Consider the following 48,207-nt stretch of genomic DNA (forward strand, 5'->3'; position numbering starts at 1 on the left):
CACCTCCAGACTGTTGGATAACCGTATGATTTCAAACGGAATTTCTAATGGTATCCATTAGAAATCTGCACTGGGAGGTTTGCACCACTTTTCTTTTGAAAATCCTAATGGACTATCTGGGTTCAACCAAGTAGAAATAAGCCCGGTAGGGTAGCAGGCGCAGGGCTTTGAGCCACAGCGTGAAGCGCTTGGGAAAATGCACCTCAAACGCGCCCTGCGCCCAGCCTTTGAGGATGGCCTGTGCCGCTTGCTCTGGCGTAAGCAGCGCGGGCATGGCAAAGGTGTTGCCCGCCGTGAGCGGCGTTTTCACAAAACCGGGGTTGAGGATGGACACGCCCAGCCCTTGGGGATGCAAATCCAGGTACAGCGCCTCGGCCAGGTTGATCAGCGCCGCTTTGGTGGGCCCGTAAGCCAGGCTGTGAGGCAAGCCGCCAAACCCCGCCACGCTGCCCACCAGGCTGATGTGCCCGGTGCCGCGTGCCAGCATGGCGGGCAGCACCGCGTCTAACACATGCAGCGCACCGCTGTAGTTCACGTCCACATGGCGTTGCATGTCGGCCAGGTTCAGCGCATTGGCGCGCATGGCCTGGTAATGACCAGCGCAGTACACCACCACGTCCAGCCCCCCGCGCGCCTGCAACGCATTGACAGCGTCTTTCACGGCAACAGCGTCCGTCACGTCCAGCCCAAGGGCAAGGCTGCCCGGATGGGCAAGCACAAAGGCATCGAGCAACGCGGTTTGGCGTGCCGACACCACCACCTTGGCACCCAAGCCATGCAGCGCGTGCGCGGTGGCTGCGCCAATGCCGCTGGACGCGCCGACCAGCCACACGGTTTTACCGCGCCAGTCGGTCAAGCGGGGGTTGAGGGGTTTTAAAAAGGCCATCTGATTGGTACTAAATTTATAGCTGCTTGCGCTTTATTGATAAGCTCTAGAGCCTGTTTTTTTATATATCTACGAGGCCGCACGACGGGTGAACGACAAGGTGACCTCGCCCAGGTAGACGCCAAACTTGCTCATGCGCGCCTTGTTCAGCATCACCGTGGGCGTCATCAGGTACATCCAATCGTCAAACTGCACCTCAAACACCCGGCCATCCACCGGCAGCGCCAGGGTGTAGCGCCAGTTCAACGCATTGCCCCGGCTGGTGCCCAGCGCCGTGCCCACCACGTCGTCGGCTTGGCCGGTGTAGTGGCCATCGGGCAGCTTTTTCAGGCGCCAGACGCGCCGCTGGGTGCTGCCGTCTGAGTAGCTGAAGGCCTCGTCCAGCACGCCGTCGTCACCGCTCCAGCTGCATTGCATCAGCACCGTAAAGCGTTTCACCACCTGACCCGAACGGTCGGTGAAGATGCCGTAGGCATCGAGCGTGCCGTTGAAATAGCTGCGCAGGTCTAGCGTGGGTTGCTCGCTGGCGTAGCCATCTATTTGCTGCGAGGCACACCCGCCCAAGGCCAGGGTGGAGGCCGCTGCAGCGCCCAAAAGCAGTCGTCTTTTCATGGTGTTTTCCGAATCAAGGTGGCGTAAAGAAGCGCGAGAGCCAAGGTTTTCAACGCGCACGGTAGCAGGCAATAAGCCCAGGTCAGGGTGGCAAGGGCTTGCGCATCGCGTGCGCCGGGGGCGTAGCCAAACACCCCCAGCAAAGGCAGTGCCAGACCAGCGGCCAACGCCAGATTGAGTTTGGAGGCAAAAGCCCACCAGCCCAAATAGGCGCCCTCTGACTGGCCGCGGTCGCCATGGACTTCAATCTGGCCATTGAGCAGGGCGGCGGGTAAAGCCAGGTCGGTGCCCATGGCCACGCCGCTTAAGGCACACACCACGCCAAAGGCCAGGTTGTCACCAGCGCCAAGCTGCGCAGCAAAGCCAAACACCGCCAGCGCCAGCGCCATGCCCAGCCCCCAGGTGCGCGACAACCCGATGCGCCCCACCACCTTCAGCCACAGCGGCAACGCCAGAGCTGCACAGACAAAGTAGCCGCCTAAAAACAGCGGCACCATGGCCGCGGGTGCTTGCAAGCGGTCTTGCACAAAAAACAAAATCAGCGTGGCAGGCACAGCACTGGCGATGCCGTTGACCAAGAACACCGCCATCAGCGCCCGAAAACCCGGGCGCGACCAGGGCAGCCACAGCCCACTGGCACCACGCCACGCGCCCGTGGCCAGGCTGGCAGCTTGCCGCAGTGGCACCGGCGCGCTGCACCAGGCCAGCCAGGCAACCATGCTAGCTATCCATAAAATAGCTACTGCAGCAGGTATACCAACGGCCAGAGGCAAAATGGATGCCAAAACCACACCTGCTAAACCAAGCCCCTCACGCCAGGCCACCACCCGGCTGCGTTTGGCCTCATTGCCGCCCAAGCGCGCGCCCCAGGCTTGGTGCAAGATGCTCAAGGCGCTGTAGGCCACGGTGGTCAGCAGCAAACTCAAGCCCAGCCAGACCAAGAAGCGGGTGTTTGCCGCCGTCACCTCCGCAGGCGGGAAAAACATCAGCGCAAACCCTGCGCACAGCGCCGCCGCCGCCAGCGCGCCCCAGCGCAACACAGCGGCGGGTGAGTGGGCAAACAAGCGGTCGCTCCAGCGCCCCAGCCAGGGGTCAATCACCGCGTCAAACAGGCGCACGGCCAACAGCAGCGCACCCAAGCTGGCCAGGCTCAAACCAAACTCACGGGCGTAGTGGTTGGGCAGCAGCACATACAGCGGCAGCGCCACAAACGCCAGCGGCAGCCCCATCAGGCCATAGCGCCAGCCGGCCCGCCAATCAAACGCCTGGGCTGACGTGTGCATGGCTGTGGTCATGCCGGGGTGACTTGCGTGGTGACGGCCATGGCAATAGTGTGACTGTCAGGCGCGTTTGCGCAGGGTGACCTGCACCACGTCAATGTTGTTTTCCATGAACGCGGCTTCGCAGTAGGCCAGGTAAAACTCCCAAATGCGCATGAAGCGTTCGTCAAAGCCGCTGTGCAACACGGCTTCGCGCTGCGCCAAAAAGCGCTCGCGCCAGCGTTTCAGGGTTTCGGCGTAGTCATGGCCAAAGGCGTGCTCGGTCACCAGCTCCAGCCCCACCGCTTGTGCCTGCGCCCGCAGCTCACGCGGGCATGGCAGGCAGCCACCGGGAAAGATGTATTGCTGAATGAAGTCGGTGCTGTGCACATAGCGCTCAAACAGCAAGTCGTCAATCACAATGGTTTGCACACAGGCCAGGCCACCAGGTTTGAGCAACTGTGCCAGGCGGGCAAAGTAGGTGGGCCAGTAGTCGCGCCCCACGGCTTCGAGCATTTCAATCGAGCAGATGGCATCAAACGGCGCGTCATGAATGTCGCGGTAGTCTTGCAAGCGCAGGTCGGCTTGGGCGGGCGACACACCCAGCCGCTGCAAGCGGTCTTGGGCGTAGGCCAGTTGCTCGGTGCTGAGCGTGACGCCCGTCACACTGGCGCCAAACTCGGTGCACGCCATTTCAGCCAGCGCACCCCAGCCACAGCCTATTTCAAGCACCCGGTCGCCAGCTTTGACACCAGCCTCGGTCAAGGCGCGGCGCACTTTGGCGGCTTGGGCTTGGGCCATGGGCTGCTGCAGGTTGCCGTCAAACAAGGCGGCCGAGTAGTTCATGCTGTCATCAAGCCACAGGCGGTAAAAATCGTTGCCCAAGTCGTAATGGGCATGGATGTTTTTCTGGCTGTTGGCACGGGTGTTGCGGTTGAGCCAGTGTTTGACGCGGTAGGCCAATTGACCCAGCCAGCTGCCGTAGATCACGTCTTGCACCTCGGCACGGTTTTTGACCAGCACGCGCAGCAGCTCAGTCAAATTGGGGGTGCTCCAGTGGCCGGCAATAAAGCTCTCGGCAAAGCCAATGTCACCCGACTTGAGTGCCGCGCTGCAGGGCTGCCAGCTGTGCAGCACCAAGGTGGCATGGGGCAGGGTTTGCTGGCCAAAGCGCTGCATGCGGCCGTCGGGCAATTGCAGGGTCAGGCTGCCGTGGCGCAGACGGCGGAGCAGTTTGAGCACAGCGCGGGCAGACGCCGGGGCATCAGGCGACAGGGTAAATGCGGCTGCATTTGTTGTGCTTGAGGTGCTGTTCATGGGTGGGCGTTATCGGGTGGTGAATGAAATGGGTGGCGTGGGTTTGCGGAAAAACGGGGCTTTTTTGACGAACAATTTGGCCGCTTGCCAATGGATGCGCAGCACCACCGCCAGCGTCATGAGCGGGTAGCGCAGCAGCGCGTGGCGGGTGCTTTGTGCGGTCAGCGGTTGCAGCGCACCGCTGACGCTGGTTTGGATCAACGGCCCGGTCGGGTCATCAAAGTCGACCCGTGCCAGGGTGCGGCTCAGGTCTGGCGTGAGCATGAAGCGAAAGCGGTAACCGCCTTCAACCGGGCAAAACGGCGACACATGAAAGACCTTGCGGGCACGCTGCTCCACGCCAAATTGCGGCGCGTCCAGCAGGTAGCAATGGCGCTCGCCAAAGGTGTTGTTGACCTCCACCAGCACCGCGCGCAGGTGGCCGTCGGCATGGTGGCAATACCAAAAACTGACCGGTTTGAAGGTGAAGCCCCACACCCGTGGGTAGGTGTGCAGCCAGACCTCGCCCTGCGCATCGGTGATGCCTTCGGTCTGCAGCAAGGCGTCGAGCCAAGCCAGTGCGCCACCTTGTTCTGCGCCGCGGCCATCACCATGGTCGGCATCGGCAAAGCTCAAGGGTGCCCAGCGGTTGCGCGCCAAAGTCGGCGCTGGCGTGCGCTGCAAACTGCGCATGGGCAGCAGCAAAAAGTAGGTGCCATACACAAAGGCGTGGTGCACCGGCTTCAGACGGGTGTGGCGCACCTGGCCAAACCCGATCAACGGTGGGTGCACAAAAGGGGTTCCAGCTGCAGCTTTCATGGGGTTACCCGAAGCTGATTGACCCGCACCAGTGCCAAAGTCGAGTCGCCATGAGCTATAAAATATATAGCTACTTGCGCACATTTCATAAGCGCTAGAGGCCAATTTTTCATAAATTATTGAGGCCTTAAAAGTTGTGCCACTGCCAGCCCTGAGGCCAAGCCGTCTTCGTGAAAACCGTAACCCGTCCAAGCACCACAAAAGTAGCTGTGCTGCTGGCCTTGCAGCGCACCCACATGGCGCTGGGCGGCAATGGCGGCCAGGTCAAACACCGGGTGGGCGTAGTCAAATTCGCCCAACACCCGCGCTGGGTCTATCGGCGTGAGCGGGTTCAAAGACACCAGCACCGGCTGCGCAAACGGCAGCGGCTGCAGGCGGTTGAGCAAGTAGTGCAAGCACACTGGCGCACCCTGTGGCTGCGCGCCAGCCACGCCCACCGGGTGCGCCAGACGCTGGTAGTTCCAGGCCGCCCAGGCGCGTGGGTGGCGCGGCAACACCGAGGCATCGGTGTGCAGCACGGCACGGTTGGACTGAGTGCGCAGGGCTCCCAGGGTGATGCGTTCTTGCGCACTGGGTTGCGCCAACAGCGCCAGGGCTTGGGGCGCGTGGCAGGCCAGCACCACTTTGTCAAAGCGCTCAGATTGGCCGTTGACCCACAGCGTCACGCCCTCGTGGTCGCGCTCAATGCGCTGCACCGGGCTGTTGAGCCGTCTGTCTGGCACCTGGGCAACGATGTGGTTCACATAGTGTTTGGCACCGCCCACCACGGTCCACCACTGTGGCCGATTCGTGACTTGAATCAGGCCGTGGTTGTGGCAAAACCGGATCATGGTGGCCACCGGGAACTGCAGCATTTGTTCAACCGGGCAGCTCCAGATGCAGCCCAGCATGGGCAGCAAATACCAGTTGCTAAACGCTTCAGAAAAATGGTGCGCGGCCAAAAATTGCGCCAGTGGCTGGGTCAACTGCGCGTCTTGCCCCTGCTCTGCCAGCTGGGTGGCCAGCGCATTGAAGCGCAGCAGGTCGCGCAGCATGCGCCAAAAATCAGGTTTGATGAGGTTGCCACGCTGGGCAAACACGGTGTTGAGCGAGGTGCCGCTCCACTCCAACGATTGGCCGGGGTGCGCACCCGGGGTTTGCACTGAAAACGACATGTCAGACTTGGCTGTAGCCACCTGCAGTTGCTCAAACAATGCGATCAACTTGGGGTAGGTGCGCTCGTTGAAGACCAAAAAACCGGTGTCCACGCCATGCGTGACCGGCCCCTGTGCGGTGGGCAGGGTGATGTCAACCGTGTGGGTGTGGCCGCCAAAATAGCTGCCCGCCTCAAACAGTGTGAGGTCGGCCTGCCCACGCAGCTGGTGCGCCACAGCCAAACCCGAAATGCCAGAGCCAACGATTGCAATTTTCATGAGGTGCGTCAGAGAAGTTGGCACTGAGCCAAGTGATTCAAATACCCGATTAATTTAGTCGAATACCGCTTTGGCAGTGGGTGCGCTCACAAAAGTGCGGCTTTGGTCTATGGAATTAACCTTTCCCTCAATATGGGTTGCATTGAAAACGTGTAGGAGTTTGTCCTGGACAAATATGGCTTATTGAAGGTCAATCGGCATGGTGCTCTTGCCTTTGGGTGAACTGGTGGCCAGTCAGAGCGGTTTGGCGGGGGAGTGTTCTGGGTGAAACCCGGCAGGGCGACTGGGTCAGGGGCATGCGGTTTTGGGGTGAAAGCACGCGCGAGGCTGACGACCTTGGTACGCAAATACCTTTTTCGCGCGCATTTCACGCAGTAGCCCGGTCCCCTGACCCAATCACCCTGCCTCACGGTGCTTGAACTCGACAATTTATAAGAAATAAGCCTGTAGACCACGTATAACAAGCGTAAGTAGCTATTATTTTTATTGTGGATGCCACATGTGTAGCCCTTCACCCCGCTCGGTAACCACACAGATAAGGCGTGGTGGTTGGGTCAGGTGACCGGGCTTTGGGGACAAAGGCGCGCGCAAGTGGTGCTGGCGAAATGAAGCCTCAGCCCCGCGCGTGTTTTGCCCCCAAAACCGCATGCACCTGACCCAGCCGCCGCGCCGTGCCAGAGCCACCATCACAGACGTGCCATAGACACCAAGCAAGAAGGGGGCAAATAAGCCACTCAAATCAATCCACAAACATGGCCACCGGCAAACCCGCCACCTCTACCCGCTGCGCCAGCACCTGCCCGCTCAAGGGATAGGCCGCCAGCTCGGGCGCGCTGCGGTGGTGACGCGCGCTGGTGAGGTAGAGGGTTTTGAAGTCTTCACCGCCCAAACACGGCATGGTGGGGCATTGCAGCGGGGTGGCCAGCTCGGCCAGCAACTCTCCGCTGGGGGCAAACTGGCAGACCCGACGGCCTTCAAACAAAGCCACCCAATAGTTGCCTTGCGCATCCACCGTGGCACCGTCAGGACGACCGCGGTAACCGCCGTTGCAGGCGTCTGATGGCTCGGGCTGCCAGCCAACGGGTTTGGGGTCAAAGTGAGCAAACACCCGCTGCTGCGTCATGGCGGCACTGGCCAGGTCAAAGTCCCACGCCCACACCGTGTGGCTGGGCGTGTCGGCCCAGTACACAGTGCGCTGGTCGGGGCTCCAGGCCAGGCCGTTGGCCGTAGTCATGCCCGCGCTCGGGCTGATCTTGCAGCTGACCTGCGGCTGTGCGCCCAGGCTGGGGCGAGCATCCAGACAGTACAGCGCGGCGTTATGGGCTTGGCGGGTTTCATCGATGGTGCCCACCCAAAAGCGCCCCAGTGCGTCGCACTTGCCGTCGTTGGCGCGCATGTGGGCGGGGTTGTAGTCGAGCGTGGCCAGGCGAGTGAGCGCACCACCCCAGCTGCGGGCGCGGTAAATGCCGTCGCGCAGTGCCAGCACCAAACCACCACTGGCGGCAGGCGCCATGCAACCCGGCTCACAGGGCAGCGGCCAGGCTTGGACGGTGCCCATGTCAATGTTGGCACGCAACACTTGGCAGCTGGCAATGTCCAACCAGTAGAGCATGTGCTCCAGCGGGTGCCAAAACGGCGACTCGCCCAAGGCGGCAGTGTGAGGGGCAACGGTTTGCCAGGGCTGGGGGGTGGGGAGAACGGGTGTGGGCATGGTCAGTGAGGACGTGGCGTTGTTGCAAAGCAAGGAAAGAGGTCATCAAATCTTGCAGGGGGAAATTTTGAGTGGCACCGTTTCAACCAGCAAAATCAATTTGTATGCCCAATGTACTCAATGCCGCCCGTAGCGCGTCAGTCAACCCTATGGTTTTAAACACCAGGCTGCGCAATTCTGCAGTTTATCTGCAGCGTATGATCTTCAAAAACCTTGAAATCTAGTTGGATTGACCACCATGCCCCACCCTTCACAGCCAGCCCTGATGCACATTTCTGACTGGAAGCTCAACACTGTCATCATCGTCGTCACTGTGTTGTTGACCAATGTGGTGGTGTCACTGGTGGACTGGATGCTGCTGGGGCGGGTGTCACTTGACTCCATGAAAGTCAGCACACTCTCTGGGCTGATCATTGCCACATTGGCGGTCAGCGGTGCTGGCAGTTTGCGTGCCCGCATAGCTGCCAACAACCAGCGCCAGCTGCAGCAGGGCATTGAACGCGCCCAAAGCCACCTGGCTCTGGCCATTGAATCCGCCGAGATGATTTTTTGGGAATTTGACCTGACCAGCGGCGCTTTCAGCTACGACAAAGGCCGACGCGCCTGGCTCGGCTTGTCGCTGGACGTGGCGGCCAACACCTTCAACGACTGGCTGGCACTGGTGCACCCGGATGACGTGCCACAGCTGTTGCAGCGCTTTGAAGCTGCACAACGCCCCGGCGCGCCCGACTTTCGTTTTGACTACCGCATGCGCCAGGCCGATGGCAGCTGGGGCTGGGTGCACACCCAGGGGCGGGTCAGCCAGCGCAACGCGCAGGGCGAGGCGGTGCTGGCGGTGGGCAGCACGCTCAACATCCACCAGCGCAAACAGACCGAACTGGCGCTGAAAGAAAACAAAGAGCGGCTTGACATCATCTTCAACGACAACCCCGAGCTGATGCTGATCAGCCGCATCTCAGACGGCCTGATCACTGAAGTGAACGAGGCCTTTGTGCGCATTGCCGGCTTTAGCCGGGCGCAAGCCATTGGCAGCACCACGCTGGGTCTGGGTATTTGGGTGAACCCGAATGACCGTGAGCGCATGACCAGTGCCCTGCTGGCAAACGGGCGCTGCGACAACCTTGAAGTCACGTTCAATACCCATTCAAACGAGCAGATTGACTGCGAGCTAGATGCCGTGTGCACCCCGATTCACGGCGTGCCGCACATCGTGTGCACGGTGCGTGATGTGCGTGAGCGCAAGCGGGCGCTGGCCGAGCTCCAGCGCAGTAAAGCCCTGCTGCGCGCCACACTGGACTCCACCGACGAAGGCATCTTGCTGCTGGACGAAGCCAACCAGGTGCTGACAGTTAACCCGCGCTTCATGGCACTGTGGCAGGTGCCACCAGAGCTTGAAGCACAACCGCGCAACGGGCATTTGATGGCGCATGTGCTGGGTGAACTGCAAGACCCCTCTGGTTTTCTGCACATCGTTGACGAACTTGGCAATGGCACTGAAAAAGCGCGCGGCATCTGGGTGCTGAAGGATGGCCGGTTTTTTGCCAGCTTTACCCAAAGTTTGCCCATGGGCGCGCACACCGGGCGCATTTGGTGCTTCAAAGACATCACCGAGCTGTACCTGTCGCGCCTCAAAACCCAGGAATCTTTGACCTTGCTGCAAACGGTGATTGACCACTCGCCGATGCGCATTTTCTGGAAAGACACCGAGCTGCGCTACCTGGGCTGCAACCCGCTGTTTGCTCAAGATGCGGGGTTGACCCACGCCCAAGACTTGATTGGCAAGCTCGATACCGACCTCAGCTGGGCCGCCAACGCCCAAGCCTACAACGCCGATGACCGCCAGGTCATGACTTCAGGCGTGCCCCGCCTGGCCTTTGAAGAGATGCAAACCACGCCCAGCGGCGACAGCATTTGGCTGCGCACCTCCAAAGTGCCTCTTTACAGCGCCAGCAAAAAGCTGATGGGGGTGCTGGGCATGTACGAAGACATCACTGAGCGCAAACACGCCGAGCAGGCGCTGCAGGCCAGCGAAGAGCGCACCCAAGCGCTCTACACCCTGCTGCGGCTGGTAGCCGACAACGTGCCTGACATGATCTGGGCCAAAGACCTGGACAAACGCTACTTGTTTGCCAACAAAGCCATTTGCGAGCAACTTTTGATGGCGCAAGACACCAACGAGCCGCTGGGCAAAGACGACCTGTTTTTTGCGCTGCGCCAGCGTGCCAGCCAGCCCGACGACCCGCAGTGGCACACCTTTGGCGAACTCTGCCAAGACAGCGATGACGTCACGCTGGCCGGCGGTCAGGCCGGGCAGTTTGATGAGTTTGGCAATGTGCGCGGCCAGCTGCTGCACCTGGATGTGCGCAAAGCCCCATTGTTCAGCGAAAGCGGCGCAGTGATTGGCGTGGTGGGCACAGCCCGGGACGTGACCGCCGAGCGCGCCACGCAAGAAAAACTGCGCGTGGCCGCTGCCGTGCTGGCCAACAGCAGCGAGGCACTGGTGCTGTCAGATGCTGGTAACCGCATCGTCGATGTCAACCCCGCCTTTACCCGCCTGACCGGCTACACCCTGGCGGAGGTGGCGGGCAAAGACCCACGCTTTTTGCATTCAGGCAAGCAAGGCGAGGGCTTTTACCGCGACATGTGGGCGCAGATTGAAGCCACCGGGCGCTGGCAAGGTGAAGTCTGGAACCGGCGCAAAGACGGCGAAATCTATGCCGAGTGGCTGACCATCAACACGCTTTTAAACACCGATGGCAGCGTGCACCGGCGGGTCGGCTTGTTCAGCGACATCACCGACAAAAAACGCTCTGAAGAACGGGTCTGGACGCAGGCCAACTTTGACACCCTCACCAACCTGCCCAACCGGCGCATGTTTTTGAACCGCCTGGCGCAAGACCTGAAAAAAGCCCACCGTGGCGACTTCAAGCTGGCGCTGATGTTCATAGACCTGGATCACTTCAAGGAAATCAACGACACCCTGGGGCATGCGGCGGGCGACGAACTGCTCAAGCAAGCCGCAGCCCGCATTGCCGCCTGCGCCCGCGAGTCCGACACGGTGGCGCGCATTGGCGGCGACGAGTTCACGGTGATCTTGGCCGAGCTCACCGACACCGGTGGCATTGACCGCATGGCACAGCACATTTTGGCGGCTTTGGCACAACCCTTTGCGCTGGCACATGGCGCCAGCTATGTGTCGGCCAGCATTGGCATCACGCTCTACCCGGATGACGCGCTGCAGCTGGAAGACCTGATGAAAAACGCCGACCAGGCCATGTATGTGTCCAAAGACGCGGGGCGCAACCGTTTTAGCTACTTCACCCGCGCCATGCAGCAAGACGCCATGTACCGCCTGCACCTGCAAGAAGACTTGCGCCAGGCGTGGACTGAGCACCAATTTGAGCTGTACTACCAGCCCATTGTGGAGCTGCCCAGCGGCCAAATTCACAAAGCCGAAGCCCTGCTGCGCTGGACGCACCCGGTGCGCGGCGCGGTCAGCCCGGCCGAGTTCATTCCCGTGGCGGAAGACTGCGGCCTGATCCACGCCCTGGGCGACTGGGTGTTTGCCCAGGCCACGGCGCAAGCCAAAGCCTGGCGCACCCGCATCGACCCCAGTTTTCAGATCAGCGTGAACCTGTCGCCGCTGCAGCTGCAAAACGGCGCAGCGCAGTTTCATTGGCGTGAGCACATGCAGGCGCAGCAACTCAGTGGCAACGCGGTGGTGCTGGAGATCACCGAAGGCTTGCTGCTTGACACCACCGCAGCGGTCACCACCGAGCTGCTGGCTTACCGCGATGCGGGCATTCAGGTGTCGATAGACGACTTTGGCACCGGCTACTCGGCCATGGCCTACCTGAACCAGCTCGACATTGATTTTTTAAAAATTGACCAATCTTTTGTGCGCAGCATGGGCCTGCACACCAGCGACCACGCGCTGTGCGAGGCCATTGTGGTGATGGCGCACAAACTGGGCTTGCGGGTGATTGCCGAAGGCGTAGAAACCCCGCTGCAGCGCGACCTGCTGCAAGCCATGGGCTGCGACTTTGCCCAAGGGTTCTTGTACGCCCAAGCCCTGCCTGCGGCGGAGTTTGAGCAGCTGCTGGGGTAGGCTCAAGAGCGGGAATACGCCAACATTTGGTGAAATTGACACAAAAGAATTCTGTAGAATTCATATGACTTTAAACTCATATGAGTATTTATGAATTCATCAACATCACCCTACACCCATCTTCACTTCCCAGGTTTCCGCTTCCGTGAGAAGGAGATGGCTCGCATCCTGGCTCAATGGGATATGGGCAACGGTGTGTTGCTAACCGGCATCCGCAGAACCGGCAAAAGTGCGCTGATGAAGGCAGCCTTGTACCGCTACGCGCAGCAGGGGCAGGCAGTGAGCTACCTGGATGTACAAGATGAAGACAACTTGGCGCGCTTCTACCAAAACCTGCTGACCGCCTTGCTCAATCATTTGCCGGTGACGCTCAAAGACCAGCTCAGCACAGCTTTGGGCAGCGTACTCAAGCTCCCAGACAGCCTGTCGCGCTGGGTGCGACAACAAATCAGCAAAGTCAGCATTCCTGACGTGGTGGAGATTGAATTGCAGCCCCAGCAAGAGCAACTGCTGCGCTACTGGAAGCCGCTGACCGACCAGATCGCAGCACACATCAAAGCCTGCGGGCCGACTGACACACCCGTCATCGGGATTGATGAACTGCCGTTCATGCTGGAAAACCTGATGGAGAAAGGCGTTGAGCCAAACGAAATCGTGGTGATGCTGGCCAGCCTGCGCACGCTGCGGGACGCGGGCCTGCGCGTCATCATTGGCGGCTCGATCAGTTTCGAGAACCTGCTGTCGATGCATAGCATTCCACACACCGTGCTGGGGGGCTTGTTTCGCCTGCCGGTGCTGCCATTTACCCGCCCTGAGGCGCAAAGCTACCTGAGTGAAACACTTGCTGGCCGCTTTGCCGCTAGCCCAGAGGCCATCACCCTGGTGTTGGACAACTTGCCTGACTACGTGCCCGAGGTGCTCAAGATTGCCCATGGATTTCTGGTCACCTGTGAAAACCTTGAGGCCTGCAGCGACAGCCTGGCCAACGAGATCATGCCCGGGGTCCGGCGCGCTTTCTTGCAGCAGTTTGATGAGCGTCTGGCCAAAAACTACACCAGTACTGAGCTGAGCTGCGCCGAGCAGATTCTGGATGCCGTGGCCCAAGGTGCTGCCAGCGGAACCCGGCTTGACGGGCGACAACTCCCAAGCGGCTACCACCGCGTGCTCAGCCGCCTGCAGTACGACAACTTCATCGTGGATGCGCCAGACCTTGGCTGGCGCTTCAGCCTGAACCTGATCCGCTTGTGGTGGCGCGCCAGCCGGGGCATGGCATGAAGGGGCAACGCCACGTTCCGTGGTTCAACCCACGCCAGATGAACGATGCCACCGTGCTGGCTCTGAACACCGGCCGCAGCGCCTTGCTGGCCGAGCTGTTGCAAATCATGGAGCAGCGCAGCACGCATCCCGGCCAAATCAGCCACTGGCTCATCACTGGGCCACGTGGTGCGGGCAAGTCTTACTTTTTGCGCTTGTTGCAAGTCACGCTCAAGCAGGAACCATTGCCCAAGGTGCAGTTGGTGCTGCTGCCCGAAGAGTTGCCCAACATTTTTGCCCCCCATGAGTTACTGGCAGAAATCTGCCGCTTGCTGGAACCATCTGCACAACACGCAGGCACGCCATCGCGCTGGCGGGTGGACAACACCGGCCAGCTGTGGGAAGAGGCCCTGACTCAGCTTCTAAGTCGCATCCAATCGCCCCTGCTGGTGGTGGGCATCGAAAACTTTGATGCCCTGATTGCACAGGCCTTTTCTAGCGACGTGGACAACTCGCGCCTGCGCCACCTGATGAGCAATGAGCCGCGCCTGATGTTTGTGGCCAGCGCCGTGCAAGGTGACTTTGACGAACAGCACAACCAGCGGCTGTTTCGCCAGTTTGATCACCGCAGCCTGCCACACTGGACACCGATTGATCACCGCCACTACCTCGACAAACGAGCCAGACAACAAGGCAGCACCGCCACCGCCCAGCAGCTCAACCGCATTGATGCCTACAGCCGCTACACCGGTGGCAACGCCCGCGCCGGCGCTGTGCTGGCCGCCACCATTCTGGATGTGAATGACCCCCTGGACAGCGCAGATGATCTGGATGCTGCTGTTGAGAAAATGAGCGACCACTACCGCGCCTTGATCGCCCGCATTCCCAACAACACCAAAAAACTCTTTGATGCCCTGGTGCGCGGCGGTGAACCTGCCTCACAAACCGAGCTGGCCGAGCGCACCGGAGCCAGGCAAAGCGACATCAGCCGCGCCTTTGCCTGGCTGGTGGACAACGGCTATGTAAACGAGTCCCGCGAACCGGGTCAGAAGACCAAACACTACCGCGTGCTGGATCGGCTGCTGGTGCAGTTTTACCGCATGCGCTACCTGCACCCAGGCCAGCGCAGCCGCCTGGCAGTGATGGCCGATTTGCTGGCAGACACCTTGAACTTTGCCGATAAAGGGCAGTTTGTCAGCCGCAACGCGACCCAAGCGGTGGTTTGGCATGAACTTGACATCACCTTGGCGCAGGCACCTGGTCATGAAACAGAGGTCATTTCACAACTTGGCGACGCAGTAGCTGATGCTGCCATGCATGACAGCCCCGCCAACGCCTTTGCGTTGGGTTTGGACATCTTGCAGGGTCTGGCCGCACGCCCACACCTTCCCGCAGAAGCTGCACTGCGAGGGTTGTGGATTGACATGATCGAAATGGCCGTGCCCTGGGGCGTGATGCGTGACCTGTTGGGCGAGTGGCCACAACTCTGGCCTGAGGCAGAACACAACCAAGTGCACCAACTCAAAGAGGTTTTGCTGGCCTGGCTGACCAAGCTGGAAGCGGTGCAAACCGGCGATACCAGCTATCAAGATCCAAATGATCCCGACCTGGTGACCACCTTGACCGCGCTGGAGCAAGCCCTGTCCCCCAAAACACGGCATCGCCTGGGCTTGCTGCAACCAGCAGCTTCAGAAAGAACGTGAGGCCAGCGGCTCAAGCAGCCAGCCCCTCACCCCGCCATCAGCTGCACATTGCCCCCCGCCGCCGTGGTGTTGATGGTGACGGTCTGCTCGGCGCAGAAGCGGTACAGGTAGTGCGGGCCACCGGCTTTGGGACCGGTGCCTGAGAGGCCTTCGCCGCCAAAGGGCTGCACGCCCACCACGGCACCAATCTGGTTGCGGTTGATGTAGACATTGCCAATGTGCGCGGCATGTGCCAGCTGCTGGGCGCGGCTGTCGATGCGGGTCTGGATGCCCAGCGTCAGGCCATAGCCCAAGGTGTTGATCTGCTCAATGACTGCCAGCGGGTCACCGCCCCAGCGCACGATATGCAGCACCGGACCAAAAATTTCGGCTTTCAGGTCGCTGATGTGGGCTACCTCGAAGGCCTGGGGTGGAATCAGGTTTGGTATGTTTTCAATAGCTGCTTGCGCAATATCCATAAGCTCTAGAGGCTTATTTCTTATAAATTCATGCGCATCATTGTTGGTGCCGGGCGCGGCCTGGCCAAACAATGGCCGGGCTTCGCGCTGCAGGCGCACCAGCTGGGTTTGAATGGCGTCGAAGGCTTCGCGGTCGATGACGGGGCCGACATCGGTGGCCAGGTCGCTGGGGTCGCCGCTCACCAGCTCTTGCGCGGCACCGCAGACCATGGCGATCACCGCGTCGGCAATGTCTTCATGCACACACAGCAGGCGCAGGGCAGAGCAGCGCTGGCCGGCGCTGCGGAAGGCGCTTTGCATCACCGCATCGCTGACCTGCTCGGGCAACGCGGTGCTGTCAACCAGCATGGCGTTGATGCCACCGGTCTCGGCAATCAGCGGCACGATGGCACCGTCTTTGGCGGCCAGCGCCCGGTTGATGAGCTTGGCCACGGCGGTGGAGCCGGTGAACACCACCCCGGCCACGCCAGGGGCCGCCACCAGCGCCGCCCCCACGGTGTCGCCAGAGCCGTGCAATAACTGCAAAGCGCCCTCGGGCACACCCGCAGCAATCAGCAGTTTGACGGCTTCCCAAGCCACACCGGGGGTTTGCTCGGCCGGTTTGGCCAGCACGGTGTTGCCAGTGGCCAAAGCGGCGGCCACCTGGCCCATGAAGATGGCCAGCGGAAAGTTCCACGGGCTGATGCAGACCCAGGGGCCGCGGGCGGTCAGGCGCAATGCATTGCGCTCACCGGTCACGCCCAGCGCGGAGTTGCCCTCCATGCCCGGCAGGGTTTGCGGCGCCATGATGCGCTCGGCCTGCCAGGCGTAGTAACGCAAAAAGTCGATGGCTTCGCGCACCTCACCCACCGCATCAGCCCAGGTTTTAAAGGCTTCTTTGACCAGCAGGGCACTGAAGCGCGGCAGCTCGGCTTGCAGTGCATCAGCCGCTTTGCGCAGCATGGCAGCGCGTTCACTGACCGCTGTTTTACTCCATTTTTTATAGCTGCTTGCACTTATATTTATTGCGCTAGAGGCCAATTTGGCATCAAACTCTGGCACCACTGGCACAGCCACCTTGGCATAGGCCGCCAGCAGCGGCGCACGCAGTTCGGGTACGCTCAAGTCCAGCCCGGCGCTGTTGGCGCGCTGCAGGCCAAACAGGTCAGGCGGCAGCGGCAAGGCGGGCTGCGGTGCAGCGTGCAGTGGCGAGGCCAGCAGCTCGGCCAGGGGCACGGATGCATCGGCCAGCTGGTGCACAAACGACGAGTTGGCACCGTTTTCTAGCAAGCGGCGCACCAGGTAGGCCAGCAGGTCTTTGTGCGCGCCCACCGGGGCGTAGACGCGGCAGGCCACTTGCGGGTTTTGAAGCACTTCGCGGTACATGCCTTCGCCCATGCCGTGCAGGCGCTGCAGCTCAAAACGGCTGGCGCTCACAGCGCTTGCGTTTGCTGCGACCGCTTCCACGGGGTGGGCAGCTGCAGCCAGGTGCAAGATGGCCGCGGCAGTGGCGGCGTTGTGGGTGGCAAATTGCGGGTAAATGGCATCTGGCGCGGCCAGCAGCGCCTGGGCGCAGGCCAGGTAAGAGATGTCGGTGTGGTGCTTGTGGGTGAACACCGGGTAGTGCGGCAAACCCAGCTCTTGGGTGCGTTTGACCTCGGCGTCCCAATACGCGCCTTTGACCAGGCGGCACATCAGGCGCAGTTTGTATTGGCGCCCCAGGGCGATCACATGGGCAATCAGGTCCAGTGCGCCCAGCTGGTAAGACTGCAATGCCAGACCAAAGCCGCGCCAGTTAGGGTAGTGCTGCGCCACTTGCGCCAGCAAGGCCTCAAACACGTCCAGCGACAACTCCAGCCGGTCAACTTCTTCGGCATCAATGGTGAGGTTGATGTTGGTGCGCGCCGCCTGCGCGCACAGCCCCCAGACGCGCGGCACCAGCTCGGCCATGACGCGCGCGTGCTGCGCGTCTTCGTAGCGCGGGTGCAGTGCGCTGAGTTTGATGGATATACCGTCATTTTGCTCACAAGCCCTTGCTTGAATTGCGCTAACAGCTATTTTTTCAATAGCGTTTTGGTAACTAACCAAGTGCGCCTGGGCATCGGCATCGGTGCGTGCGCCCTCGCCCAGCATGTCGTAGCTGTAGCGCAGGTTGGGCTGGGCGCGCTGGGCGGCGGCGGCTTCTTTCAGGCCTTCGGCAATGGTTTGACCCAACACAAACTGGCGCCCCAGCAGCTGCACCGCACGCAGGGTGGCGGCCACCACGGTTTTGGCACCCAGTTTGGCCAGCAGGCCGGGCGCTTGGGTGGCTTGGTCGGCCTCTGGCGCGGTCGGCAAGAAATGCTTGCTCATGGCAATGGCGGTGGCTGACAGGCGCGAGAGCACTTTGTCACTGCTGCCCTCAAAGTCGGCACGGCCCAACTGGTCGGCTGTCAAGGCAATGGCGGTTTCAGCGTCGGGCACGCGCAGCAGTGCTTCGGCCAGGCGCATCAAGGCCAGGCCTTCGGCGCTGGAGATAGGGTACTCTTTGAGCAGGCTCTCCATGGCCCAAAACGGCGGCGGGTTGTGGCGCACGGCCTGCACCCAGGGCGTGGCGATGTGCATCACCGCCGCCCAGTCGAGCGCGCCTTGCAGGCGGTCAAGGCAGCGCGCCACACTGGCGGCTTCAGGGCGGTAGGGGTTGGGTAAACGCGAGGTAGATGACATAAACACTCCTTTTTTCAACGAATGCGCTATGTTCATGCAATGGTTGGTTGATTAATCTCTATTTTTTTGATGTTTGGTAGTTTTATATCCAGTAGTCTTGAGGGGCGCCGTGTGCGCCATGCGTCAAAATAGCGTGTGTGCGCGCACCGGCTGACGGCTGCAAGGGCTCCCTTTCAGGCTGGTCTGGGGGTAGCGCGGCCTCGCGGACAATCTCGACTTGATTTTTGTGGTGCGGGGTTGCATCCGAGAAAGTTCATTGTTTGCTGCTTCAATTTTTATCCATGTTGTCACGCCTTCACCCTTTTTGGCCTGTTACCGCTGCCTGGCTTCGCTGGGTCGGGCGGCTGGCGGCTGCGGGGTTGGTTGGGGCGCTGCTTGGCTCCGCGCACGCCTCGCACGAGCCGCAAGTGGTGCGCGTGGGGGTGTACGAGAACGCGCCCAAAATCTTTTTTGGCAACAACGGCCAGCCCAGCGGCATTTTGGGTGACGTGCTGCAGGCCATTGCCCAGCGCCAGGGCTGGCAACTGCAGGCCGTGCGCTGTGAATGGCAAGCCTGTTTGCAAGCGCTGCAAGACGGCCAGATTGACTTGATGCCCGACGTGGCTTTGACCGAGCAACGTGCGCAGGTGTTTGACTTTCACCGCACACCAGCGCTGCTGGGCTGGTCGCAAATCTACAAACGCAAAGGGGTGGCCATTCAAGCCATCACCGACCTCAACGCCAAGCGCATTGGGGTGGTGACCGGCTCAGTGCAGGCCAGTGTGCTGGAGACCATGCTGGCCAGCTTTGGCGTGACCGCGGTGCTGGTGCCGGTGGATTCGTTTGAGCGCGGCTTTGAGCGCGCCGCCCACGGCGACCTCGATGCGGTGGCCGCCAACCGTTTTTTTGGCGACCTGAACGCCCCCACCCACCAGCTGGTGGCCACGGCCATTGTGTTTCAGCCGTCGCAGCTGTTTTACGCCACTGCCAAAGGTCGTCATGCTGACCTGCTCAGTGCCATTGACCGCGCCCTGGATGAATGGCAATTGCAAAGCGACTCGCCCACCGGCCTGGCCATGCGGCGCTGGCTGCAAGCCCCCACCCCCACCGCCATTCCACCTCAGATGTGGTGGGTGATGGGCACCCTGCTGGGGCTGCTGGCTCTGGCCATGGGGCTGAGCCTGTGGTTGCGCCGCCAGGTGGCGCAACAAACCGCCCACCTGCAAGCCAGCGAGGCACGGCTTGACACCATTTTGAACAGTGTCGATGCGTTCATCTACATCAAAGACCCGCAGCTGCGCTACCAGTATGCCAACCGCAAAGTCTGCGAGCTGTTTGGCCAGCCTCTGGCGCAGGTCATCAACCAAACCGATGCGGCGTTTTTTGACCAAGCCACCACCACCAAACTGCGCGTGAACGACCTGCGGGTGATCGAGCACGGCGAACGCGTGGAGGAGGAGGAAGTCAACCGCAGTGCCGATGGCCGCGTGACGCGCTGTTTTGTGTCGGTCAAACTGCCACTGCGCGACGCGGCGGGGCGCATCACGGCCTTGTGTGGCATCTCGACCGACATCACCCGGCACAAGCAAGCCCAGGAGGAGATTTTTCAGCTGGCGTTTTACGACCCGCTCACTGGCCTGCCCAACCGCCGCTTGCTGTATGACCGGGTGCAGCAGCTGCTGAGCACCCTGGAGCGCAGTCCACAGGGTGCGGCGCTGATGTTCATTGACGTCGACAACTTCAAAGACATCAACGACACCCTGGGGCACGACTTGGGCGACGCGCTGCTGTGCCAGATGACGCAGCGCATGGGCAGCTGCCTGCGCGCCCAAGACACGTTGACGCGCCATGGCGGCGACGAATTTGTGGTGCTGCTGGTGGACTTGTCGGTGCAAAGTGCAGCCGCAGCCAGCGAAGCCCAACGTGTGGCGCAAAAAATATTGGAGCGTGTGCACCAGCCTTTTGCGCTGGGGGCACAACAGCGCTCGGTGAGTGTGAGCATTGGTGTGGCGCTGGTGGACTTGAAAGCCCCCTCGCGCGAGGAGCTGTTCAAGCAGGCCGACCTGGCCATGTACCAGGCCAAAGCGGCGGGTCGCAACACGGTGCGATTTTTCAGTGCTTCCATGCAAGCGCAGGTGATGGCGCGCACCACGCTCGAGGCTGATTTGCGCTGGGCACTGCAACACGATGAATTTGTGCTGTATTACCAGCCGCAAGTCAACGCACAGGGGCAGACGCTGGGGGTTGAGGCGCTGGTGCGCTGGCAGCACCCGATGCGCGGTTTGGTGCCACCGGGTGAATTCATTGCGGCGGCCGAGGCCTGTGGCGTGATCGTGCCGCTGGGGCAATGGGTCATGCAAACGGCTTGTCAGCAGCTGGTGGCATGGGCGGCGACCCCGGCGCAAGCCAGCTGGACGATTGCGGTGAATGTCAGCGCCATGCAGTTTCGCAAGCCTGACTTTGTCAGCAGTGTCAGCCAGCTGCTGACGCACACCGGGGTCAACCCGGCGCGGCTGGAGCTGGAGCTGACCGAGAGCCAACTGGTGGACGATGTGCCCAGTGTGATTGCCAAAATGGACGCGCTGCGCGAGCTGGGTGTGCGCCTGTCACTGGACGACTTTGGCACCGGCTATTCGTCCCTGGTGATGCTCAAGCGCTTGCCGCTGAACCAGCTCAAGATTGACCAAGCGTTTGTGCGCGACATGCTGACCAACCCGCAAGATGCCGCCATCATTCGCGCCATTGTCAGCATGGGCGAGAGCTTGTCGCTGGACGTGATTGCCGAAGGCGTTGAAACCACGGCGCACCGCGATGCCCTGGCCGCGCTGGGCTGCTTGCACTACCAAGGCTATTTGTTTGGCCGCCCGCAGCCGGCCAACCGCTTGTGAGCGCGCGCCATGGAGCTTGACCGCATTGACTTGAAAATTTTGCGCGCCCTGCAGCAAGATGGCCGCATCAGCAACCTGAAGCTCTCAGAGCTGGTGGCGCTGTCACCCACGGCGGTGCTGGCACGGGTGCAGCGGCTGACCAAAGAGGGCGTGATTGAGGGCTTTGAAGCGCGCCTGAACCCGGCCAAACTGGGTGCAGGTTTGATGGTGTTTGTGGAGGTGCTGCTGGACAAAACCACCCCCAATGTGTTTGAGGCCTTCAAAGCCGCGGTGCAGGTGCGCCCCGAGATCATGGAGTGCCACATGGTGGCCGGTGGCTTTGACTACCTGCTCAAAACCCGCATGAACGACATGACGGCCTACCGCGAGTTTGCCGGCACCGTGCTGTGGCAGCTGCCCGGCGTGCGCGAAACCCGCACCTATGCGGTGATGGAAGAGGTGAAAAACACCACCCAGCTGCCGCTGAAATAGCCACCCATCGCAGTCAGCCCATGGGGGCGATTCAATCTGATGTGAACATATTCCCTCTCCCTTTGGGAGAGGGTTAAACCCCGCAGCAGCACGGTTTGAGCCACACTCAAAGCGCCTGACACACCTCCAGCACGGCTTGACCATAAGACTCCAGCTTGCGCGCGCCAATGCCGCTGATGCCTTGCAAGTCATGCAGCGATTGCGGGGCGTTTTGGGCAATGGCGGCCAGCGTGGCATCGTGAAAAATCACATAGGCTGGCAGGTTGTGCGCTTTGGCCACGTCGGCACGCCAGGTTTTCAGGGCAGCAAAACGCGCTTGACCTGCCACATCCAGCGCCACCGGGGGTTTGGGGGCGGGTGCCTCGGCACTGCGGCGGGTTTTGTGCTGGCCAGGGCCCGCCAGCGACACGCGCAAACGCACCGGCACTTCGCCGCGCAACACGGCGCGCGAGGCTTCGGTGAGTTTGAGGGTGTTGAACGCTTGCGCGTCAACCGCCACTGCATTGATGGCCATGAGCTGGCGCAACACGGCGCGCCATTGGGGCTCGGTCAAATCGGCACCTATGCCAAAGGTGCTGACGCGGGTGTGGCCGTATTGCGTGACCTTGTCAGTGGTTTTGCCACGCAAAATGTCCATCACATGCCCGGCACCAAAGCCAAAACCGCTGACTTGTTGCACCCGGTAGATGGTGGAGAGCAGTTTGCGCGCGGCGTCTGTGGCATCCCAAACCGCCGGGGGGTGCAGGCAGTTGTCGCAGTTGCCGCAGGTGGTGGGGTTTGTGGTGGTGACGCTGCCAAGCGCGGCGCTGGAGGCTTGGCCATAAACCTCGTCAAAGTAGGCCAGCAGGCGCACGCGGCGGCAGTCGGTGGCTTCGGCCAAACCCAGCAGGGCTTCAAGTTTGCCGCGCAGGCCTTGTTTGAACTCATCGGCGGCCGGGCTCTCGTCAATCATGCGGCGCTGGTTCACCACATCTTGCAGGCCGTAGCACATCCAGGCATCGGCAGGCAGGCCATCACGCCCGGCGCGGCCGGTTTCCTGGTAGTAGCCTTCAATGTTTTTGGGCATGTCAAGGTGCGCCACAAAGCGCACATCGGGCTTGTCAATGCCCATGCCGAAGGCTATTGTGGCCACCATCACCACGCCTTCAGCGCGCAAAAACTGGTCTTGGTTGGCCTGGCGCAATTTGGCATCTAGCCCGGCGTGGTAGGGCAGCGCGGCAATGCCTTCGTCACACAACTGGTCGGCAATTTCTTCCACTTTCTTGCGCGACTGGCAGTACACAATGCCCGCGTCGCCCAGGTGCTCGGTGCGAATAAAGCGCAGCAGTTGCGCGGTGGCGTCACGTTTTTCAACAATGGTGTAGCGGATGTTGGGGCGGTCAAAGCTGCTGACAAACAGCCGCGCGCTCTGCAGCTGCAGGCGCTCAATGATGTCGGCGCGGGTCAGCGCGTCGGCGGTGGCGGTCAGCGCAATGCGCGGCACGCTTGGGTAGCGCTCGTGCAGCACCGTGAGCGCGCGGTATTCGGGCCGGAAGTCATGCCCCCATTGGCTCACGCAATGCGCCTCGTCAATGGCAAACAGGCTCAAGCAACCCCGCTCTTGCAAAGAATCAAGTTGCGCCAGAAAACGCGGCGTGTTGATGCGCTCTGGCGCAGCGTAAAGCAGGGTGATCTGGCCTTGCACCAGGCGGCGCTCGGTGTCTGAGGCTTCTTGGCTGGACAAAGTGGAATTCAAAAATGCGGCGCTCACCCCGGCCTCGTGCAACGCCCCCACTTGGTCGTGCATCAAGGCAATCAGCGGCGAGATCACCACCGTGATGCCCTGCCCGGCTTGCTGGCGCGCAATGGCGGGAATCTGGTAACACAGACTTTTACCACCGCCCGTGGGCATCAGCACCAGCGCGTCGCCCCCGGCCGTGACGTGCTCAATGATGCTTTGCTGCGGCCCCCGAAAATGCGGGTAGCCAAAAACGGTTTGAAGAATAGATTCCAAAGCAGGGTCAGGGTGCGCTGGTCAGGCTCATACCTTGTTGGACAAGGCTTTCAGCGCACAGCACTCTCAAGTACCAGGCGAACATAGCGCGTATACGGAATCCCTTTTGCTTTAACCTTCAACTTCGAAGCGTCAAGCAAATTTTGGGGTAAACGCATATTCAATGCAGCTGCTTTGGGTTCGAATTCAAACTGCATCGGCTTGAAGCCCGACAGGTCATAGATTGAAAGGTCAGCCGCTTCTGTAAATTGCTGCGTATCTGCATCGCTGCCCAAGGTTGACATCGGTTTAAGTTTTGTTTGCATAATGATCAATCTCTTTTTGATGCATGTAGCGGGCGCTAATGGGACGAATCAGGGTCTTTGTCTATACATTTGATATCTACTGTCAGCTATTCAGCTATTGGCACATGGCTACACCGCACAAAAAACCCCACCAAGTTGCCCTGGCGGGGTTTTGAAGTTTTAACTGTTGGCAGGTCTACGCCTGTTTGCATCAAAAAAACCACCTCGAAAAATTAGAAACAGCGATAGCAATCAATGCACCCATCATCCATTTCACCATCGATAGATCGCCTTTGACAGATTCAAATCGTGAATCTAACCTGAGCTCAAACTCGCGCAAGTCACGACGCGTGACCAACTCCGAATCATCAATTACCACACGCATCGCCTCTGTCAGCCTTTCGGCCTACTTCTCATCAAAGCCAGCGTCTTACAGCTTACGAACAAACTTGTGCGTATCAAAAGTGATGTTGGCCGTACTTTAGAGTCTAACATTGCGACAAGCATGGCTTTTTACAGTGTGCCGACTAACACTATGGGAACAATTAGGCCACGCTTGTGGTGATTCTCTGATATTGATTAAAGAGCTCTCTGCGGTTGACTGGGGTGTGATAAAGGCTGATTTCTCTAAACAAACACCAGCTGAAGCTGGTGGGTTTGAATTACGGACTGGAAGTCCTGATAAGCGTCGCCTGAACGACGCCCCCTGGCCCAGATATGTTGTCCCCAGTACCGCTTCTTCACTCCACCCACCGCATGAAGAAGCTGCCCAAACGGCCTGCCTTGCGGGTTTTATGGTTGCAGCCCGCTCCAGCGCTGTGCATCGAGTTGCGGCAGACCGAGCAGGTCGATGACCCGACTGACGCTGTGATCCACCAGCTCGGCAATGGTTTGCGGGCGTTGGTAAAAGCTGGGCACCGGCGGGAAGATGATGCCGCCCATCTCGGTCACGCTGGTCATGTTGCGCAGGTGCGCCAGGTTCAAGGGGGCTTCGCGTGCCATCAAGATCAGTTTTCGGCGCTCTTTGAGCATCACATCGGCCGCGCGGGTGATCAGGTTGTCTGACAAACCGTGTGCCACCGCGGCCAGCGTGCGCATGGAGCACGGCGCAATCACCATGCCCTCACACATGAAGGAACCACTGGCAATGTTGGCACCCACGTCATGAATGGGGTGCACCACATCGGCCAGGTCTTCCAGATGGTTTTGCGTCATGCCCAGCTCTTGCTGCAGGTTCAACCAGCCAGCGCTTGACACCACCAAGTGGGTGCGTACGTGCGCCATGGGGCGCAGCGCTTGCAGCAGTCGCACGCCATAGACTGCGCCACTGGCGCCGGAAATGGCCACAATGACGCGGTGGTGGGGCGTGTGGGTGGCGTGCATCAACGGGGTTTTAACTGAGCCAAGCGCTGCTTGAACTGCGCGCTCAACTGCGCCAGCGCATGGCGTGGATGCAGTTGCGCCAAGTGAAGCGCTGGGTTGAACAGCGGCAGCTCGATGGCATCAATGGTGTTTTTCACCAGCAAACCCAGCTCGGTGTCGCCCTCCATGGCCAGGCGGCGGTTGAAGAACAGGGTGTCGGGGTCTTCCTGGCGGCGCGCCAGTTGCACAAAATCGTGCGCGCTGGCGCTGATGGTCAAATCTGCCGCAGCAGTGTTAGTGCAGGCCACAAAGCGGCCGTTTTTCCAGGCAAAGTCAAACGTCCATTGCGCATCGGTCACGCGCAAGCGCAGCTTTTTACCCCGCAGCAGCTGCGTCACATCGCTTTGCAATTGGCTGGCCAGCGCCAGGTTCAGGCCAGTCACAAACAACATGGAGCCCGGCAAGGGTGGCAAGCGCCCCAGCAGCTGGCCAACGGGTTGGGGAAGAGCAAAGGATGGTGTCGGCATGGTGAAAATTGGGTTCTGGTGGATGGGGGTTACAGGGCCGGAGCGGCTGCACGGCGCAGCACTAACCCTGGCTGGCCGTGCCAGTAACCGTTACACGGCTGGTCTGGCATCAGGGCGGTGAGTTCGGCGTTGGCCGTGGCGGCATCCAGCTGCCCGGTCAGTGCACCCTTGAAAAGCTCAAGAATGCGTACCATGTGCTGCGCCTGTGGGCTGATGCGCGCCACGTCCACACCCAGCGCCTGCATGGCGGGCAGCTCGGGCAGCAGGTTGTGCACGCGGGCGGACTGGGTTTGAATGCCATTGAGCACCAAAAACGCCTCGTCTTCTTGGGTGCGCATCAACAAGCCGTCAGGGTGCTCCATGCATTTGAACTGGCAGTCGTCTTTGGGCAAATTGCAATGCCGTGCGGTAAAGCAGCGCGCAGAAAACGCCAACGGCATGCGGCCATAAGCAAACACCTCGGTTTGCAAACCGGCCGGGCGGCCAGCCTGAATGACGGCCAAATCGGCTGCGCTCATCTCCAGCGGCATCACCCAGCGCTGCACACCCAGCCCGGCCATGCACTGCAGGGTGGGCAAGTTGTAAATGTTCAGATGCGGGCCCGCCACAAACGGCGCTTTGCCAGCCAGGCAGTGCACCGCACCCATGTCGTTGGCTTCGACCTTGAACTGGGCATTGGCAGTGATTTTGTGCAACACCGTCACGTCAGCGCCCGACTCGATCAGCACCTGGGTCGATAACACCACCTCTTTGCCCGCCTCACGCAGCACCGTGGCCATGTCAAACCAGTCGGCCAGGCGCACCTCATGGCGGCGCGAACACACGGCCTCGCCCAAGTAAACGATGTCCACCGGGCTGGCTGCCACGGCCTCGTAAAAAGCCAGCACATCACGACGCGGCCAGTAGTAAAGAATGGGACCCAGAGCTAGTTTCATCGTGAATATCAGTTGATTGAGGACACACGCAAAGCCGTCCCAGCTAGGCGCACCGACGCAGGCAGTACGAAACGTACGGCAAGGCGGTGCAACGACGCTGGGGCGGCTTTTCGTGTGTCCGTCATTTCCATGGCCTGTGATAGGCGCCTAGTGTGTGTTGCTGGCCTTCGGCCACTTTGTCCAGAGCGCTGAACCAGGCGGGTTGGGCGCTGTAGTGATCTGGGTTGGCACGGCAGCGGTCTATGGCGGCACGCCACACTTGGGTGACCTGCGCCACATATGCAGGGCTGCGCTGGCGTCCTTCTATTTTGATAGCACTCACCCCCATATTCATAAGCGCTGGAAGCAGTTCTAACGTATTCAGACTGGTGGGCTCTTCAATCGCGTAGTAGTTGTGGTCGTCGCCCACATCAAAGCGACCCTTGCACAGCGTGGGGTAGCCCGCGTTTTCACCCGGAGCGTAGCGGTCAATCAGCACACCGCCCAGGCGCGACTCGCGTCCTTTGGGGGTTTCGACCCAGCGCACCGCTTTGGGTGGCGAGCACACGCCGTTGGTGTTGGGTGCTTCGCCGGTGACGTAGCTGGAAAGCGCACAACGCCCTTCCACCATCACACACAGGCTGCCAAAGCCAAACACTTCAATCTCTACGGGTGATTTTTCCAGCACCTGCTGCACCTGCACCAGCGACAGCACGCGTGGCAACACGGCGCGCGCAATGCCAAAGTGCTGGTAATAAAAATCAAGGGCTTCGTAGTTGGTGGCCGAGCCTTGCACCGACAAGTGCAAGCGCAATTGCGGTTGGTGTTTGCAGGCGTAGGCCATCAGGCCGGGGTCGGCCAAAATGACCGCATCCACCCCGCTGTGTGCGGCGCGGTCTACGGCGCGTTGCCACAGCTCGGCCTTGGCCGCTTGCGGGTAGGTGTTGAGCGCCACAAACACCTTGCGGCCACGGTCATGGGCGTAGCGAATGCCGGCCTCGATGGCGGTCTCGTCAAAGTTCAACCCGGCAAAGTTGCGCGCGTTGGTGGCATCGCGAAAGCCCAGGTAAACACAGTCCGCACCGTGATCCACGGCGGCTTTGAGCGCAGGCAGGCTGCCAGCGGGGCAGACCAGCTCCATGCGTGCGGCAGGTTTTTCAGGCGCGCCGGGCAAGCACGGGGAATCATCATCAACAAAAGTCATACAGACAAGCGGCGAGCAGCGCAGACGCAGCGTTTAAAGTGAAGCCGCGAAGACTAACCAAGTCTGGGGCAGTGGTAAATGATGTATATCAATCAATGCAGCATTTCGCGGCGCACCGGGCAAGCCTTAATGCCAAGCCTTGCAATTGTTGCTAGACTTCAAGCCCTGGCGGGGGGGTAGCTCAGTTGGGAGAGCGCTACGTTCGCAATGTAGAGGTCGTGAGTTCGATCCTCATCCTCTCCACCACCAGACAAATCTAAGAAAGCGCCCGCCCCTCACCCGCCTCTTCAACCGTTTGCCCGTCGCGAATATGGTAGATGCGCTTGAAGCTGGGAATGATTTTCTCGTCGTGCGTGACCACAATGATGGCGGCCTGAAACTGCACGGCCATCTGGTTCAGGATGCGCATCACGCCCAGGGCGCGTTCGCTGTCAAGCGGTGCGGTGGGCTCGTCGGCCAAGATCACGGGCGGGCGGTTGGCCAAAGCGCGGGCAATGGACACCCGCTGCTGCTCGCCGCCTGAGAGCTGCGAGGGCTCGGCTTGGGCGCGGTGTTGCACATCCAGCGCGGTCAGCAGTTCCAGCGCTCGGGCACGCGACTCGGTGTTCGGGCGTCCGGCCAGCATGGGCAAAAGCGCCACGTTGTCGGTCACGTCCAGAAACGGAATCAAATACGGCGCCTGAAAAATGAAACCAATGCGGTCGCGCCGCAGCGCGCGCAGGTCGGGCACTTGCCAGCCGTTGTCGTAGATCACGTCATGGCCCAGCGTCATGCGCCCGGCGGTGGGTTCAATGATGGCGCCCAGGCATTTCAGCAGCGTGCTTTTGCCAGAGCCAGACGGCCCAACCAAGCCCACCACCTCGCCCGGTGCCACCGCCAGGTTGACATTTTTCAGGGCCTCCACAGCACTGTCGCCCTGGCCATAAACCTTGCGCAGGCCTTCTATGCGGATGCCGCCGGTTTCAATGGGTGTGTGCATGGGGATCATCCTATGGCCTCTGCGGGGTCAACTTTGAGTGCGACGCGAATCGCCAGTGTGCTGGCCAGCGCGCAAATCAGCAGCGTGGCGGCCAACCCCAACACCGCATCGCGCGGCATCAGCAGCACGTATTTCGGAAAAATGGGCGCCCAAAAGGTGGCGGCAATTTTGCCCACCATGAAGCCAATCAGCCCCAGCCCCAGGGCTTGCTGCAAGATCATGCTGGCAATGGTGGTGTTGCGCGTGCCAATCAGCTTCAAGACCGCAATTTCTCGAATTTTGCCCAGCGTCATGGTGTAGATGATGAAGGCCACAATGGCCGCGCTGACCACCGCCAGAATCACCAAAAACATGCCAATTTGCCGGGCTGAGGTGGCAATCAGCTTGGCCACCAAAATCTCTTCCATGCCAGCGCGGGTGTAGACCTGCACATGCTTCCAGCGCGTCAAGGCGGCGGCCACGTCATCGGCCTGCCAACCGGCTTGCAACTGCACCAGCACCGCGTTGACGTTGTGGCTGCTGCTTTGCAGGCCTTGCACCGCCTCCAGCAAGCCCGGCACGCCGGGACGGTTGAAGGCTGGGTTGGCAGCGGTGCGGGTGCGGTCGTTGACCACCGTGTCGTTGTCTTTCAAAAACTGCGCCTCCTGGGCGTCCTTCAAGGGCACAAACAGCATCGGGTCGCCCCCGGAAGACACCATGCGCTGGGTCAAACCCACCACCTGGTAGCTGTGGCGGCGCACCTGCACCGCGTCGCCCAGTTTCAAGCCGGTTTTGACATCGGCCACGGCTTCATAGTGGTCGCGCGTGAGCTGGCGCCCGGCCACCAGGTAGCCGGGTGCGCCGGGCATGCCGGGCTCCACCCCCACCACCATGGTGCGCGCCTCCACACCACTGGGGCGCTGCACCTGCATGGTGAGGTAGGTCACATTGGCGGCAGTGGCCACACCGGGCATGCCGCGCACGCTGCGCACCACGTCGTCTTTGATGCTGGAGGCCTCGGCATACGGGCCCTGCGTGTCTTTTTGCACCACCCACAAATCGGCCCGGCTGTTGGCAATGAGGGCTTGCGCGTCATCGACCATGCCACGGTAGACCCCGGCCATGGTCAGCGTCACGCCAATCAGCAAGCCCAGCCCCAGGCCGGTGAGCGTGAATTTGCTCCAGCCGTGCAGGATATCGCGTCCGGCCAGGCTGATCATTGGGCGACCCCGGGCTTGACCAAGCTGTCCACCACGGCAATCCGGGCACCCGCTTTGAGTGCTTTTTGGCTGTAAACCACCACCTGGTCGGTTGGATTCAACCCGCCGAGCACCTGCACTTGGCCGTCCAGGCTGCTGACGCCCAACTGCACGGCTGCAAATTCAGGTTTGCCATTTTGAATGCGCCACACGCCCGCTTGGGCACCTTGGCGCTGCAGCGCCGCGTTGGGCAGCAGCAGCGCGGGCGCGGTAGTGGGCAACTGCAGCGTGACTTCGGCCATTTCACCCACCGATACCCCGACCGGGGGCGCGTCAAAGGCAACCTGCGCCAGGCGCTCTTCGGTCACGCTGTCGGCCAGCCATTCAATGCGTGCCACCTGGCCAGACTGCGGGTTTTTCGGGTTGGAGCGCAGCACCACCTGCGCCTTGAGCCCCGGCGTCAGCCCGGCACTGCGCCCTTGATCAACCCGCATCTTGACCCACAGGCTGCTGGGGTCGATCAAGCGCAGCACGGGCTGCCCCGCCACCACGGTGCTGCCGGCCTCGGCGTCGCGCGTGGTGACCACGGCATCCGCCGGGGCAAACAGGCGCACGTTGTCACGCTGTTGCGCCAGCGCCGCCCGCTCGGCCTTCAGGCGTGTCAGGTCTTGCCCGGCGGCCATGGCATTGGCACTGGCCGCTTGCATGGCGGCTTGCGCGCTGGCTTGCGCCTGGGTGCTGGCCTCCAGCGCACCGGGGCTGATGAAGCTTTGCAGCGCCAACTGCTGGTTGCGCTGCGCTGCGCTATCGGCCAGTGCGGCGCGCGCCTTGGCATCTTGCACCTGCGCCTGGGCCGCCGTTTGGCCGCTGGCGGCACGCGCCAAAGACGCATCCAGCGCGGCCAGGCGCTGGCCAAAGTCCACCGGGTCCATCTCGGCCAGCAGTTGCCCGGCCTTGACCCGGTCGCCCACGTCCACATTCACACGCAGCACCCGCCCGGCCACGGTGGGTCCCACCAGCCAGCTGCGACGCGCCTCCACCGTGCCAATGCCAAAAATTGACGGGCTCAACGTGCCTTGGGTGGGCTGGGTCACGGTCACCTTGATCGGTGCCAGTGGCCCGGTGCGCAGCGACACATACAGCACGCCGCCCACCAGTGCCACGGCCACGGCGGCCAAGGTCAGGCGGCGTTTGAGCAAAGCATGGGTGTTCATAAAGTTCCTTTTGAAATGGTGGGCGTGGCAAGCAGGCCGCGTTGGTAAATGGCAAACACGCCGGGAGCGTGCGCGGTGGCGGCGGCCAGGTCGCCAGACATCAGCGCCTGCATCACCAGCCCTTGCACCGAGCCAATGAACAGCAGGGCGGCGGCGGACAAGTCGGTTTCAGGCGTCAGCAGGCCTGCGTGCTTCGCTTGTTGCAACAGATTCATGAGCATCTGGCGGTAACGCGCCAGCAGGCTGCGCACCCGCAGCTTCATGGCGGTGTCGCCCGGGCTTTGCAACTCTTGAAAAATCATGCGGGGCACACCGGGGTAGTGCTGCACAAAGTCCACATGCGCCATGAAGACGGCGCGCAAGGCGGCCAGGTCGCTCGCTTGGTCAGGGGTGGCCACAGCGTGGGCGGCACTGGCGGCAACATCCAGGCGCGCCATCAGTGTGCTGGCTGCCCAGTCCAGCACTGCCAGCCAGAGCGCTTGTTTGCTGGCAAAGTGCCGAAACACGGCCCCTTGCGAGATGCCCACCACGCGCGCCAAGTCGGCTGTGGTGATGTCGGCCGGGCTGCGCTGCGCAGCCAACGCCAGCGCCGCGGCCACCAGGTGGGCTTGCCGCACATCGGTGGCGTGACGGGTGGGTCTTTCTGCTACTTCCATAAATACCAAAGTAATTGATTGATTACTTAGTATAGGGTACGCCACACATCTGCCTCGTTTCGTTTGTGCAAAGGTTTGGTAAAGTGCCTAAGGAAAGCCGTCTATACTTTAATTTTTATAGCTGTTCACGCACTATCCATAAGCACCAGAGGCCTATTTGGCATGTATACCCAGCAGTTTGGTCTGAGCCAAGACCCGTTCTCGATGGCGCCCGACCCGCATTTTTTGTTCATGAGCGAGCGCCATCGCGAGGCGCTGGCGCACCTGCTTTACGGTGTGGCCGAGCCGCAGGGTGCCGCGGGCGGCTCGGGGGGCGGTTTTGTGCTGCTCACGGGCGACATTGGGGCTGGCAAAACCACCATTTGCCGCTGTTTTTTGGCACAGATTCCGCCCGGCTGCCATGTGGCCTACATCTTCAACCCCAAGCTCACCGTGCCTGAGCTGCTGCAGTCGGTGTGCGAAGAGTTTCACATCCACCCCAGCAGCGGCACGGCTCCCACGCTGAAACAGCACATTGACGCGCTCAACGCCTTTTTGCTGCAAGCGCACAGCGCCAGCGAACGCAGTGTGCTGATCATTGACGAAGCGCAAAACCTCAGCAGCGAGGTGCTGGAACAACTGCGCCTGCTGACCAACCTGGAAACCGCCGAGCGCAAGCTGCTGCAAATTGTGCTGATTGGCCAGCCTGAACTGCGCACCCTGCTGGCCCAGCCGCAGCTGGAGCAACTGGCGCAGCGGGTGGTGGCGCGCTTTCACCTGGATGCGCTCAACGCCACCGAAACAACGCACTACATTGCGCACCGCCTGGTGGTGGCTGGCCACACCGGCGCGCTGCCGTTTGAGCCACGCGCGCTGCAACGCATTCACCAGCTCACCGGCGGCGTGCCGCGGCGCATCAACCTGCTGTGCGGGCGCGCCTTGCTGGGGGCGTGGGCCACCGGCTTGTCGCGGGTCACGGTGACGGTGGTCAACAAGGCTGCTGCTGAGGCCTTTGGCGAGGCATCAAAAAACAAGCATTTTCTGCCTGTAGCGCTTATGGATATTGCGCTAGGTGCTTTGGTATTGATAGCTATTGCAAGTGCCTGGTGGCTGGGCTCAAACCGCGCTCTAGCACCACGCGTGGCAGCCAACCCTGCAGCCATATCGCCTGCGCAGGCCACCCCAGCGACTCCCCCGGTGTCAAGCCCAAGCGCCCTGGCTGCACCGGCTGACCGCGCGCCAGCCACACCACCCCAGCGCCTCACCGCAGATCAGCTGCAGGCGCAGTGGTCGGCTTGGGCGCAGCCCCCGGCGCAGGCTTGGCGTGACCTGGCACAGCTGTGGCCTCTGCCCGCAGCGGCTGACAGCTGTGAAGCCGTGGCACAACAGGGCTGGTCATGCCATCAGGCCAAGGGGCTGACGCTGCAGCAGGTGCGTGAGCTGGGTCGCCCAGGGGTGCTGACCCTGCAAACCGGCAGCGCCGCGCCGGTGTTGGCTGTGCTGACCGGTTTGACCACCGAGCAAGCCAGCCTGCGGCTGAACGGCCAAACCGTCACGCTGGCGCTGATCGACTTGAGCCTGCTGTGGCAAGGCGACTTTGCCACCCTGTGGCAACCGCCGGAAGGGTTTGACCCACAGCTCAAAGACGGCAGCCGGGGGCCAGTCATCGAGCAACTGGCGCACCAGCTTGACCAGCTTGAAGGCCGTCAGCCAGCCGCAGAAGGCAGCCAAGCCCCAGTTGCGGTGCTGGATGCCGCACTGCGCCGGCGCGTGATTGCCTTCCAGCAAGTGCACGGCCTCAAGCCCGATGGCTGGCCCGGCGCCTGGACGCTGATGCAGATCGAACGCGAGCTGGGCTTAAGCCCGCAGCGCCTGCTTGCCTCCCCGCCTGCGGCGGCCAAACCTTAACCTGCCAACACCATGTCCTACATTCTTGATGCCCTCCAACGCGCCCAGGCGCAACGTGCGCGCGCCAGCGTGCCCGGCTTGGCCAGCCAACCCTTGCCCGGCATCAGCGCCGCCCCGTTGGTCACTGCACCACGCGCACCGGGTTGGCTGGTGCTGGGGGTGGCGCTGATGGCGGTCGCAGCGGGCTTGGGCTGGTGGGGCTGGCGCAGCCTGGCTGCCACCAACGTGCCAGCGCACATGGACACCGTGGCCACCGCTCCCACCGTGGCTGCAAGCACAGCCACGACACCAGCGGCGGCCAACCCGCAGCCCCGCCCTGCGGCTGCCCCAGCACCAGCGGTAGCCGAACCCGCACCAGCGCCACAACCTAGCGCCACGGTAAAAGCACCCAAACCCACGCCTGCACCCACAGCAAAAGCAACTGCACTAGCACCCACACCAGCAGCTGCGTCTGCGCCCACGGCTAAAACCAAGGCTGAAACCACAGCAAAACCCACAACCAAAGCAAAGCCCACCAACCAGACCGCTGACAAAACCGCTGGCACAGCCGCAGACGCCAGCCCCAAGGCCGCAGCACCTGCAGCCGTGCCCGCGCTCGCCGCCCTGCCGGAACAAGTGCGCCGTCAGATCCCCCCACTCACCATCACCGGCAGCGTGTACTCGGCCACGCCCAGCCAGCGCTTGCTGCTGGTCAACAACCTGGTGCTGCCGCAAGGCAGCCCCGTGGCGCAAGGCTTGACGCTGGAAGAAATCCGCCCCAACGCCTCGGTGTTCAATTACCAGGGCACCCGCTTCAGCGTGCCACATTGATATTTAATTGATAGCTACTTATGCTTTATTCATAAGCTCTAGAGCATGTTTTTTCATATAAATTCAGCCGCCAATCACGGCAAAATCCAAGTCACAATCGCCCCATGCCTGATGTTTTAGCCTCCTCAATGCTGCTGTTTGCGGCTGCCTTTGCCGCCGGGGTGCTCAACGCCATTGCCGGTGGCGGCAGTTTTTTGACCCTGCCCGCGCTGATCTTCACCGGCGTGCCGCCGATCATGGCCAACGCCACCAGTGCCTTGGCGGTCAGCCCGGGGTACCTGGGCAGCACGCTGGGCTTCAAGCCCGAGCTGCGTGCCTTGCCGCCCCGGCGCCTCAAGCGTGAAATGGCCATTGCCGCGCTGGGCGGCGTGGCCGGAGCGCTGCTGCTGCTGGTGACACCGGCACAGGTGTTCACCGGCATCGTGCCCTGGCTACTGCTGTTTGCCACCGCGCTGTTTGCTGCCGGCCCCTACATTGCCCAACGTGCAGCCCGCATGGCACCCGGCGACGCCCAGCTGGCACGCTGGCGCGAGCCGGGGCTGCTGTTGACTTGCATTTACGGCGGCTATTTCAACGGCGGCTTGGGCATTTTGCTGATGGCGCTCTACAGTGCCACGGGCGAGCGCCACATACACCGCGCCAATGCGCTGAAAAACCTCAACTCGCTGGTGCTCTCATGGCTCTCCGTGGCGGCGTTTGTGCTGGCCGGTGCCATTGCCTGGCGCCCCGGTGTACTGATGATGCTGGCGGCCACGGCCGGCGGCTTTTATGGCGCCCGCTGGTCCAAGCGGCTGCCGGTGCAGTGGGTGCGCTGGGGTGTGATCGCCACCGGGCTGGTGATGAGCGCGGTGTTTTTTGCACGGCAAGGGCATGGCCATTGAGAAGCATGGCCATTGAGAAAAATGAAAGCACCACATGTTTGAAATCTTCCCCTGGAACAGCAACCTCGAAACCGGCATCGACCTGATTGACGAGCAGCACCGCAAGCTGGTGGCGCTGATCAACCGGCTGGCGCAGCAACATGTGCAAGGCGCCACGCAGACCGAGGTTTACGCCATCTTGACCGAACTGGCCGACTACGCGCACTACCATTTTGAGACCGAAGAAGGCATTTGGCAGACCGGCCTGGACGGTGACAGCTGGTTGATCAAACACAAGGTCACGCACCAGCATTTCTTTACCCACATTCAAACGCTGCAGTCTGGCCAGCGGCCGTTTCAAGCCGTGCTAGACGACCTGTTTTCCTACCTGATCCGCTGGCTGGCCTACCATATTTTGGACAACGACAAGCGCATGTCGCTGGCGCTCAAAGCCATTGGTGAAGGCGCTACGGTGGCACAGGCGCACGCCCAGGCCGATGCCCACATGCAGGGTGCCACCGCCACCCTGATCCAGACCGTGCTGGGCATGTACCAAACCCTGTCGTCGCAAGCGCTGATCTTGATGCACGAAAAGCTGGCACGCCAGCGCGCCGAGCAGGCGCTGCAAGAAGCCCAGGCACGCTGGCACCAGCTGCTAGCGCACGCCACAGATGGCCAGCCCGGTGGCTCGCAGTTTGAGAAGACCCTGAGCAAAATCATCGACGCCCTGCCCGCCGGCCTGGCCGTGATTGACCCCGTGAGCCAGAACTTTGCCTTTGTCAACCCCTGGTTTTGCCAAATGCTGGGCTACAGCCGCGACCAACTGCTGGCCATGGGCCCCAAAGACATTCACCCGCCACAGCACCTGGGCATGCTGCTGGCAGACCTGCAAGGCATTGACCACACACATTGCCACCCGGCGCACATCCTGCCGGTGAACTGCCACGGTGGGCGCAGCTTTTTGGCTCAGGTGGAGTGCGCGGCCATTGAGCTTGATGGCAACCTCAGTGCCTTGACCATCTTCACTGATGTGAGCGAGCGCGAAGCCGCCCGTGCCGCCCTGGAAGGTGAACGCCTGCGGCTGCAAAACACCATGGACGCGGTGCAAGCGGGCACCTGGGAGCTGGACCTGGCAGCGGCCCAAGTGCGTTATGACGACCGTTTTGCCCACATACTGGGGTTTGACGCACGCGGCACCATGACCGGCGCATACGCCATGTACCAAAGCTGGATACACCCAGACGACCGCGCCGCCCAGCAGCAGCTGATGCAGCGCCACTTGCAGGGGCAGACGCCCAGTTTCAATGCCGAGCTGCGTCTGCGCCACAAAGACGGCCATTGGGTCTGGTGCCACACCCTGGGGCGCATCGTGCAGCGCGACGCCGCCCAGCAGCCACTGCGCGTGGCCGGCATCAGCATTGACATCAGCGCGCAAAAAACCCACCGCGAGCAAATTGAGCACCTGTCGCACCACGATGCCCTCACCGGCTTGCCCAACCGCAAGCTGTTTGTGAGCCAGCTCACGCAAGCCATGCAAGTCATTGGCGCGGCGCACCAACAGCTGGCGGTGTGCTACCTGGACCTGGACGGCTTGAGCGCCATCAATGACCAGCATGGCCGCGAGGTGGGTAACCAGGTGCTGCTGCACATCAGCCAGCAACTGCTGGGGTTGGGTGCGCCGGTGGCGCAGGTGGCGCACATTGGCGGCGACGAATTTGCCCTGGTGCTGGCGCCACTGCTGCAACCGCGCGCCTTTGAAGCGCCGGTCAAAGCCCTGCTGGCAGCCGTGTCAAGCCGCCTGAAGCTACCCAATGTGCAGCTGCATGTGACTGCCAGCGTGGGGCTAACGCTGTTTCCGCAGTCAGAAAAAATGGATGCCGAGCAGCTGTTGCGCCAAGCCGACCAAGCCATGTACCTGGCCAAACTGGCAGGCAAAAACCGCTTTCACCTGTTTGACCCGATCAACGACGAGAGCACACGCGCCCAATTTTTACGTCTCGACGAGATTCGCCGTGGCCTGCTGAACCAGGAATTTGTACTGCATTACCAGCCCAAAGTGAACTTGACCAGCGGCGAAGTCATTGGCTTTGAGGCGCTGATTCGCTGGCAGCACCCCAGCCGCGGCTTGCTGCTGCCCGGGCAGTTCATTCCTGCGCTGGATCAGCAACCGATGGCCATCACCCTGGGCAACTGGGTCATCGTCACCGCCTTGGCGCAGCTGGCGCGCTGGAACGCCGCCGGGCTGCACACCATGGTGAGCGTCAACATTGACAGCCAGCAGCTGCACGACCCCGACTTTGCCGACCGCCTGCAGCGCCAGCTGGGCGCCGCCGCCACGGTGGCGCCACAGCAGCTGGAGCTGGAGATTTTGGAAACCGGTGCCATGGAAAACATGGCGCATGTGTCAGCCTTGGTGCAGCAGTTGCAGCGCTTGGGCTTTGAATGCGCGCTGGACGACTTTGGCACCGGCTTCTCATCGCTCACGTTTTTGAAGCAGTTGCCGGCGCGCACCATCAAAATTGACCAGAGCTTTGTGCGCGGCATGTTGGACGACCCGCAGCACGCGGCCATTGTCAACAGCGTGCTGGACTTGGCACGCAACTTTGACCGCCGCGCCTTGGCCGAAGGTGTGGAAACCCAGGCGCATGGCTGCGCCCTGATTGCTGCGGGCTGTCCGTTTGGCCAAGGCTTCGCCATTGCCCATGCCATGCCCGCTGAAGAAGTGCCGCACTGGCTGACCCAGTGGCACGCCCCCGACTGCTGGACTGTTAGCTAGCGCACAGACTTTGCGGCTTTCGGCACGTAAGCTGCAGTGCCTGTGCTGGGCGTTGCTGTGTTGGCAGCGCTGGTTGCCGGGTGCCTGTTTCAAGGATGGTTGCCATGCTGCATTACGCTGTTGTCTTTTTTGTCATTGCCCTGGTGGCTGCGCTGTTTGGGTTTGGCGGCATAGCCGCGGGCGCGGTCAGCATTGCCAAAACACTGTTTTTTGTGTTCATTGTGTTGGCTGTGCTCAGCTTGTTGTTGGGCTTCCTCAAAGGCCGCTGAGCGTTCGGATCACATGACTGCCACCGAACAATTAAGCGCCTCGCGCGAAAAAATCCGACTGGCGCTGGCACCCGTGGGTGCCTCAGCCGGTGCGCCCCATCAGCCACGCCATGAGCCCTCTGCAGCGGGCGCAAGCGCACCGCTGCTGCTGGGGCTGGCGGGGTCTGTGCTGTGGCAGGCATCTACCACACTGTTGGCGCCACTGGCGCAGCGTCACCCCTACCGTTTGGTGGCTGCTGCGGCGGCACTGGGCGCTGGGCTGGTGGTGGTGCGGCCGTGGCGCTGGAGCGGCGCCGCTCTTTGGTGGGCTGCCACCCGGCCGCAGCTGCTGGCGGCCGCCATGGCACACCTGGCACCGCCCCGGTGACGGTGACCCAAGTGATGCCCCCACCTGCCCCACCCACGCCGCGGGAAAACCGCGCCCTGCCCGTGCTGATGCTGGCGGCATCGCTTGGGCTGGGTGCCATCTTGCTGCCATTTTTTGGTGCCATTTTGTGGGCGGCCATCATTGCGCTGCTGTTTACCCCGCTGTACCGCTGGCTGCTGCCGCGCGTCAGCCACCGCAGCAATCTTGCAGCGGGGCTCACGCTGCTGTTGGTGCTGGTGCTGTTGGTGCTGCCCCTGGCTTTGTTGGCCGCAGCGCTGGCGCAAGAAGCGCTGGGTGTGGTGCAGATGATGGAGAGCGGCGAGCTCAAACCGGCGGTGTATTTCCGCAAACTGTTTGACGCCCTGCCGAACTGGATCACCGCGGTGCTGGATCGGTTTGGGCTGGTGAGCTTCAACACCTTGCAGCGCCGCCTGACGGCCGCACTCACGCAGGGCACGCAATACATTGCCGGCCAGACCTTGATCATGGGGCAAAGCACTTTTGAGTTTGTGGCCAGTGTGTTCATCACCGTGTATTTGGCGTTTTTTCTGATCCGCGACGGCAACGCGGTGTTGCGCTCGCTGTGGCAAGCAGTGCCTTTGGCCACGCACCACAAGCAAGTGCTGCTGGAGAAATTTGTCACGGTGATTCGTGCCACGGTCAAAGGCAACCTGTTGGTGGCAGCCATTCAGGGGGCTTTGGGTGGCCTTGGGTTTTGGTATTTGGGCGTCAGTGGGGCGGTGATCTGGGCAGTGCTGATGGCATTTTTGTCGTTGCTGCCGGCCATTGGCGCAGGCTTGGTGTGGGTGCCAGTGGCGGCCTACTTTTTTCTGCTGGAAGAGTTTGGCAAAGCGCTCGGACTCACGGCTTATGGGGTGCTGGTGATTGGCTTGGTAGACAACTTGCTGCGTCCCATTTTGGTAGGCAAAGACACTCGCATGCCAGACTATGTGGTGATGATCACCACGCTGGGTGGCATGGCGGTGTTTGGCATCAATGGCTTTGTGCTCGGGCCAGTGATTGCGGCCATGTTCATGGCGGTGTGGCACATCCACCTCATCACCCGCAACCCGCTGGCGTGAGCGCACCGTTTGCGTCCTATGTGCAGTAGCGCACAGACCACGCCCGCCGAAGGTTTTACAAACGCAGACATCAAAAGTCATTTTGCGTTTGATGTGATCTTTACCAGAGGCAAGTCATGAAGAAAGTTTTAAAACCCTGGGTTTGGGCAGTATGCACAGCGGCACTGGTGCTGGCCAGCGGCTGCACCAGCCTCAAAACCCCTGCCACGGCAGATGTGGCGGTCTCCAAAGCCGCCGTGGACAACGCTGCCCGTGCCGATGGCGCAGAGTTTGCGCCGGTTGAAATGGCCGCTGCTCGCAGCAAATTGGCGCTGGCCAACCAGGCCATGGCTGGCAAAAATTACAAGCAAGCCATGGACCTGGCCGCCCAAGCCCAGGCCGATGCCAAACTGGCGCAAAGCATGGCCAACTCAGCCAAAGCGCAAGCTGCTGCAGATGCGCTGCAAGACGACATCCGGGTGCTGCGCGAAGAACTTGAACGCAACAACCATTGAGCCAACCCTTATTCCATTTTTTTAGATTGCCCCCATGAAACACATTCACACCACCCCAGTGCTGTTGGCCATTGCCGTCTTGCTGGGTGCCTGCAGCAGCTTGCCCACCAGCACCACGCTGCTTGACCAAACGCGCAGCGACTACCAACAAGCGCAGAACGACCCCACTGTGTCGCGCTACGCCGCGCTGGAACTGAGTCAAGCGGGTGCGGCGCTGAGCCAGGCCAACCAAGTGGCCCAAGACAACGGCAGCGCCGCCAACATTGACAAACTGGCCTACCTGGCCAAGCAAAAAATTGCGCTCACGCAAGAGGTCGCCAAGCGCAAGGCCGCGGAGTCTGACGTGGCAGAAGCAGGCCGGGTTCGTGACCAAATACGGCTGGATCAGCGCACCAATGAAGCCAACGCCGCCCACCTGAGTGCAGAGCGCGCCAAGCAAACCGCCGCAGTGGCTCAAAGCAACGCCGCACAAGCTCAGCGCGAAACCGATATGGCTCAAGCCGATGCCGCCCTGGCTCAGCGCCAAGTGCAAGAGGCCAATGTCCGGGCAGCGCAACTGCAAGCTCAATTGAATGATCTGGCAGCACAAAAAACCGCCCGTGGCATCATCATCACCCTGGGCGATGTGATGTTTGGTACCGACCTGGCTCGGCTTAATGCACAGGGCATTCGCAGCGCGCAAAAACTGGCAGATGTGCTGCAGCAAAACCCGCAACGCAATGTGCTGGTAGAAGGCTTTACCGACAGCACTGGCACCGCCGAACACAACCAAGCCTTGTCAGAGCGGCGCGCCCAAGCGGTGCAAAGTGCCCTGCAAGACCTGGGCATTGCCCCCAACCGCATTGCCATGCGTGGCTACGGCGAGTCCCACCCGGTGGCCGCCAACGACAGCGCGGCACACCGGCAATTGAACCGGCGCGTGGAAATTATTTTGTCGGACGATACCGGCAAACTGTTGGCACGCTGATGACCCAACCCGTTCGCACACACCCTGACACTTTTTTAAAACCTGGAGTATTCACCATGACCACCACCCCTCACCACAGCTACATCGATGCCATGAAAACACAGCTGGACGACCTCAACGTCAAGCTCAATGCCATTGAAATCAAAGCCGAAGAGGCCAAAGGCGATGCGCGCGCCGCTTACCTTGAAGAAATGCGCAAACTGCGCCACCAGTCCAAGCTGGCGGTGGCCAAGTTTGAAGAGATCAAACTCGCTGGCGAAGACACCTGGGACAGCATGGTGGCAGAAATGGACAAAGTGCGTGATGCCTTTAGCCATTCATTCAAATACTTCAAGTCACAGCTCTGATGGGCTGATTAGGCGTATAAAGCCTATTGCATCAGTTCTTACTGCGGGATTTTCCGTTTGCCCTGAGCCACTTTGACGGAAATTGCCCAAGCCCATGCCCTCCACACCCCTGCCGTCCCCATCTTTTTTCAGCCCCACGGCACAGTCGGTGCATAACCGATTGGCGCTGCTCCAAACCGGCGCGCTGCAGCAAGCCATTCTGAACAGCGCCAATTTTTCCATCATGGCCACCGACGCCAAAGGTGTGATCCAGATTTTCAATCTGGGTGCCGAGCGCATGCTGGGCTATGCCGCCGCCGACGTGGTGGACAAAATCACGCCCGCTGACATGTCCGACCCGCAAGAGGTGGTCGACCGCGCCCAGACCTTGACGCAGGAGCTTGGCACCCCCATTACCCCTGGCTTTGAGGCGCTGGCGTTCAAAGCCTCGCGCGGCATAGAAGACATTTATGAGCTGACCTACATCCGCAAAGACCGCAGCCGCCTGCCGGTAGTGGTGTCAGTCACGGCGCTGCGCGACGCGCAAGACGACATCATTGGCTACCTGCTCACTGGCACCGACAACACCGCACGCAAGCAGATTGAGGCCGAGCGGGTGCGGCTTGAAAACGTGCTGCTGAAAAAAAATCTGGAGCTTGAAAATGCCCGCCAGGCGGCCGAGGTGGCCAACCAGGGCAAATCAGATTTTTTGTCCAGCATGAGCCACGAACTGCGTTCGCCCCTGAATGCCATTTTGGGGTTTGGTCAGTTGCTGGAGTCTGGCCGGCCTGAGCTGACACCGGCGCAACGCGCCAGCGTGAACCAAATTCTCAAGGCGGGCTGGTATTTGCTGGAGTTGATCAATGAAATTCTTGACCTGGCGTTGATCGAGTCAGGGCGTTTGTCGCTCTCACTCGAACCCACGTCGTTGCACGATGTGTTGCAAGACTGTGAAGCCATGATGGCCGCGCAGGCGCAGCAAAGAGGGGTCACGCTGCAGTTTGAAGCGGTTGACCCTGACTGCTTTGTCAGTGCCGACCGCACCCGGCTCAAACAGGTGCTGATCAACCTGCTCTCCAACGCCATCAAGTACAACAAAGCCAACGGCACCGCCACCGTCAGCACCCAGCGCACCGCCGCCGGGCGAATGCGGGTGAGTGTGCGCGACAGCGGTGAAGGGCTGCCGGCGGAGAAATTGGCGCAGTTGTTTCAGTCGTTCAACCGGCTGGGGCAAGAATCTGGCAGCGAAGAGGGCACCGGCATTGGGCTGGTGGTTTGCCGCCGTTTGATGGAATTGATGCAGGGCGAGATTGGGGTTCACAGCACGCTGGGGCTGGGTAGCGTCTTTTGGTTTGAACTTGATCTGGCCGCCGCCCCCCAGTGGTTGCCCAGCAGCCCACAAGACCGTGCCCAGGCCACCTTGCCTGAGCCACTTCACACGCCCATGCACACCCTGCTGTATGTGGAAGATAACCGTGCCAACCTGGAGTTGATGGTGCAACTGGTGGCGCGCCAGAGCGACCTGCGGCTGCTGGGCGCACCCGACGCGGTGCGCGGCATAGCCATGGCACGCGCCCACCTGCCAGATTTGATTTTGATGGACATCAATCTGCCCGGCATCAGCGGCGTGCAAGCCTTGCACATGCTGCGAGCCGACCCCCGCACCGCGCACATACCGGTGCTGGCCTTGAGCGCCAATGCCATGCCGCGCGACATAGAAGCCGGCCTGGCCGCTGGCTTTTACCGCTACCTGACCAAACCAATTCGGGTGAACGAATGCCTGCAAGCGATTGCCCAGGGAATTGAACTGGCCACGGTCTATTCGCGATCTATTTCTTGAGGGTCATCTCGTTGCCGACCTGGGTCACGCCTTCGACGCTGCGCGCCACTTCCAGCGCCCGGTCAATTTGTGCCTGGTTGTCTACAAAACCACTGAGCTGAACATGGCCGTCGCGCGTGACCACGGCAATGTCGGCGCTTTTGACAGTGGTGTCCGCCATCAACGCAGCTTTGAGCCTGGTGGTGGTGATGCCGTCATCCAGCTTGGTGCCCAAGGTGGTGGCACCGTCTTTCAGGCTGACGTTGTTGTTGACCGATTTCACACCGGGTATGGCGCGGGTGATGTTGACAGCCAGCTCAATTTGAGACCGGTTGTCAGCAAAGCCACTGAGCATCACCTCGCCTTTGCGGGTTTCAACCTTGAAATCGAAACCCTTGATTTCCATGTTGTCCATCAAGGCGGTTTTGACATGCGTGGTCAGCAGCGTGTCGTCAACTTCAGTGCCGACCGTGGTGCTGGGAACAGGTTGGGCAGCGACATCATCTGTCTTGCTGCAGGCCACCACAGTCAAGGCCATCAGCCCGGCCATGGAAGTCAACAAAATGCGTTGGGTAAAAGAGGGGTTCATCAAAGTAAATCTCCATTGGGTTAAAAAATCATGCGGCCTTCGGCTGCGGCGCAGATGGCGAAGCCCCGTGATCCGATAGGCAGATCACGGGGCTTCACACTTTCAGGTCGAGTGGTGTCGCCATGGTGGGGCGAGCGGGTGGTGGGCTGATTTAAGCGTCAAGGACGCACAGCGATTTCGTTGCGCACCGAGCGCACATTGTTCACCCCGCGTGCAATGCTCTCTGCGGTGGCTTTTTCAGTGCTGTTTTTGGCGAAGCCAGACAACATGACAACGCCGTTAAGGGTTTCCACACTGATGGCAGCTGCGCTGACCAATTTGCTCTCGGCCATGCGCGATTTGACCAACGTGGTGATGCCCGCGTCGTCCACGTAAGCGCCCACAGTTTCCTGGCCACGACCTACGGCACAGCCGGCGGTGGTGAGCAGGGTGGCAGCCAGCATGGCGGCAGTCAGAAGGGTTTTGATGTTCATGATGAATCTCCAAGGGTTGTTGATGGTGAAAGCCCCACCACCGATGGGCTGTATCTGCAGGACGAGCGCTTAGCGCTTGCCAGTGACTTCAATGTCGACCCGGCGGTCGGGTTGTAAACAGGCAATCAAGGCCGGGGTGGCTTGCTTGCCAAGGCAGTCGCCGGGATGGGTGACCGGGTCTGAACCATTGACACCTTGCGCCATGATCTTGTGCGCGGGTATGCCGCCAGACTGCACCAGGTAAGCGTTCACGGCCTCAGCCCGACGGGTGGAGAGCTTTTGGTTGTAAGCCTTTGCGCCAATGCGGTCGGTGTGGCCGGTGACATGAATCACGTCGTAGTCAACGCCACGCAGGTCGTTGGCCAGCTGGTCCAGCGCCAGGCGGCCAGCGGGTTTGACCGCCGCGTTGTCAAAGTCAAACAGCGAATCAGCCGAGAGGGTGACCTTGACTGGCACCACAGGCACAGGCGCCGGGGTGGGCACAGGCACGGGTACAACCACGGCCACCGGTGCTGGCGCTGCGGGCTGCGCTACCGGTTCTGGCACATCGGCACGCGCCACTGGTTGCGGCGCAGGGGTGGGCGCAGGCGCACCGAAGCGGTACACCAGCCCGACCGAGACCACATCGACATCGCCCTTGTTGCCCACGGCATCGTCAATGCGGTAGCGTTCAATTTCAGTGCGCAGGCTTAACGCGTCGGTCAGTGCATACTGCAAGCCCAAACCCACTTTGAGGTTGGTGCCTCGGGTGCTGGGGTTGGGGTTGAGCACATTGACTGCGCCGGTGCCCACAAAGGTGTCGCTGGCTTGGGTATGGGTCAGCCCCAGCCGGCCAAAGGCTGAGAACTTGTCGGTGATGGGCAAGATGCCCAGCGCGTCCAGGTTCACGCCCTTGAGTCGGATGCTGCCATTGAGTGTGCCCAACGGGGTGGTTGGGGTGGTAAAGCCGAATTGCCCCAGGTCAAAGTAGCCGCCTTCGACCGCAAAATTTCGGTTGAATTGGTAGCCGCCCAGCAGCCTGAAGCTGCGGTCGCGGTCGGTCGGGTTGATCGGGCCGGCCACCAAGCCATTGCTCAACAGGCCGCTGGTGATGCGCGCCTCGTCAATGGTGGCTTGTGACTGGCCGATGTTGGCGCCCATGTACCAGCCCGGCGTGGCAGCCTGAGCCATGGCCCAGGGTGCCGCCATCAGGGCGAGTGTCAACAGGCTGAGTTTGGCCGTGCTTGCGACCATTGTGCAGGTGTGGTGTGTCATGTTGTTCTCTGAAGATGCCTCAGCCATGCCAAGCGGACGCAAGGCTGAGGCGGGTTGTGATGCAAGTGCCAACGGGTGTTGGATGTGTTTACGGTGCGGGCACGTTGATGACGGTGTCCACCAGCGTGACCGAGGCACCCAAAGACAAGGCCCGGCCTTCCAGCGTCACGATGTTGACATTGCCCGCGGTAGAAAACGATGCACCCGCTTGCGCAATGACGGTGCCGACCATGGTGCCGCCACCGGCCGCATTGATGGTGGCAAAGCTGCCCACTTGCCAGAACACGTTTTTAGGCAAGGCACCGCCAGCCAAAATGATGCTTTGCGGAAAGGCTGCCCCAGGTCCGCCCACTGTCAGCGTGGTGGCCATTTGAAACACCCAGGTGGCGGTGGGGTCACCTTGCGCATCCAGCGTCAAGTTACCCCCTTGGATCATGAATGACCCACCGGGTGCCACATAGGTGCCAGGCAGCAAGGTCAAACCCGCCAGGTTGGCACCGGGTGCCGGGCTAGCGCCGCCCACCGGCATGGCCACCAGGGCTCCGTAGGCAGTTTGAGCATCCAGCCGAGCTTGGGTGGCAATAGCGCAATTGGGCGCATTGAATCCGGCGTTGGTGGCATTGGTACAGGTGTAAATGCGGCCATTCACAGCACCAATGTTGGCCGGCGTTTCGGTGTAGATGTCACCCAGTGTGTCGTGAAAACCCGTGACCGAAGAGGTGCCCGTGGCGATGGTGCCAATGTCACCGTTGATTTGCGTCAGCGTGCCGGTGTTGGTCATGCCCGCAGTGCCACCAAAGGTGCCAAAAGCGGCCGCGGTGTTCAAGGCAATCACTGGTGGGATCACCGGCACCAGGGCGGTGGTAAAGCGCCATTGCTTGTTCAGCGCCAGCGGGTTGCCTGCCAAGTCGGTGACACCGGTGTTCACGGTGGCGTTGTAGGTGGTGTTGGGGGTCAGCGCCACAGCGGGTGTGAAGGTGGCAATTTTGCTGGCTGCTTGGTAGCTGACGCTGCCCACCACACCTGCGACGGTGAAGTTGGCCGTGTTGATGCTCAAGGGGTCCATGTCTTCGTTGAAGGTGGCGCTCACTGCCGTGCTGGTCACAACACCGGTGGCCAAGTCAGCAGGGTTGACCTGTGTGACCAGCGGCGCGGTGGTGTCGGCTGTGGCGGCGGTCGTCCAACGCCATGCATAGTCAAGCGCCATGGGGTTGGCTGCCAAGTCTTCCACGCCACCCACACCGCCTTTGAAGGTCAGGGTGTACTGCGTTGCGGCAAGCAGTGGACTGACCGGAATAAACACCGCTTCCACCCCAGAAAAACTGACTGCACCTGGCACCGCTGCACCGCTGACGGTTTGTTTCATGGTGAAGTTGGTGCCGGTCAGCGTCAAGGGGTTGAGTGCTTCACTGAAGGTGGCCGCAATGCGGGTGTTAACGGGCACATTGATCGCGTTGTTGGCGTTAACCGTGCTCACCACACGCGGCGCGGTGGTGTCAGCAGCCAGCGCTGTTGTCCAGCTCCATACGTAGTTGCTGGCCAGCGGGTTGCCAGCCAAATCAGCCACCAAGGTGGTCAAGGTTGCGGTGTATTGGGTGTTGGCTGCCAGCAGGTTGGCTGGCGTAAACACGGCGTTCACACTGCTGTTGCTTTGCGTACCGGCCACGGTGGCACCGCTGATGGTTTGCTTGACAGTGAAGCTGGTCGCCGTCAGTGTGGCCGGGTCAATGGCTTCACTGAAGGTGGCACCTATCTTGGTGTTCACTGGCACAGCGGTGGCACCGTTGGCGTGAATGGTGTGGGTCACGGTAGGCGGTGTGGTGTCAAGCACGCCCGCTGCGGCTGTGGTGAATGTCCAGCCAAATGGGGTGGCCAGTGCCACACCCGTGCTGTCGGTGGCAGCGGTGGTGACGCTGGCTGAGCAGGTGGTGCTGGCGGGCAACAATGTGCCCACGGGCAAGGTCAGGGTGGCGGTTTTGCTGGCTGCCACATAGCTGACGGTGCCACCTGTCACAGGCGTAACTGCCGGACACGCCAGGGTGAAGCTGCCAGCACTCAGTGTGGCCGCGTTCATGGCTTTGCTGAAGGTGGCCGTGACCAAACGGGCATTCAGTGCAATATTCGTAGCATTGGGCAACGGCGACACGGCTGTGACGGTAGGCGGCACGCTGATCACCGGGATGATCACCGGGCTGATGCTGCCAGCGCCCAAAATAGGCGCTTGCCCACCACCACCGCCGCAGGCACTCAGCCCGATGCCGAAAACTGTGGCGATGAGCCACGGCAAAACTTTGGAACGGGTCTTGATTTTTGTCATTCGCCTACCTCTTTGATGAATTCAGAAACTTTTGAAAGCCCAAGCAGCAGGCTGCTGGCCTGGGC

The 48,207-nt window shown here is 61.2% G+C and carries 38 protein-coding genes and 1 tRNA gene; 17 read left to right on the forward strand and 22 right to left on the reverse strand.

What is annotated here, in order from left to right; translation table 11 throughout:
• Positions 1–112: 112 nt before the first annotated feature.
• From PHT20_RS06495 to PHT20_RS06525, 7 genes are all read right to left on the reverse strand, one after another.
• Positions 113–886: an SDR family NAD(P)-dependent oxidoreductase gene (locus tag PHT20_RS06495; protein WP_301019897.1), complete on the reverse strand. Its 774-nt coding sequence runs from the start codon at positions 884–886 to the stop codon at positions 113–115.
• A gap of 69 nt (positions 887–955) precedes the next feature.
• Positions 956–1,498 carry a DUF3833 domain-containing protein gene (locus PHT20_RS06500; protein ID WP_301019898.1) on the reverse strand — a complete coding sequence of 181 codons (543 nt, stop codon included), beginning with the start codon at positions 1,496–1,498 and terminating at the stop codon, positions 956–958.
• Positions 1,495–2,781 (reverse strand): MFS transporter, encoded by a 1,287-nt coding sequence (locus PHT20_RS06505; protein WP_301019899.1) that lies wholly within the window; start codon positions 2,779–2,781, stop codon positions 1,495–1,497. Before PHT20_RS06505 ends, PHT20_RS06500 begins: the two co-directional genes overlap by 4 nt.
• A 57-nt stretch (positions 2,782–2,838) precedes the next feature.
• Positions 2,839–4,074 carry a cyclopropane-fatty-acyl-phospholipid synthase family protein gene (locus tag PHT20_RS06510; RefSeq protein WP_301019900.1) on the reverse strand — a complete coding sequence of 412 codons (1,236 nt, stop codon included), beginning with the start codon at positions 4,072–4,074 and terminating at the stop codon, positions 2,839–2,841.
• A 9-nt stretch (positions 4,075–4,083) separates the two neighbouring features.
• The gene (locus PHT20_RS06515; protein WP_301019901.1) at positions 4,084–4,872 is read right to left on the reverse strand and encodes a DUF1365 domain-containing protein; all 789 of its coding nucleotides are present in this window, start codon (positions 4,870–4,872) and stop codon (positions 4,084–4,086) included.
• A 116-nt stretch (positions 4,873–4,988) separates the two neighbouring features.
• Positions 4,989–6,284, reverse strand: a complete 1,296-nt coding sequence (locus tag PHT20_RS06520; RefSeq protein WP_301019902.1) for an FAD-dependent oxidoreductase — start codon at positions 6,282–6,284, stop codon at positions 4,989–4,991.
• 739 nt (positions 6,285–7,023) lie between these two features.
• Positions 7,024–7,995: an SMP-30/gluconolactonase/LRE family protein gene (locus PHT20_RS06525; RefSeq protein WP_301019903.1), complete on the reverse strand. Its 972-nt coding sequence runs from the start codon at positions 7,993–7,995 to the stop codon at positions 7,024–7,026.
• A 238-nt stretch (positions 7,996–8,233) separates the two neighbouring features.
• Between PHT20_RS06525 and PHT20_RS06530 the strand changes: the two genes are divergently transcribed.
• The 3 genes from PHT20_RS06530 (at position 8,234) to PHT20_RS06540 (ending at position 15,060) form a co-directional block, all read left to right on the forward strand.
• A complete protein-coding gene (locus tag PHT20_RS06530) occupies positions 8,234–12,103 on the forward strand; it encodes an EAL domain-containing protein (protein ID WP_301019904.1) in 3,870 nt (1,289 codons plus the stop codon).
• A gap of 90 nt (positions 12,104–12,193) precedes the next feature.
• Positions 12,194–13,378 carry a hypothetical protein gene (locus PHT20_RS06535; protein WP_301019905.1) on the forward strand — a complete coding sequence of 395 codons (1,185 nt, stop codon included), beginning with the start codon at positions 12,194–12,196 and terminating at the stop codon, positions 13,376–13,378.
• Positions 13,375–15,060 (forward strand): AAA family ATPase, encoded by a 1,686-nt coding sequence (locus PHT20_RS06540; protein WP_301019906.1) that lies wholly within the window; start codon positions 13,375–13,377, stop codon positions 15,058–15,060. The genes PHT20_RS06535 and PHT20_RS06540 overlap by 4 nt, the downstream gene beginning before the upstream one ends.
• 26 nt (positions 15,061–15,086) lie before the next feature.
• Here the strand turns inward: PHT20_RS06540 and PHT20_RS06545 are convergent, their stop codons facing one another.
• Positions 15,087–18,203 carry an L-glutamate gamma-semialdehyde dehydrogenase gene (locus PHT20_RS06545; protein ID WP_301019907.1) on the reverse strand — a complete coding sequence of 1,039 codons (3,117 nt, stop codon included), beginning with the start codon at positions 18,201–18,203 and terminating at the stop codon, positions 15,087–15,089.
• 281 nt (positions 18,204–18,484) lie between these two features.
• Here PHT20_RS06545 and PHT20_RS06550 point away from each other — a divergent pair, with 281 nt between their 5' ends.
• Together PHT20_RS06550 and PHT20_RS06555 are read left to right on the forward strand one after the other, a co-directional pair.
• Positions 18,485–21,070 (forward strand): EAL domain-containing protein, encoded by a 2,586-nt coding sequence (locus PHT20_RS06550; RefSeq protein ID WP_301019908.1) that lies wholly within the window; start codon positions 18,485–18,487, stop codon positions 21,068–21,070.
• A 9-nt stretch (positions 21,071–21,079) separates the two neighbouring features.
• A complete protein-coding gene (locus PHT20_RS06555; protein ID WP_300084801.1) occupies positions 21,080–21,541 on the forward strand; it encodes an Lrp/AsnC ligand binding domain-containing protein in 462 nt (153 codons plus the stop codon).
• Between the two features lie 106 nt (positions 21,542–21,647).
• On the opposite strand, the gene recQ is transcribed toward PHT20_RS06555, so the two are convergent.
• The 6 genes from recQ to PHT20_RS06585 all read right to left on the reverse strand — a co-directional run bounded on the left by recQ (position 21,648) and on the right by PHT20_RS06585 (position 27,762).
• A complete protein-coding gene (gene recQ / locus PHT20_RS06560; RefSeq protein ID WP_301019909.1) occupies positions 21,648–23,534 on the reverse strand; it encodes a DNA helicase RecQ in 1,887 nt (628 codons plus the stop codon).
• 50 nt (positions 23,535–23,584) lie between these two features.
• Positions 23,585–23,839, reverse strand: coding sequence for a CopG family antitoxin (locus tag PHT20_RS06565; RefSeq protein ID WP_301019910.1), 255 nt, complete (start codon positions 23,837–23,839; stop codon positions 23,585–23,587).
• A 771-nt stretch (positions 23,840–24,610) separates the two neighbouring features.
• Positions 24,611–25,201 carry a UbiX family flavin prenyltransferase gene (locus tag PHT20_RS06570; RefSeq protein ID WP_301019911.1) on the reverse strand — a complete coding sequence of 197 codons (591 nt, stop codon included), beginning with the start codon at positions 25,199–25,201 and terminating at the stop codon, positions 24,611–24,613.
• Positions 25,201–25,707 carry an SCP2 sterol-binding domain-containing protein gene (locus PHT20_RS06575; protein WP_301019912.1) on the reverse strand — a complete coding sequence of 169 codons (507 nt, stop codon included), beginning with the start codon at positions 25,705–25,707 and terminating at the stop codon, positions 25,201–25,203. The genes PHT20_RS06570 and PHT20_RS06575 overlap by 1 nt, the downstream gene beginning before the upstream one ends.
• A 29-nt stretch (positions 25,708–25,736) precedes the next feature.
• Complete coding sequence (locus PHT20_RS06580) at positions 25,737–26,642, reverse strand: U32 family peptidase (protein WP_301019913.1); 906 nt, start codon at positions 26,640–26,642, stop codon at positions 25,737–25,739.
• A 121-nt stretch (positions 26,643–26,763) separates the two neighbouring features.
• Entirely contained in the window at positions 26,764–27,762 is a 999-nt protein-coding gene (locus PHT20_RS06585) for a peptidase U32 family protein (RefSeq protein WP_301019945.1), read from the reverse strand.
• Positions 27,763–27,995: 233 nt separating this feature from the next.
• Between PHT20_RS06585 and PHT20_RS06590 the strand changes: the two genes are divergently transcribed.
• Positions 27,996–28,071, forward strand: a tRNA-Ala gene (locus PHT20_RS06590).
• A gap of 10 nt (positions 28,072–28,081) precedes the next feature.
• Here the strand turns inward: PHT20_RS06590 and PHT20_RS06595 are convergent.
• From PHT20_RS06595 to PHT20_RS06610, 4 genes are read right to left on the reverse strand one after another with little or no spacing between them, the layout of a single operon-like run.
• A complete protein-coding gene (locus PHT20_RS06595) occupies positions 28,082–28,792 on the reverse strand; it encodes an ABC transporter ATP-binding protein (RefSeq protein ID WP_300084816.1) in 711 nt (236 codons plus the stop codon).
• Positions 28,793–28,809: 17 nt separating this feature from the next.
• Entirely contained in the window at positions 28,810–30,003 is a 1,194-nt protein-coding gene (locus PHT20_RS06600; RefSeq protein WP_301019914.1) for an ABC transporter permease, read from the reverse strand.
• The gene (locus PHT20_RS06605; RefSeq protein WP_301019915.1) at positions 30,000–31,196 is read right to left on the reverse strand and encodes an efflux RND transporter periplasmic adaptor subunit; all 1,197 of its coding nucleotides are present in this window, start codon (positions 31,194–31,196) and stop codon (positions 30,000–30,002) included. Before PHT20_RS06605 ends, PHT20_RS06600 begins: the two co-directional genes overlap by 4 nt.
• Complete coding sequence (locus tag PHT20_RS06610) at positions 31,193–31,852, reverse strand: TetR family transcriptional regulator (RefSeq protein ID WP_301019916.1); 660 nt, start codon at positions 31,850–31,852, stop codon at positions 31,193–31,195. Before PHT20_RS06610 ends, PHT20_RS06605 begins: the two co-directional genes overlap by 4 nt.
• A 162-nt stretch (positions 31,853–32,014) precedes the next feature.
• Between PHT20_RS06610 and PHT20_RS06615 the strand changes: the two genes are divergently transcribed.
• The 11 genes from PHT20_RS06615 to PHT20_RS06665 all read left to right on the forward strand — a co-directional run bounded on the left by PHT20_RS06615 (position 32,015) and on the right by PHT20_RS06665 (position 43,530).
• The gene (locus PHT20_RS06615; protein WP_301019917.1) at positions 32,015–33,739 is read left to right on the forward strand and encodes an AAA family ATPase; all 1,725 of its coding nucleotides are present in this window, start codon (positions 32,015–32,017) and stop codon (positions 33,737–33,739) included.
• 12 nt (positions 33,740–33,751) lie between these two features.
• Positions 33,752–34,549: a general secretion pathway protein GspB gene (locus tag PHT20_RS06620; RefSeq protein ID WP_301019918.1), complete on the forward strand. Its 798-nt coding sequence runs from the start codon at positions 33,752–33,754 to the stop codon at positions 34,547–34,549.
• Positions 34,550–34,653: 104 nt separating this feature from the next.
• Positions 34,654–35,430, forward strand: a complete 777-nt coding sequence (locus PHT20_RS06625; RefSeq protein WP_301019919.1) for a sulfite exporter TauE/SafE family protein — start codon at positions 34,654–34,656, stop codon at positions 35,428–35,430.
• A 34-nt stretch (positions 35,431–35,464) separates the two neighbouring features.
• The gene (locus tag PHT20_RS06630) at positions 35,465–38,185 is read left to right on the forward strand and encodes an EAL domain-containing protein (RefSeq protein WP_301019920.1); all 2,721 of its coding nucleotides are present in this window, start codon (positions 35,465–35,467) and stop codon (positions 38,183–38,185) included.
• A gap of 104 nt (positions 38,186–38,289) precedes the next feature.
• The gene (locus PHT20_RS06635) at positions 38,290–38,454 is read left to right on the forward strand and encodes a DUF1328 domain-containing protein (RefSeq protein WP_300088196.1); all 165 of its coding nucleotides are present in this window, start codon (positions 38,290–38,292) and stop codon (positions 38,452–38,454) included.
• A 13-nt stretch (positions 38,455–38,467) separates the two neighbouring features.
• Positions 38,468–38,821: a hypothetical protein gene (locus tag PHT20_RS06640; RefSeq protein WP_300088194.1), complete on the forward strand. Its 354-nt coding sequence runs from the start codon at positions 38,468–38,470 to the stop codon at positions 38,819–38,821.
• A complete protein-coding gene (locus PHT20_RS06645; protein WP_301019921.1) occupies positions 38,731–39,903 on the forward strand; it encodes an AI-2E family transporter in 1,173 nt (390 codons plus the stop codon). Before PHT20_RS06640 ends, PHT20_RS06645 begins: the two co-directional genes overlap by 91 nt.
• Positions 39,904–40,019: 116 nt before the next feature.
• Positions 40,020–40,397, forward strand: coding sequence for a DUF4398 domain-containing protein (locus PHT20_RS06650; RefSeq protein WP_301019922.1), 378 nt, complete (start codon positions 40,020–40,022; stop codon positions 40,395–40,397).
• 34 nt (positions 40,398–40,431) lie between these two features.
• Positions 40,432–41,364 carry an OmpA family protein gene (locus PHT20_RS06655; RefSeq protein WP_301019923.1) on the forward strand — a complete coding sequence of 311 codons (933 nt, stop codon included), beginning with the start codon at positions 40,432–40,434 and terminating at the stop codon, positions 41,362–41,364.
• 56 nt (positions 41,365–41,420) lie between these two features.
• Positions 41,421–41,711: a hypothetical protein gene (locus PHT20_RS06660; RefSeq protein WP_301019924.1), complete on the forward strand. Its 291-nt coding sequence runs from the start codon at positions 41,421–41,423 to the stop codon at positions 41,709–41,711.
• A gap of 94 nt (positions 41,712–41,805) precedes the next feature.
• On the forward strand, positions 41,806–43,530 hold the full coding sequence (locus tag PHT20_RS06665; RefSeq protein WP_301019925.1) for an ATP-binding protein: 1,725 nt from the start codon (positions 41,806–41,808) through the stop codon (positions 43,528–43,530).
• On the opposite strand, the gene PHT20_RS06670 is transcribed toward PHT20_RS06665, so the two are convergent.
• The 4 genes from PHT20_RS06670 to PHT20_RS06685 form a co-directional block, all read right to left on the reverse strand.
• Complete coding sequence (locus tag PHT20_RS06670) at positions 43,520–44,098, reverse strand: BON domain-containing protein (RefSeq protein ID WP_301019926.1); 579 nt, start codon at positions 44,096–44,098, stop codon at positions 43,520–43,522. The two genes, PHT20_RS06665 and PHT20_RS06670, sit on opposite strands and share 11 nt — an antisense overlap.
• Before the next feature lie 158 nt (positions 44,099–44,256).
• Positions 44,257–44,571 (reverse strand): BON domain-containing protein, encoded by a 315-nt coding sequence (locus tag PHT20_RS06675; RefSeq protein ID WP_300083691.1) that lies wholly within the window; start codon positions 44,569–44,571, stop codon positions 44,257–44,259.
• A 69-nt stretch (positions 44,572–44,640) separates the two neighbouring features.
• Positions 44,641–45,804 (reverse strand): outer membrane beta-barrel protein, encoded by a 1,164-nt coding sequence (locus tag PHT20_RS06680; protein ID WP_301019927.1) that lies wholly within the window; start codon positions 45,802–45,804, stop codon positions 44,641–44,643.
• Between the two features lie 109 nt (positions 45,805–45,913).
• Complete coding sequence (locus tag PHT20_RS06685; RefSeq protein ID WP_300083687.1) at positions 45,914–48,142, reverse strand: Ig-like domain-containing protein; 2,229 nt, start codon at positions 48,140–48,142, stop codon at positions 45,914–45,916.
• Positions 48,143–48,207: the final 65 nt, after the last annotated feature.

This window comes from Rhodoferax sp. (assembly GCF_028715765.1).
GTDB lineage: Bacteria > Pseudomonadota > Gammaproteobacteria > Burkholderiales > Burkholderiaceae_C > Rhodoferax.

Coding starts and splice junctions, on each gene's coding strand:
- PHT20_RS06495 (WP_301019897.1), bottom strand. CDS start 886: ATGGCCTTTTTAAAACCCCTCAACCCCCGCTTGACCGACTGGCGCGGT.
- PHT20_RS06500 (WP_301019898.1), bottom strand. CDS start 1,498: ATGAAAAGACGACTGCTTTTGGGCGCTGCAGCGGCCTCCACCCTGGCC.
- PHT20_RS06505 (WP_301019899.1), bottom strand. CDS start 2,781: ATGCACACGTCAGCCCAGGCGTTTGATTGGCGGGCCGGCTGGCGCTAT.
- PHT20_RS06510 (WP_301019900.1), bottom strand. CDS start 4,074: ATGAACAGCACCTCAAGCACAACAAATGCAGCCGCATTTACCCTGTCG.
- PHT20_RS06515 (WP_301019901.1), bottom strand. CDS start 4,872: ATGAAAGCTGCAGCTGGAACCCCTTTTGTGCACCCACCGTTGATCGGG.
- PHT20_RS06520 (WP_301019902.1), bottom strand. CDS start 6,284: ATGAAAATTGCAATCGTTGGCTCTGGCATTTCGGGTTTGGCTGTGGCG.
- PHT20_RS06525 (WP_301019903.1), bottom strand. CDS start 7,995: ATGCCCACACCCGTTCTCCCCACCCCCCAGCCCTGGCAAACCGTTGCC.
- PHT20_RS06530 (WP_301019904.1), top strand. CDS start 8,234: ATGCCCCACCCTTCACAGCCAGCCCTGATGCACATTTCTGACTGGAAG.
- PHT20_RS06535 (WP_301019905.1), top strand. CDS start 12,194: ATGAATTCATCAACATCACCCTACACCCATCTTCACTTCCCAGGTTTC.
- PHT20_RS06540 (WP_301019906.1), top strand. CDS start 13,375: ATGAAGGGGCAACGCCACGTTCCGTGGTTCAACCCACGCCAGATGAAC.
- PHT20_RS06545 (WP_301019907.1), bottom strand. CDS start 18,203: ATGTCATCTACCTCGCGTTTACCCAACCCCTACCGCCCTGAAGCCGCC.
- PHT20_RS06550 (WP_301019908.1), top strand. CDS start 18,485: ATGTTGTCACGCCTTCACCCTTTTTGGCCTGTTACCGCTGCCTGGCTT.
- PHT20_RS06555 (WP_300084801.1), top strand. CDS start 21,080: ATGGAGCTTGACCGCATTGACTTGAAAATTTTGCGCGCCCTGCAGCAA.
- PHT20_RS06565 (WP_301019910.1), bottom strand. CDS start 23,839: ATGCAAACAAAACTTAAACCGATGTCAACCTTGGGCAGCGATGCAGAT.
- PHT20_RS06570 (WP_301019911.1), bottom strand. CDS start 25,201: ATGCACGCCACCCACACGCCCCACCACCGCGTCATTGTGGCCATTTCC.
- PHT20_RS06575 (WP_301019912.1), bottom strand. CDS start 25,707: ATGCCGACACCATCCTTTGCTCTTCCCCAACCCGTTGGCCAGCTGCTG.
- PHT20_RS06580 (WP_301019913.1), bottom strand. CDS start 26,642: ATGAAACTAGCTCTGGGTCCCATTCTTTACTACTGGCCGCGTCGTGAT.
- PHT20_RS06585 (WP_301019945.1), bottom strand. CDS start 27,762: ATGGAGCTGGTCTGCCCCGCTGGCAGCCTGCCTGCGCTCAAAGCCGCC.
- PHT20_RS06600 (WP_301019914.1), bottom strand. CDS start 30,003: ATGATCAGCCTGGCCGGACGCGATATCCTGCACGGCTGGAGCAAATTC.
- PHT20_RS06605 (WP_301019915.1), bottom strand. CDS start 31,196: ATGAACACCCATGCTTTGCTCAAACGCCGCCTGACCTTGGCCGCCGTG.
- PHT20_RS06610 (WP_301019916.1), bottom strand. CDS start 31,852: ATGGAAGTAGCAGAAAGACCCACCCGTCACGCCACCGATGTGCGGCAA.
- PHT20_RS06615 (WP_301019917.1), top strand. CDS start 32,015: ATGTATACCCAGCAGTTTGGTCTGAGCCAAGACCCGTTCTCGATGGCG.
- PHT20_RS06620 (WP_301019918.1), top strand. CDS start 33,752: ATGTCCTACATTCTTGATGCCCTCCAACGCGCCCAGGCGCAACGTGCG.
- PHT20_RS06625 (WP_301019919.1), top strand. CDS start 34,654: ATGCCTGATGTTTTAGCCTCCTCAATGCTGCTGTTTGCGGCTGCCTTT.
- PHT20_RS06630 (WP_301019920.1), top strand. CDS start 35,465: ATGTTTGAAATCTTCCCCTGGAACAGCAACCTCGAAACCGGCATCGAC.
- PHT20_RS06635 (WP_300088196.1), top strand. CDS start 38,290: ATGCTGCATTACGCTGTTGTCTTTTTTGTCATTGCCCTGGTGGCTGCG.
- PHT20_RS06640 (WP_300088194.1), top strand. CDS start 38,468: ATGACTGCCACCGAACAATTAAGCGCCTCGCGCGAAAAAATCCGACTG.
- PHT20_RS06650 (WP_301019922.1), top strand. CDS start 40,020: ATGAAGAAAGTTTTAAAACCCTGGGTTTGGGCAGTATGCACAGCGGCA.
- PHT20_RS06655 (WP_301019923.1), top strand. CDS start 40,432: ATGAAACACATTCACACCACCCCAGTGCTGTTGGCCATTGCCGTCTTG.
- PHT20_RS06660 (WP_301019924.1), top strand. CDS start 41,421: ATGACCACCACCCCTCACCACAGCTACATCGATGCCATGAAAACACAG.
- PHT20_RS06665 (WP_301019925.1), top strand. CDS start 41,806: ATGCCCTCCACACCCCTGCCGTCCCCATCTTTTTTCAGCCCCACGGCA.
- PHT20_RS06670 (WP_301019926.1), bottom strand. CDS start 44,098: ATGAACCCCTCTTTTACCCAACGCATTTTGTTGACTTCCATGGCCGGG.
- PHT20_RS06675 (WP_300083691.1), bottom strand. CDS start 44,571: ATGAACATCAAAACCCTTCTGACTGCCGCCATGCTGGCTGCCACCCTG.
- PHT20_RS06680 (WP_301019927.1), bottom strand. CDS start 45,804: ATGGTCGCAAGCACGGCCAAACTCAGCCTGTTGACACTCGCCCTGATG.
- PHT20_RS06685 (WP_300083687.1), bottom strand. CDS start 48,142: ATGACAAAAATCAAGACCCGTTCCAAAGTTTTGCCGTGGCTCATCGCC.